This window comes from Bradyrhizobium sp. 62 (assembly GCF_023073035.1).
Lineage (GTDB): Bacteria > Pseudomonadota > Alphaproteobacteria > Rhizobiales > Xanthobacteraceae > Bradyrhizobium.
In genome coordinates this window covers 258,963-299,894 of sequence record NZ_JADPIT010000032.1, presented here as the reverse complement: position 1 = coordinate 299,894, position 40,932 = coordinate 258,963, and the positions used below count along the sequence as shown (strand labels likewise).

Sequence of the window (40,932 nt, the reverse complement as noted above, 5' to 3'; positions counted from 1 at the left end):
CCGGAGCGGTTGCCGCTCCGGCGTTTTTGTTCACCCAGGCGCTAGAGATTACGCCGCGTTGAAGCCCGCAACGGCCTTCACTTCGAGGAAGTCCTCGAGGCCGTATTTGCCCCATTCGCGGCCGTTGCCGGACTGCTTGTAGCCGCCGAACGGCGCGGTGCGATCGTTGGGCACGCCCTGCAGATTGACGTTGCCGGCGCGGATCTGGCGGCCGACGCGCTTGGCATCCTCGACGGACGCACCCGTGACGTAGCCGGCAAGCCCATAGGGCGTGTCGTTGGCGATGTGCACCGCCTCGGCTTCGTCCTTGGCGCCGATGATGGTCAGCACCGGTCCGAAGATCTCTTCGCGGGCGATCGTCATGTCGGGGGTGACGTCGGCGAAGATGGTCGGACGGACATAGAAGCCCTTGTTGACGCCTTCGGGCAGGCCCGGGCCGCCCGACACGAGCGTTGCGCCCTCGTCGATGCCCTTCTTGATCAGGCCCTGGATCTTGTCCCACTGGCCGCGGTTGACCACGGGGCCGATGGTGGTGCCTTCGGCGCGGGGATCGCCCGCCTTGGTCTTGTCAGCGACCGCCTTCGCGATCGCGGCGACTTCCTTCATCTTCGAGGCCGGCACGATCATGCGCGAGGGCGCGTTGCAGGACTGGCCGGAGTTGTTGAACATGTGCATCACGCCGCCGGTCACCGCCTTGGTGAGGTCGGCGCCTTCGAGGATGACGTTCGGCGACTTGCCACCGAGCTCCTGGCTGACGCGCTTCACGGTCGGTGCCGCACGCTTGGCCACGTCGATGCCGGCGCGGGTCGAGCCGGTGAACGAGATCATGTCGATATCGGGGTGCTCGCTCATGGCGGCGCCGACCTCCGGGCCGAGACCGTTGACGAGGTTGAACACGCCCTTCGGCACGCCGGCTTCATGGAGGATTTCCGCAAAGATCAAGGCCGAGGTCGGGGTGAACTCCGACGGTTTCAGGATCATGGTGCAGCCGGCGGCGAGCGCGGGCGCGACCTTGCAGGCGATCTGGTTGAGCGGCCAGTTCCAGGGCGTGATCATGCCGACCACGCCGACCGGCTCGCGCAGCACCATGGCGGTGCCGACCGGTTCCTCGAAATGATAGTTCTTGAGCACGTCGAGCGTGGTCATGAGGTGGCCGAGGCCGGCGCCGGCCTGGAGCTTTTCGGCCATCGGCAGCGGCGCGCCCATCTCGTCGGAGACGGCGGCACCGATCTCCTTGAGGCGGCCCTTATAAATCTCGATGACTTTCGTCAGCAGCGCGACGCGCTCGTCACGGCTGGTCTGGGAGAACGTCACGAACGCGCGCTTGGCGGCGGCGACGGCTTTGTCAACGTCGGCCTTGGAGCCCAGCGCAACCTCGTACATCGCCTCTTCCGTCGCCGGATTGACCACGGCGGTGGACTTCTTGACAGCGGGATCGACCCAGGCGCCGTCGATGTAGAATTGCATGCGATTGACCATTGTGAACCTCTTCTTGGGGGCTTGGAGGGGGCGTTTCGGCAGGCATCCTTGCACGAAAGCGCCGGCAATTGAACCCGCCATATGCGGGGCCAGCATTGCGGCGGACGGAGGTTATATGAGCCGATGGCGGAAGGGTGGCAAGGTCTCGCCTCACTCACGATGTCATCCCGGCCTAGTGCGCAATTGCGCACTAGGCCGGGATGACGAATTAAACCGCCATCTTCCGATGCAGCACCGGCGCGCCCGTGGTGAGGCTCTCGGCCGCATCGATGATGGCGTTGGCGTCGATGCCGTGGTGGCGGTAGAGGTCGGCGATCGTGCCGGTCTGGCCGAACTGCTCGACGCCGAGCGCCTCGACGCGGTGGCCACGGACGCTGCCGAGCCAGCCCAGCGCCGCCGGATGGCCATCGATCACGGTCACGATGCCGCACTCGCGCGGCAGCGGCGCGAGCAGCTTTTCGATGTGGCTGAGATGCTGAACGCCGCGCCGATCACGGCGCAATTTCCGTGCGGCGGTCCACCCCGCATGCAGACGATCCGCGGACGTGATCGCGAGCAGGCCGATGTCGCGCCGGCTCTCGCCGATGAAGCCGGTCGCCTCGACCGCTTCCGGCGCAACGGCGCCGGTATAGGCGATGACGGCTTCGGCATTGGGGCCCGGCTTGCGCAGCCAATAAGCGCCGTCGGTGATGCCCTCTGCAAGCTCGGGTGTCATGATCCGCTGCGCCTGCTCGATGCTGCGCGTCGACAGCCGCAAATAGACCGAGCCGCCCTCGCCCGGATCGCGCTGCATGTGGTTGAAACCCCAACCCATGATCACGGCGAGCTCGTCGACGAAGGCCGGCTCGAACGAGGCAAGCCCGTCCTGCGCCATGCCGATCAAAGGCGTTGCGATCGACTGGTGCGCGCCGCCTTCGGGTGCCAGCGTGATGCCCGACGGCGTTGCCGCCACCATGAAGCGGGCATCCTGGTAGCAGGCATAGTTCAGCGCATCGAGACCGCGCTCGATGAAGGGATCATAGAGCGTGCCGACCGGCAGCAGCCGCTCGCCGTTGATCTGGTGCGACAGGCCGAGCGCCGAGAGCATGATGAACAGGTTCATCTCGGCGATGCCGAGCTCGAGATGCTGGCCCTTGGGCGAGAAGTCCCAGTTGAAGGTGGAGGGAATTTTCTCGCTGCGGAATAAGTCCGCCTTCTCGCCGCGCGCGAACAGGCCACGTCGGTTCACCCACGGACCAAGATTTGTCGAGACGGTGACGTCAGGCGATGTCGTGACGATGCGCCTGGCAAGCTCGCTGTCGCCGCGCGCGATCTCGTTCAACACCAGCCCAAACCCCTGCTGGGTCGACATCTGCGGCGCCGGCTTGAAGGCGAGCTGCGACGGCACCTCGATCACAGGCGCGGTGAGCCGGCGTCCGTCCTGGTTGAACGGCACGCCCGCGAGGAAGGCGTCGAGCTCGGCGGGACCTTGGGCGAGGCCCTCGTATCTGTCCCATTCGTGTCCCGGTCGGATGTTCTGGCTGTCGCGATATTTCTCCATCTGCGCAACCGTCATCAGGCCGGCGTGATTGTCCTTGTGGCCCTGGAACGGCAGGCCGACGCCCTTGATGGTGTAGGCGATGAAGCAGACCGGGCGATCGTGATCGATGGATTCGAAGGCGTCCAGCATGCTCGCCATGTCATGGCCGCCGAGGTTCGACATCAGCGCCAGCAATTCGTCGTCGCTGCGCTTGTCGATCAGTTTGGTGATGGGGCCCTGATCGCCGATCTCGTCGTGAAGATGTTTGCGGAACGCGGCGCCGCCTTGGAAACACAATGCGGCGTAGAGTGCGTTCGGACAGTTGTCGATCCAGCGCTTCAACGCCTCGCCGCCGGGCTCGGCAAAGGCCTCGCGCATCAGCCGGCCGTATTTCACTATCACCACGTCCCAGCCGAAGTTGCGGAATACGGTCTCGAACTTTTCCCAGAGACCTTCGCGGACGACGGCATCGAGCGACTGCCTGTTATAGTCGACCACCCACCATGTGTTGCGCAGCCCGTGCTTCCAGCCCTCCGCGAGCGCCTCGAAAATGTTGCCCTCGTCCATCTCGGCGTCGCCGACCAGCGCAATCATCCGCCCTTCGCGGCGATCCTTCATCCAGCCATGCGCCTTGACGTAGTCCTGCACCAGCGAGGCGAACAGCGTCTGCGCAACGCCGAGGCCGACCGAGCCGGTGGAGAAATCGACGTCGTCGACGTCCTTGGTGCGCGAGGGATAGGACTGCGCGCCCTTGAAGCCGCGGAAATTCTCCAGCTTCTCGCGGCTCTGCCGGCCGAACAGATACTGGATGGCGTGGAACACCGGGCTCGCATGCGGCTTCACCGCGACGCGATCTTCGGGTTTCAGCACGTGGAAATACAGCGCCGACATGATGGTGGCGAGCGAGGCCGACGAGGCCTGATGTCCCCCGACCTTCAGGCCGTCCGCATTCGGGCGGATGTGGTTGGCGTGATGGATGGTCCATGACGACAGCCACAGCGCCTTGCGGGCGAGCGCGGTCAACGTGTCGAGGCGGGCGGTATCAACGGGCATGGCAATGCTCCCGGAAAACTGGTGCTCGATGATACCCCTGCGGGACGCGCCAAACTTCTCAATTTTACGCGCAATACCGGCCAATATCGGAATAGATTACCAATCGATCGATAAAAACGACAGGTTCATCCCAATGCCCGCCCTCGACGCCATCGACCGAAAAATCCTCAGCTACCTCCAGAACGACAGCCGGCTGACCATGCAGGAACTGGCCGACAAGGTCGGGCTGTCGGTGTCGCCCTGCCACCGCCGGGTCAAGCTGCTCGAGGAGCGCGGCGTCATCTCGCGCTACATCGCGACCGTGGACCAGAAGGCGCTGGGGCTGCATGTCAGCGTCTTCATCTCGATCAAGCTGGCGCGGCAGAAGGAGGAGGACCTCAACCGCTTCGCGCGCGCGATCTCGAAATGGGACGAGGTGCTGGAATGCTATCTGATGACCGGCAACCGCGACTATCTCTTGCGCGTCGTCGCAGCCGACCTCGCCTCCTACGAGACCTTCCTCAAGACCAAGCTGACCCGGCTCGACGGCATCGCCTCGATCGAGTCCAGCTTTGCGCTCAGCCAGGTGAAGTATTCGATCGCGCTGCCGGTGTAAGGCATCACCGCCACGGCTGCACGATGATCTTGGTGTGCGCCTCAGGATTGGCGAGGTCGGCGAAAGCCTTTGCGACGCCGTCGATGCCGATCTCGGCCGTCACCATCGCCGCCGCATCCACCTGCCCTTCGGCGATCAGGCGCAGTGAGGCTGCGAATTCGTCGGGCGTGTAGCCGAGCACATACTGAACGTTGAGCTCCTTCATGATGCCGAGCATGGGCTCGCTCCTGTCGGTCTCCATGCACACACCGACCACGACGATCCTGGCATCGCGCGGCGCGCCTTCGAACACCTGCTGCAACAGACCAGGCACGCCGACGCATTCGAAGATGATCGCGGGCTTCAGCGCGGGCAGCATCGCCTGGAACGGCGGCCGGGCCGCCTTCTCCGCATCCGACATCTGCGCATGCTCGGCCCAGGTCGCATAGGGCTGCGACACCCTTGGATCCACGACGATATCGGCGCCGAGTTTTGCCGCAAGCGCGCGCCGCGCCGGCGAATAGTCAGCGGCGACGATCGGATGCAGGCCCTTGAGCTTCAGCGCCGCAATCACCGCCAGCCCGACCGGTCCGCAGCCGATCACGAGCGGGACCTCGCCGCCACGGATGTTGGCCTTGGCGACGGCGTGAACGCCGACCGCGAGCGGCTCGGTGAGCGCGGCATGCTCCGGCGCGAGACCGTTGGGCACCTCGAGCAGCAGCGCTTCGCTCAGCAGCATCGCCTCGGCGTAGCCGCCAATATTGTCGTTGGAATAGCCGATGCCTTCAATGCCCTGCGGCGTCACCAGGGCCGGCAGCGAGCAGACGCGCCTGCCCGGCTTGAGCTTGCGCACAGTCCCCGGGCCGAAGTCGACGATCTCGCAGCAGAACTCATGGCCGAACACGACGTCGCGGGCGAGGTCCATCGGCTTGCGCCCGGTCTTTCGCGCCATCTCCACCATGCGGTGGGCGTGCTGGCGTGCGTGCAGATCGGAGCCACAGATGCCGCAGGCGAGCGTCTTGACTAGGACCTGGCCGGGGCCGGGTGTTGGCTCGGCCATCCGGTCGACGACAATCTCACCGTTCCTGAAAATCGCAGCGCGCATTCGGCTCCTCCCGGCTTGTTGGAGCCATTGATAGCACGAAGCGGACGCGTGAACTTGCGTCAGGGGTTCGGGGAACGCTCTTCCATGATCAGGAGCTGGGCGCGACGGATGCGCTCGCGATGAGCAATGTAGAGGCCGCTGGCGACGATGAAGGCTGCACCGGTGACGGTCCAGACATCAGGCACTTCGCCGAACAGGAAGAAGCCCAGAATGCTGACCCAGAGCAACTGCGTGTAGGAGAACGGCGCAAGCACCGAGGCATCGCCGTAGCGATAGGCCAGGACGATGATCCACTGGCCGACGGTGGAGGCAACGCCGATCACGATGCCAAGCCCGATCGCGGTCCAGGTCGGCGTGACCCAGACGAATGGTACCATCAGGGAGAGGATCGCAACGCCCGTCAGCGCCGAATAGGCCATGGTGGTGAGGACGGCTTCGCGTCCGCTCATCATGCGCGTCAGGATCAGCGCCGCAGCCCAGCAGAACGCCGAGACGATCGGGAAGAACGCGGCGGCGTGAAACGCGCTGGAGCCCGGGCGCAGGATGATCATCACGCCCGTCAAGCCGATCGCGGTGGCGATCCAGCGGCGCATGCCCACCTTCTCGCTCAGGAACACGATCGAGAGCGCGGTGACGAACAGCGGCGAGACGAAGCCGGTCGCGGACGCTTCCGCGATCGGCAGGAAGCTCAGGCCGGTGATGAAGAACAGCGAAGAGCCGAGCAATGCCGCGCCGCGCATCAGCTGCAGGCCGAGGCGCTCGGTGCGCATGGCATGCAGCGGCGAGCCCGGCAGCATCACCGGCGTGAACATCAGCGCGAACGTCACGAAGCGGATCCAGGTGATCTCGATCGACGGCAGGCTCGACGACAAATATTTCGCGGTGACATCGGAGCAACCGAGAAAGATCGTCGACAGCAGCACCAGCGCGATGCCTTTGAAGGGATGATCGACGCGCGCGGGCGCGCGGCGCGCCTGCGGCTTCTTTTCCGGCATAGGCATGGGAATACTGTCGAGCCTTGCGGCTGCGGCGGGCGGCGGGGTCACGGCTGGAACCTAGAAAATGCGAATCGGGAATGATCGTAAAAAACGATAATTGCGCCGCTTTCACAACTTCCGAAAACAGGATGCCGATATGCGCTCACGTCCGCGCGCGTCAAGACTCCATTAAGAATAGGCGTTTGTGCACTACAGCATAGGCAGTCCGCGCGGCTTCGGACCGCGCGGAAACGCCGCATCGAGCGCCGCAATCTCGTCTTTCGTCAGCACGAGATCGCCAGCCGCGGCATTTTCGCCGGCATGTTCCGCGGACGACGCCTTCGGAATCGCGAACACCGTAGTCGCACGGGTGAGGAAGCTCAGCGCGACTTGGCGCGGCGTCGCGCGACGCGCCTCCGCGATGCGCGCCAGCACCGCGCCGCCCTTGCTGCTGCTTGCAGGGAAATCGTCGTGGCCGAATGGCGAATAGGCGACCACGGCGACACCATGCTGTTCGCACCACGGGATCACGGCATGCTCGATCGCGCGTTCCTTGAGATGATAGAGCACCTGATTGCAGGCGATGCGGTCTTCGCCGGCGGCTTCGAGCATCTCGTCGAGATCATCGGCATCGAAATTGGAAACGCCCCAGGATTTGATCTTGCCGGCCTTCACCAACTCCTCGAATGCGGCCACGGTGTCCTCCAGCGGATACGAACCGCGCCAATGCAGCAGATAGCAATCGAGCCGATCGGTCTTCAGCCGCTTCAGCGAGCGCTCACAGGCGGTGATGGTTCCGCGGCGGGAGGCGTTGCTCGGCAGCACCTTCGACACCAGGAACACCTCGTCGCGGCGGCCCGCGATCGCGTCCGCAATGACGAGCTCGGCATCGCCATACATCTCGGCGGTGTCGATGTGGGTCATGCCGAGATCGAGCCCGCGCTGTAGCGCCGCGATCGCGCGCTTACGATCGCCATGGTCGAGATACCAGGTGCCCTGCCCGATGACAGAGACGCTGGCACCGGTTTTGCCGAAGGGTTTCGTGTTCATAATTGCTCCGATACCGCTCGTTCGCTCAGCCAACCGCCATCGAGCTCAAGAGTTCAATACGCCGATGTCGGCGACCAACACGCTACCGGTGGCGGACTCCGTGATATAGAGCAGATCTTTGTTCGCGCCACCGATCGCGACATTGGTGCAATTCGGCCCCGCGCACGACTTGACCCGCGCAATCAATTCGCCGTTGGGCGCGAACACGAAGACATGGCCGAGCGAGGCGTGACCGACGAACAGTCGGCCCTTGGCATCCATGGTCAAGCCATCGGGGCCACTGGTACCGAACAGCGAGCAGAAGCGGCCGACCTTCGACACGCTGCCATCCTTCATGAACGGCAACCGCCACACCGCGTTGTCGCGCGTCATCGCGACGAACAGCACGGTCTCCGTTGGATCGAGGACCAGACCATTTGGGCTGATACCGGTGTTAACAAGGCAATCCAGCCGGCCGCCTGGCGTCAGGCGATAGACACGGCCGCTGGGGTCATGCAGGCCGGTCTGACCCTGGTCGGTGAAATAGATGTCGCCGTTGGAAGCGAGATGCAAATCGTTGCAGCCGCGGAAGGACTCCGAGTTGCGCGAGGTCAGCACCGGCGCAATGCGACCTGCCTCGGCGTCAAACGCCATGATGCCGTGTCTGTAATCGGCGACCAGGATGCGACCGTCGGCCGCGATCTGCAACCCGTTCGGCCAGCCCTCATACTCGATCGCCAGCGACCACTCGCCGTCGGGCGCGATGCGGAAGATGCGGCCGAAGGGAATGTCGACGATGTAGAGATTGCCATCTTTGTCGAACGACGGGCCCTCGATGAAGGAGTCCGTCGGCACGCCCGGCCGATTGGCATCGGCCCAATCCGTCCGCTCGCCCTTGCGGCGGAATTTGTCGGGCATGGCGGAGAAGAGCCTGGTCTCAATCAGGCGCGGCGGCGTTTCCAGGTACATCATTGTTGTTTTGCGCGTTGAGGGCGAGAGCGCGGCACCATAGGGCACAATGGGGCGTGCGTCGATTGGGCTGAGGCGTAGCGCCCCGCCCCGCTGTCATTCCCCGCGAAAGCGGGGAATCCAGTACGCCGTGGCCTTACCGCTTGATCACAGGCGTCTCGGCGTACTGGATCGCCCGGTCAAGCCGGGCGATGACGGCGGAGTATGCAGCGACGACCGAGAAAGTCGCCCCTATCCCGCAGCGCCCGCGACCTTCGCCTGCTTCACTGGTGCCAGCTCCGTCGTCGCGATCAGGCGCTTCAGCTCGGGAATGCAGGAGCCGCAATTGGTGCCGGCCTTGAGCTTTGCGCCGATCTCGGCCGCCGTGCGCGCGCCTGCGACGATGGTGTCGCAGATGGTGCCGCGGCCGACACCAAAGCAGGCGCAGACGACCGGACCGGTCGAAGCCGCGCCCTCGCTCGACTTACCGGACAACAGCATGCGCCGCTGCTCGTCGGTGACATGGTCGGCGACGAACAGGCTCTTCACCACCTCCCAATCGCCGGCATCATGCGCGGGGCCGACGAACAGGCAGGTTTCGATGCGGTCGCCGGCAAACGACGCCGCGCGATAAACGCCGCCGCCGAAGTCGCGATAGTCGGCGACGTCCTCGCCGGCAACGCCACCGAGCCAGGCCGGCCAGCGCGACAGGTCCGCATTGTCGGCGAAGAGATAGCCGAAGCCGCCGGCAACAGTGACGCGGGTCCACATCAGGTTTGGCGGCAGGTCCAGCTGCTTGCGCGACAACGCAAAGCCCCGGAAGACGTATTCATAAGGCCCGATCGCGGCTGGTGTCGCCTTGGACTCCGGCTGCCCCGAGAACGGATCGGTGAACGGTGCGACCAACGCCCCGACGCGACCGTGCGAGGCGTTCATCGCACTCCAGTGGATCGGCGCGAACAGCGTGCCGCGCTGCTGGCGGTCGCTGACGACGACCTTGAGGGTGCACTGGCCGTAGTCGGTAGTGATCCGGGCATAGCCGTCATGGACGATGTTGTATCTGCCGGCGTCATCGGGATGAATCTCGACGAACGGCTCGGGCAGATGCGCGCCGAGCCGCTGGCTGAGGCCCGTGCGCGTCATGGTATGCCACTGGTCGCGGATGCGCCCGGTATTGAGCCGCAGCGGCCGCGAAGGCCCGGTCTCGCCACGCAGCGCCGGCACTTCCGGCGCGACGAAGCGGCCCTTGCCGTCGTTGGTGAAGAAGCCGCCGGCCGCGAAGAAGCGCTCGCCGGGCGCCCCGCCTTCACGCGCCGGCCACTGCACGGGCTTCAAGGCGTCGAAGCCCTCGTCGGACAGCGAGGTCAGCGCGCCGATATCGAAGTCGCGGCTGCCATCGTTCTCGAACGCCGAGAGCGCGGCGTGCTCGCGAAAGATGTCGGCTGCGGATTTGTAACTGAAACTGTCGCCAAAGCCGAGGCGTTTTGCGGTTTCGCTCAGGATCCACCAGTCCGGCCGCGCCTCGCCGGGCGCCGGCAGGAACGAACGCTGGCGCGAGATGCGGCGCTCGGAATTGGTCACGGTGCCCGACTTCTCGCCCCAGGCGAGCGCGGGCAGCAGCACGTGCGGGCCGGCATCGACCGTGTCGTTGGAGAGCACGTTCTCGGAGACCACGAACAGCTCGAGCTTCTTCAGCGCCTCGCGCACGAAGTCCGCGTCGGGCAGCGACACTGCGGGGTTGGTGCCCATCACCCACAGGGCCTTGACCTCGCCGCGGTTGATGGCTTCGAACAGCTGCACCGCCTTCAACCCTTCATGGGTGGCGATGCGCGGCGCCTTCCAGAACCGCCTGACACGGTCGATGTCCGGCGGCGTGAAGTTCATGTGTGCGGCGAGCTGGTTGGCGAGGCCGCCGACCTCGCGGCCGCCCATCGCGTTGGGCTGGCCGGTGAGCGAGAACGGCGAGGCACCCGGCTTGCCGATGCGCCCCGTGGCAAGATGGCAGTTCAGGATCGCGTTGACCTTGTCGGTGCCCTGCGCCGACTGATTGACGCCTTGCGAGTACAGCGTGACGACGCGGGGCGTGTCACGGAACATCTTGAAGAAGGTAGCAATGTCCTGCTCGGAGAGGCCGGTCGCCAGTGCGGTCGCGGTGACACTGCCGGCGATGCTGCGTGCGCGCGCCAGCGCGTCGTCAAAGCCCGACGTGTTTTGCGCGATGTAATCCTGATCCAGTGCACCATTGTCGGCGAGGTGAACGAACAGGCCGCAGAACAGTGCCGTGTCGGTGCCGGGCTTGAGGCCCAGGAACAGATCGACGTCGGTCGCGGTGTCGGTGCGGCGCGGATCGATCACGATCATGCGCGCGCCGCGCTCCCCACGGTTCTTCAACATACGCTGGAACAGGACCGGGTGGCACCAGGCGGCATTCGAGCCGACGAACACCAGCAGATCGGCGTGGTCGAGATCCTCGTAGCAGCCGGGCACGGTGTCGGCGCCGAAGGCGCGGCGGTGACCGGCAACCGAGGACGACATGCACAGCCGCGAATTGGTGTCGACGTTGGCCGTGCCGACAAAGCCCTTCATCAGCTTGTTGGCAACGTAGTAGTCCTCGGTCAGCAGTTGGCCCGAGAGATAGAATGCGACCGCGTCGGCGCCGTCGCGCGCGACGATGTGCTGCATGCGATGGGCGACGTGATCGAGCGCATCGCTCCAGGCGACGCGTTCGAGCACGCCCTTGCAGCGGATCATCGGATAGAGCAGCCGGCTTTCCAGCCCGACGGTCTCGCCGAGCGCCGAGCCCTTGGAGCACAGCCGGCCGAAATTGGCAGGATGATCGGGATCGCCCGCGATCGCCGCGCCGCCCTTGCCGTCCGGCGTCGCCAGCACGCCGCAGCCGACGCCACAATACGGACAGGTCGTCTTCGTGGCGCGGAGCGTCGGATCGATCACCGTCATATCAAGCCGCCTCTATCAAGCCGCTTTGGAGGGACGCGCGAGCACGCGGCCAAACATCATGTCGGCGCGGATCGCCGCCACCTTTTCGCGGTTGCGGATCAGTTCGAGATACCAGAGCGCATCGACGGTATCGCCGATCAGCAGGGCGCCGGTGAGCCGGCCCTCGGCGATGACGAGCTTCTTGTAAGTGCCGCGCCTGCGGTCTGACAGCACGAGGCTCTCGCTGCCCTCCCCGCCCATGAAGTCGCCGGCGGAGAATACGCTGACCCCCGACACCTTCAGATTGGTCGAGACCACGCTGCCCTGATAGGCCGCAGGACGACCAGAGAGATGCCGCGCCAGCACGCGCGCCTGCTCGTAAGCAGGCTCGACGAGGCCGTAGCAGGTGCCGCGATGCTCGGCGCACTCGCCGAGCGCGTAGATATCGGGTGACGCCGTCTGCATCTCGTCGTTGACGACGATGCCGCGGTTGACTGCGATGCCGGCGTCCTTTGCCAGCGCAATGTTGGGCCTGATGCCGGCGGCGAAGATCACCGCATCGGCCTCGATGCGGCTGCCGTCGGCAAGCTCGACCGCTTCGACATGGCCCTCGCCGTGGATGCGCGCTGTGGATGCACTGAGCAGGATGCGAATGCCTTTGCGCTCGACCAGCGTCTTGAGCAGGTCGGCAGCGGGCGCATCGAGCTGGCGCTCCATCAGCCGATCCATCAGATGCAGCAGCGTCACGGGCGCACCGGCCTTGGCGAGGCCGTAAGCCGCTTCGAGTCCGAGCAGACCGCCGCCGACCACGACGACGCGCTTCCTTGCGGCAGCGAGCGTCAGCAGCAGATCGACGTCGCGGGTGTCGCGGAAGGTGTGCACGCCGGAAAGGTCGGCGCCCGGCACGTTGAGCCGCAGCGGCGTCGAGCCGACGGCGAGCACGAGCTTGGAATATTCCATGCTCTCTTCGCCTTCGATCTTGAGCTCGCGTCGGCCGGTGTCGATCTCGCTGACGCGATAGCCGTAGCGCACCGTGACGCCGCGATGGCGCCACCAGTCGGCGGGACGAAGCTCGATCTCGTGCGAGCCGGTTTCGCCGGCCAGCACGGAGGAGAGCAGAACGCGGTTGTAAGCGAGCCGCGGCTCTTCGCCGATCACGGCGACCGCGTAGCGGCCGAGCGAGGTCTTGGCGAGCTCGTCGACCAGACGCGCGGCCGCCATACCGTTACCGACGATGACCAGCGGTTCACTCACAACGTATCTCCTATTCGGCGGCCTGCGGCTGTGCGCCGTAGGCCTCGGACATCATGTAGCCGGACAACACGCCGTAGGCGTCGGTCCAGGCGGTAGCGAGTTCGGGCGTCCAGGCCTCGCCGAGGCCCTTCTCCAGGGTCCACAGCAAGGTCGCGCCGACCACGGGGTAGTGCTCGGCCTTGGCGCCATAGCCGACGTGACGCTTCGCAAGCGCCGAGGCCGCGGGAAGAATCGAGTCCAGGTTCGACAGACCGCCAACGACGGCGGCGAGCATGCCCATCAGCTTCTTGCGCTGCTCGGTCATGTCCTCGGGAAACATCGCGCGCACCGACGGCGCGACCTCGAACAGGCGATCGTAGAACAGCACCGCGGCTTGCGCGGAAATCGGCGCGACCTTGGCAAAGCTCTGTTGCACGAGGGTGATCTGTTCTGGCGTCATGATGTTCTCCTGCCTGTTGGGTTTGCCTTGGTGCGCGCCATTGCGAACCAGGTTCATTGTCAAACTGTCGGGCAATGCTTCTCCCCGCGTACGGGGAGAAGCGAGATTCGTACCAAGTATTAGACACGTGCTCCGGCGAGGCTTGACGCGCCTTCACCCTGCGGGCTGCGACGCAGATAGAACCACCAGGTCAGCGCGAGGCAGGAGGCGTAGAAGCCGAGATAGATCGCGAGCGCGAGCTGCGGCCCGCCGGTCAGCGCGATCGACTTGCCGAAGCCGGTCGGGATCAGATAGCCCCCGACGGCGCCGACCGCGCCGATGAAGCCAACCGCAGCACCGCTCTCGATGCTCGCCGTCTTCAAGGCGAGCGCGCGCTCCGCATCGCCCTTGCCGCGCACCCTGAACAGATTCTGCTCGCGGAAGATCGAGGGGATCATGCGGTAGGTCGAACCGTTGCCGATGCCCGTCGTCACGAACAGGACCAGGAACATCGACAGGAAGCCGATGAAATCCTTGTGCCCGACGAAGTAGAGCACGCCGATCGTCGCGCCTGCCATCACGATGAAATTCCAGAACGTGATGACCGAGCCGCCGATCCTGTCGGCAAGCCAGCCGCCGAGCGGCCGCGACAGCGAACCGACCAGCGGTCCCAGGAATGCGATCGCAATCGTGACTTGCGGGAACTGGGTCTTGATCAGCAGCGGAAATGCCACCGAGTAGCCGATGAAGGAGCCGAACGTGCCGATATAGAGATACGCCATGATCCAGGTGTGCTTGCGCTTGACCACGGCGAGTTGGTTCTTGATCGACGACTTGGCTGTGGTCAGGTTGTTCATGAAGAACACTGCGCCGAACACCGCGATCGCGATCGGCAGCACCCACATCAGGCCGGCGTTTTGAAGGAAGACGCCGTCGACGGGCGATGCCTGGAACAGGTTGACGACGGCGAGCGTCATCAGGATCGGGGTCAGGAGCTGCACGCTGGAGACGCCGATATTGCCACCGGCCGCATTCAGTCCGAGCGCCCACCCCTTCATCCGGTCGGGGAAGAAGAACGAGATGTTGGTCATGCTGGAGGCAAAATTGCCGCCGCCGAGACCGGCGGTCGAGGCAATCAGCAGCATCAGCCAGAACGGCGTGTCGGGCTGGCCGACGAAATAGGCGAGCGAGAGAGTCGGAATGAACAGGATCGCCGCGCTGAAGATGGTCCAGTTGCGACCGCCGAAGGTGGTCACCGCGAAGGTGTAGGGAAAGCGCATCAACGCGCCGATCAGCCCGGGCACCGCGACGAGCTGGAACAGCTGGTCGGTGGTGTAGTGGAAGCCCGCCTGCGGCAGCTTGGTGGTGACGATGCTCCAGATCAGCCAGACCGAGAAGCCGATATGTTCGGCCACGATCGACCAGATCAGGTTGCGGCGCGCGATGGTCTTGCCAGTCGCATTCCAGAACGCCTCATCTTCGGGGCGCCAGTCTGAGATCCAAGTCTGATTACCAGTCGGACTCTTGGTCATTGCAAAATCCCTTCCAGGCTCACCGCTGCGTCGTTGCAGGCTCTGCCTCCGGCCACGGAGGCGCGCTCCGAGGCTTCACCCCGGTGGCGAGTTACGATGCTGATTGATGATGTTGAGGGACGTCGTCGTTGGCGTCGCAGTTGGTGTTTCAATTTCCGTGCCAACTGCGCGCATTCCGGAAACGCAGGAAATTCAGAAGCTTGTTCGAAGTGCTCCGAATTTTTGCAAGACTATTTCGCACGCAAATTTTGCGATTCGCTCAATCCCTGTGCGGCGCACAAGGATTGAGCTTGATGATTCAAAAATAGGCGTTGCGTGAGCACCTGCGCGTTTACGCGGCTTCGACGAAACGATGACGCTCATAGAGAAATTCGAGCACGCGCTGCCGGCACTTCAGGTAAGTGGCGTTGGTCGCGAGCTCGAGCCGCTTGCGCGGGCGCGCCAGCGGCACCTCCAGCACCTCACCGATGCGCGCGCTCGGCCCGTTCGTCATCATGACGATGCGATCGGACAGCAGCACCGCCTCGTCGACGTCGTGGGTGATCATCAAAATGGTGTTGCCGAGCTTCTGATGCAGCGCCATCACCGAATCCTGCAAATGCGCGCGGGTCAGTGCGTCGAGCGCGCCGAAAGGCTCGTCGAGCAGCAACACTTTCGGCTCCATGGCAAGCGCGCGGGCAATGCCGACGCGCTGCTTCATGCCGCCGGAGATCTCCGAGGGACGCTGGTCCTTGGCATGAGCCATCTGCACGAGGTTGAGATTGTGCATGACCCAGGCGTCGCGTTCGGCGCGCTTCTTGGTCTTGGCGAAGACCTTGTCGACGCCGAGCCTGACGTTCTCGTACACGGTCAGCCACGGCAACAGGCTGTGGTTCTGGAACACCACTGCACGGTCGGGTCCCGGCGAGTTCACCTCGCGGTTCTCGAGCAGCACGCCGCCGGTGGTGGCGTTGGTCAGGCCTGCGATGATGTTGAGCAGGGTCGACTTGCCGCAACCGGAATGGCCGATGATCGAGACGTATTCGCCCTTCTCGATAGTGAGATTGATATCCTTCAGCACCTCCGTGGAGGCTGCGCCGCGGGTAAAAATCTTGTCGATGTGATCGAGCTTCAAATAAGCGGTCATGTGCTTGTCCCTTAGTTCAGCGCGGTGCCGCGGGTGACGATCTTGCCGGCGCCCGCGATCAGGCGGTCGAGCACGAAGCCGATGATGCCGACATAGAACAGTGCCAGGATGATCTCGCTGATATGCGAGGAATTCCAGGCGTCCCAGATGAAGAAGCCGATGCCGACGCCGCCGATCAGCATCTCGGCCGCTACGATGGCGAGCCAGGACAGACCGATGCCGATGCGAAGCCCCGTGAAGATGTAGGGCGCGGCGGCCGGAATCATAATCTTGGCGAAGAATTCGAGCGGGTTGAGCTGCACCACCGCGGCGACGTTGCGATAATCCTGCGGGATGTTGCGGATGCCGACCGCGGTGTTGATGATGATCGGCCAGATCGAGGTGATGAAGATGACGAAGATCGCCGAGGGCTGGCCGTCGCGGAACGCGGCGAGCGACAGCGGCAGCCAGGCGAGCGGCGGAATCGTGCGCAGCACCTGGAACAGCGGATCGAGCCCACGCATGGCCCAGACCGACTGCCCGACCAGCACGCCGAGCGCGATGCCGGCAATCGCCGAGAGCGAATAGCCGAAGGCAACGCGCTGGAGGCTGGCGGACAGGTGCCAGAACAGCCCCTTGTCGATGCCGCCATGATCGAAGAACGGATCGAGGATCAGCTCCTTCGTGTCCTTGAACACCTTCGACGGCGGCGGCAGTGCCGAGCCGGCACGGCGGCAGACCAACTCCCACACCAGAAGCAAGAGCGCGATCACGACCAGCGGCGGGATCACGCGCACGGCGGTCTCCCGCGCCATCCGCGCGTAAGTCTCCGAACGCGGTGGCCGCTTCGGTGTCATCGCGACGACCGGCGCGGCAGCGCTCGCGGGCTTCGCGGTCTCAACCTCGATCTTCGTGGCGGGCATGTTCATCGCAATATCTCTCCGGCTGCAAAAGGCGATGCGGCCGCCCGGAGGCGGCCGCTGGCTCCATCAGACTTCGACGCGCTTGATCGCGAGCGACTTCAGATAGGCAGCCGGATTTTCCGGATCGAACACCTTGCCGTCGAAGAAGGTCTCCTTGCCGCGCGAGGTGGAGGTCGGGATCTCCGCGCTTGCGATGCCGAGCGCCTTGGCCGCGTCGCGCCACATATCTTCGCGGTTGACCTTGGCAATCAGCGCCTTGGTGTCGAAATTCGCCTCGTACTTGCCCCAGCGAATGTCCTCGGTGAGGAACCAGAGGTCGTGGCTCTGGAAGGGATAAGAGGCGAAGTCGCGCCAGTACTTCATGATGTGCGGCGAATTCTCGACCACCTTGCCGGGAAGGCCGTAGTCGAACTTGCCGGCGGTGCGGTCGAGCACGTCTTCGACCGGGCAGTTCATCCACTGCCGCTTGCCCATGATGGCGGCGAGCTCGGCCTTGTTCTCGGCCTTGTCCGACCACTGCTGCGCTTCCATCACCGCCATCAGCAGCGCCTTCGCGGCCTTCGGATATTTGTCGACGAAGGCGGCGCGCATGCCGAAGGATTTTTCCGGATGCTTGTTCCAGAGTTCGCCGGTCGTGATCGCGGTGTAGCCGATGTTCTGGTGGATCAGCTGCAGGTTCCAGGGCTCGCCGACGCAGAAGCAGTCCATGGTGCCGACCTTCATGTTGGCCACCATCTGCGCCGGCGGCACCACGATGGTCTCGATGTCCTTGTCCGGATCGATGCCGCCGGCGGCAAGCCAGTAGCGGATCCAGAGGTCATGGGTGCCGCCGGGGAAGGTCATCGCGGCCTTCACGGCCTTGCCCGAGGCCTTCTTCTTCTCGAGCGCCGCCTTGAAGGGCGTGGCGTCGACGCCGAGCTTCAGGTCGGCATATTCGTTGGCGACGGAGATGCACTGGCTATCGAGATTGAGCCGCGCCAGGATGTACATCGGCGTCGGCTGGTTGTTCTGCGTCACCTTGCCCGCCGAGATCAGGTACGGCATCGGGGTCAGGATGTGCGCCCCGTCGATGCCGTTGCCTTCTGAGCCGAGCACGAGATTGTCCCGCGTGGTGCCCCAGGAGGCCTGCTTCTGCACGTCGGTGTCCGGCATGCCGTATTTGGCGAACAGGCCCTTGTCCTTGGCGACGAACAAGGGGCCGGCATCGCTCAGCGCGATGAAGCCGAGCTTGGCGCCCTTGACCTCGGGGCCTGCGTCCTGCGCGAAGGCGCCGGCGGGGAAATTCAGTTTTACGGCGGTCAGGAGGGCGGCGGTCGAGCCGGCGGCCTTCAACAATTGACGGCGGCTGAGGCCAGTGTCCGACGGCCGGCGGGTGCGCTTGGTCATAGGCGGTATCGTCCTTTGCGTCGTTGCAGAATGATTGCGTCAGTGCACACGAGCAGCCCGTCCGTCCGGCGACGCCTGAAGCAGCGCATGCGAACGCGCGACGGGGAGACCCCCGTCCGGTGGCGTCGGCAATTCGGATGAGAAGTCTCGCGGGACGGCTTCAATGGCGTCGGCCTGGAACTATTCAAGCTTCGTGCCAAGCGTCACAACGCAGAAAGCAACCCGATATCAGTGTGTTATTGGGGACGCGCCAGTCTGTCGCAGGCCCGTTCCGCTCGCGAAATTTGCGGCTTGCCCAATAATTGTGCGGCGCACAACAGTTGTGCAACAGCTCAAGCAAAAGGCCGCATCAAGCGCAAAAGCCGATGCAGTCCAAGATCTATCTAATTGATATTACTTGCTTTTTAGGAGCCTTGCACACGGCACGCAACTTGCTTCTCCATTTACGTCAACGAAGACTGCGGCTTGCCGCATTGATGCAGGCGCTGGCGGCTGCATCCCGGGAGCTCAACTGCTTCGCGGCCCTCCTCGACTCGGTCGTCGTGACGCAATCCCAAGGCTTCCAAACCTCCCCGGCCCACGCGCGGCAGACACCCCGCACGGCCAATAACTTTCAGCGGCGCACTCAGGGCGTCTCGATCTCTCTTACGAAGCAAAAGGAACCATCGATGTCGTATCTCGCGCCTTCGGAATTCGTCACCAAGATGGTGGATGCGGGCGAGTCCAAAGTCTTCATGTCCACCCGGGATACTATCATCCGGGCCTACATGGCCGGCGCCATCCTGGCGCTCGCGGCATGGTTCGCCGTCACGATCAACGTGAACACGGGGCAGCCGCTGGTCGGCGCGCTGCTGTTCCCGGTCGGCTTCGTCATGCTGTATCTGCTGGGCTTCGACCTCCTGACCGGCGTGTTCGTGCTCTCCCCGCTCGCCCTGATCGACAAGCGCCCTGGCGTCACCTTCGGCGGCGTGCTGCGTAACTGGGGCCTCGTCTTCGTTGGCAATTTCGCTGGCGCCTTCACCGTGGCCTTCATGATGGCCTTCGTCACGACCTTCGGCTTCACGCAGGATCCCGACAAGGTCGGCGCCGCCATCGGTAACATCGGCGAAGGCCGAACGCTGGGCTACGCCGCGCATGGCGCGGCCGGCATGGCGACGCTGTTCCTGCGCGGGATGCTCTGCAACTGGATGGTCTCGACCGGCGTGGTCGGCGCCATGATCTCGACCTCGGTCCCCGGCAAGGTCATCGCGATGTGGATGCCGATCCTGGTGTTCTTCTACATGGTGTTCGAGCATTCCGTCGTGAACATGTTCCTGTTCCCCTCCGGCCTGATGCTGCACGCGAACTTCTCGATCATGGACTATCTGATCTGGAACGAGATCCCGACCGTGCTCGGCAACCTCGTCGGTGGCCTCGCCTTCACCGGCATGACCCTCTACACCACGCACGTCATGACCAAGCCGAAGCGCCAGGCCGGCAAGGCCACCTCGCCCCGCGTCGCGGCCTGATACGTCTCGACAGGAGAGCCTCGCCCGATCAGGGTGAGGCTCCCCTTTGCCGGTGATGACGATGACCCGCGGACTTCAGATCTCGGTCGGCCAGCATTCCGACAAGGGTCGCAAGCCCATCAATCAGGATTTTCACGGCGTCCTCGTTCCGGACGAGCCGATGCTCAGCCTGAAGGGTATTGCGGCCGTCCTCGCCGACGGCATCTCCAGCAGCACGGTGAGCCAGATCGCCAGCGAGTCGGCGGTCAAGAGCTTCCTGATGGACTATTACTGCACGTCGGAATCCTGGACGGTGAAGACCTCCGCCCGCCGCGTGCTGGACGCGACCAATTCCTGGCTCCACGCGCAGACGCGCAAGAGCCAATATGCCTATGATCGCGACAAGGGTTATGTCTGCACGCTGAGCGCCATGGTCATCAAGGCGACCACCGCGCACATCTTCCACGTCGGCGACTGTCGCGTCTACCGCGTAGCGGGCAAGGCGCTCGAGCAGCTGACCGACGATCACCGGATCATCGTGTCCTCGGAACAGACCTATCTCGGCCGTGCGCTCGGCATCAATCCGCAGCTCGAGATCGACTATCAGAGTTTCGAGATCGAGACTGGAGACACTTTCCTGCTGGCGACCGACGGCGCCTATGAATTCGTCGACGCGCGTTTCATCACCAGTGCGCTCAGCGAGCATGCAGCCGAGCTCGACGGAGCGGCGAAGGCGATCGTCGAGGAAGCCTATCGGCGCGGCAGCGACGACAACATCACGGTCCAGATCCTCCGCGTCGATGCGGTGCCGCAGCGTGAGCCGGCCGGCATCTTCAACCAGACCTCCCAGCTGCCGCTTCCCCCGCTGCCGGAGCCGCGGGCGATCTTCGACGGCTACAGGATCGTCCGCGAAATCCACGCCAGCAGCCGCAGCCACATCTACCTTGCCGTCGACGCGGTGACCGAGGAGCCGGTCGCGCTGAAGCTTCCGTCGATCGATCTGCGCGACAATGCCGCCTACCTGAAGCGCTTCCTGATGGAAGAGTGGATCGCGCGCCGGATAGACAGCCCGCATGTGCTGAAGCCGTTGTCGCAGTCGAAACGGCGCGGCTATCTCTACGTCGCGACTGAATTCGTCGAAGGTCAGACCTTGCGGCAATGGATGACGGACAATCCGCGCCCCGATCTCGAAACCGTCCGCGGACTGGTCGAGCAGATCGCCGCGGGCCTGCGCGCCTTCCACCGCATGGAAATGCTGCATCAGGACCTCAGGCCCGACAACATCCTGATCGACAAGACCGGCACCGCGAAGATCATCGACTTCGGATCGGTCAAGGTGGCAGGCGTCGCGGAGGCGGCCCCGCAGGACGAGACCGACGAAATTCTGGGAACGGTCCAGTACACGGCGCCGGAATATTTTCTTGGGCAGGGCGGCTCGCCGCGCTCCGACATGTTTTCACTCGCCGTGATCTGTTACCAGATGCTGACGGGAAAGCTGCCCTACGGCACCCAAATCGCCAGGATCCGACGCAAGGCGGACGTGCGGAGGCTCAAATATCGCCCGGCCGACGACGACAGCAACGTGCCCGCCTGGGTCGACGGAGCGCTCAGACGTGCGCTCCATCCGGATCCCTACAAGCGGCACGAGGATCTGTCCGAATTCGTGTTCGAGCTTCGCACACCCAATCCGGCCTATCTCGACACGCGGATCACACCGCTCTTGGAGCGCAGCCCGCTGATGTTCTGGAAATTGACCACGGCGGCGCTCGCCTGCGTCGTCGTGGTCCTGCTTGCGATGTTGCACGCGCGCTGATCAGGGGTGTCGCCACGCAAAGTATCACCACGTGATCAGCGGAGACCGATGCAGCCAGGTATCGGCGCGCACCTGATCGAGCACGAATGTCGCAACGTCTTCGCGCGCAATGCTGCCGCCATGGAAGCCCGAAAGATCCGTCAGGGCCCGGACCGAGCCGCGGCCGGGCTTGTTGTTCAGGATCGAGGGGCGAACCAGGACCCAGTCCAGCCCGCTATCGCTGACGATCGCTTCCTGTCGGTTCTTGTCGGCGTACACCTTCTTCAGGAGAAGCGGAAAGATCACATTGTCGGCGATAAAGCCGCCGTGCCCGGCACTGTCGCCGGCGCCCATCCCCGTGATGCAAACCAGCCGAGAGACCTGCTCGGCCTTCATCGCGCTCACGAGGGCGCGCGTCGCGGTCGAGAGAAGCGTCACCTCGCGGAACGGGCTTACCGGTGTACCCAGCGCGCTGACCACGGCGTCACGGCCTTTGAGGGCTTCGCGCAGGGCTGCTTCATCGCGGGCATCTCCGACGATGAGCTTCGCCCCCGTGATGTCACTTGCCTTGTCGGCGGAACGCGCCAGCACGGTGACTTCGTAGCCCCGCGCCACCGCCTGGTTGACGATCAGGCGACCGGTGGCACCGGTCGCTCCAAGCACCAATATCTTCGTTGCGCCTTCCGGATTCACCGGAACAGTGGCGATTGAAGAGGTCATGATAGGAGTCCTTCTTGTCGGCATGGGCACGTGCCCATGCCGTCAGGCAGTGGCCGTGATCTCGGAGACGAAGTCGCGATAGGAGCGCAGCGGGCGGCCCAACAGCGCGGTCAGCTGCTCGACGTCGCCGGCCTCGGCGACCATTCCCTCGGTGAGGAAACGCTCGCTCATCAGCCGCATGTCATAAGCCATCCAGCTCGGCATGAACTGCCGGAGATTCTTCTCGAAGCCGGCGGTATCGTCACCGGGATAGGCGATCGTGCGGCCCAGCACCTCCGACCAGACGGCGGCGGCTTTCGCGCCGGTCAGCGCATCTGGACCGACGAGATTGATGCGCGTGAGCGGAAGCGGGGTTGCGGCGCGCTCACGACGGATGAGCTCGATGGCCGCGATCTCGCCGATGTCGCGTGCATCGATCATGGCGAGCCCCTTGCTCCCGATCGGCATCGGGTAGATGCCGTATCCGGTCACCACGTCCTTGATCGTGACGTCGTTGTTCATGAAGTACGCCGGGCGCAGGATGGTAGCGTTGAAGCCCATCTGCTCGATCATCCGCTCGACGCCGAACTTGCCGGCAAAGTGCGGGACGTTCACGTAGCGATCGCTGTGGATCACCGAGAGGTAGACGACCCGCTCGACGCCCGCCTCGCGGGCCACGTTGAGCGCGATCAGTGCCTGCGTGAATTCATCCGGCACCACTGCGTTGAGCAGGAACAGGGTCGAGACGCCCTTGAATGCGCTACGGATCGAGTCGACGTCGAGCAGGTCGCCCTGCACGACTGTGACGCCTGCCGGGAGGTTTGCCTTGGCAGGTTCGCGGGCGAGAGCACGGACATCGGCACCGCGCTTGACGAGCTGTTCGACGACATGGCGGCCGATGGTGCCGGTTGCACCGGTAACGAGGATGGTCATGGGGGTCACTCCGGGTTGGGTCAGAAGACACTCGGGAAATTAGTGATCCACAAAAGAACCGATAGCCGCTATATCTGAACAGACTGTCTCACTGGTGGAACAATGGACCTACTCGCACTCGCCGACTTCAATCTCGTCGCCCGGCACGGCGGGTTCGGCCGGGCGGCACGGGCCGCCGGCCGCCCGAAAGCCACCCTGTCCCGGCGGGTCGCGGAGCTGGAAGCCGCGCTCGACCTGCGCCTGTTCGAACGCGGAGCGCGCACCCTGAAACTCACGCAGGAAGGACGCGCCCTTTACGAGCGGACGGGAGCCTTGCTCACCGAGCTCGACGAGACGGCGACAGCGATCGCGTCGGGTGGGGACAGGCCGCGGGGGCGCCTGCGGATCAGCGCGCCTATGCTGTTCTCGCAGACTGCGATGGGAAACCTCGCGGCCGGGTTCGCGCTCAGATACCCGGAGGTCCGTCTCGAGGTCACGACGGAAGATCGCTCCGTCGACATGGTGGAGGAAGGGTATGACCTCGTCATTCGGGTCAATCCCGATCCGGATGACAGCCTTGTCGGACGAATCTTTCTGCGCGATCGGCTGGTGGTGGTGGCGAGCCCGGACCTGAAACGACCGCGGGACGGTATCGCTGTGCCGGCAGTCATGCGCGGACCGGGCGACCAGCTGACAAGCTGGGAAGTCACGGTGCCAAGTGGACAATCGCGCATCGCGATTGATCCGGTCCTTCGCCTGTCATCGCTCGTCATGGTCCGCGATGCGGTCCGGGCGGGCGTCGGCGCCGCACGCCTTCCGGTATCACTGGTCAGTCACGACCTGGCTGCCGGCACGCTGGTGCATTGGGGCGACATCGACGGACCAGAGATCGCGTTGTGGACGCTCTATCCCTCGCGCCGGCTGTTGAGCGCGCGCGTCTCCGCCTTCCTCGACTTCATGAAAGAAGCCTTTCCGATGGGGACGCCCGACGAACTGGCGGCCTTTATCGGGAGATGAGAGGGCGGCGCGCGCTGCTCGCGCCTGACTGTCAGGCGTGCTCCTCCGCCTTCGTCCCCAGCGGTTTCGGCGCCATGCCGCCGCCCGGCTTGAGGTGGAATTCGTAGCTCATCAGGTGCCACTGCCCGTTCGCCTTAGTGCCGTCGGGCATCGCCGCATCGTTGCGCGGCTCGACCTTGGCGACGAGGTCGTCCTTCACGCCGAACACCACGTCGGAATCCAGGTATTTGTCGCCGTCCATGAAAACATGGGTGATCAGCGGCTCGTACCCCTTGGCATTGACCAGGAAGTGCACATGCGCCGGGCGCATCGGGTGGCGGTTGGTCTGCACGATCATCTCGCCGACCGGGCCGTCGGTCGGGATCGGATAGCTGCACGGCAGGATGGTGCGGAAGAAGAAGCGGCCATCGCTATCGGTGATGAAGCGCGCCCGCGCCGAGGCGCCGACCTCGTCATAGTTTGGCTTCTGCGAGTCGTAGAAGCCGTCATCGTCAGCGTGCCAGACGTCGACGGGGACATTCGCGAGCGGCTTGCCCTTGAGATCGGTGACACGGCTCTGCACGAACATCCGTTCGCCGGTTTGATTATTCGGAGAGATGTCGGTGCCGTGCGCCGTCACCTTGTGCTCGCCGACATAGAACGGCCCGAGCACGGTCGTCTGGGTGGCGCCCTCGCGCTCGCGATGGTTGACCGCGTCGACCAGCATGGAGACGCCGAGCACGTCGGACAGGAGGATGAATTCCTGTCGGGTGTCCGTGCATTTCTGACCGGTGCGGGTCAGGAAATCGATGGCGTATTCCCATTCCGCGAAGGTGAGGCCGGTCTTGCTCACGTAATCGTGCAGCGACTTCACCAATTCCTGGAGCAGGAATTTCGCGCGCGGGTCAGGTGTCTGGTCAAAGCTCCGGACGACGGCTTCGGTGAGTTCGGTCTCGTTGAACTGGGTCATGGTGCGTTTGCCTGCGTTTTCTCATTGGCCCGTTGGGGATCCTTTGGGCTGCTTGGAGGCGTTCCAAAGTGAAGCCTACACCAAACAGCCGGCCGGCGTTAAGCGCGACCGGCTTGGAATGAGACCGCCTTTTCGGCTATCAACGCCGGACAAAACTGCTCGGAGGAACTGATGCTCGCCCCCACCCCCGCCTTGCCCGAATCCGTGGGCATGTCCAAGGCCGCGCTCGACCGTGTCGATGCGCATCTGAAGAGCCGGTACATCGATGCCGGCCGCTTCCCGGGCACGCATCTCCTGGTCTATCGTCGTGGCAAGATCGCCCACAGTACGGTGCAGGGTTTTGCCGACGTCGAGCGCAAGCTGCCCGTCAAGGACGACACGATCTATCGCATCTATTCCATGACCAAGCCGCTCACCAGCGTCGCATTCATGATGCTGGTCGAGCAAGGCCTCGTCGCGATTGATGAGCCGGTCGCCAAGTACATTCCGGAATGGAAGGATCTCGGCGTGTTCGTCGCCGGCACCGCGCCTTCCTTCCTGACCCGTCCGCCGTCGCGGCCGATGCTGATCGTCGACCTCCTGCGCCACACCTCCGGCCTCACCTACGGCTTCCAGCAGCGCTCGAACGTCGATGCCGCCTACCGCGCTGAAAAGATCGGCGAGGTCGAGAAGTCCGGCACGCTCCAGACCATGATCGAGAGCCTTGCAAAAATCCCGCTGGAGTTCTCACCGGGCGAGGCCTGGAATTACTCGGTCTCGACCGACGTGCTCGGCTACCTCGTCGGCAAGATCTCCGGGATTTCCTTCGAGCAGTTCCTGAAACAACGCATTCTCGATCCACTCGGCATGACCGACACTGATTTCCACGTGCCGGCTTCCAAGGCCCACCGGTTCGCTGCCTGTTACTCGGCCGACCCGGGTGGCGGCATGACCTTCCATGCCGGCCAGCGCCGCGAGGGCCTGACGTTGCAGGATGATCCAACCAAGAGCTCGTTCCTGTCGCCGCCGTCCTTGATCTCGGGTGGCGGCGGGCTGTGCTCGACGACGGCCGACTATCTCACCTTCTGCCGTGCGCTGCTCAATGGCGGCGAACTCGGCGGCGTCAGGTTGATCGGGCCGAAGACGCTGGCGCTGATGACGACCAACCACATTCCGGGTGGACGCACGCTGCCGGAAGTGTCGCGCTCGCTGTTTGCGGAAGCCGCCTACAACGGCATCGGCTTCGGCCTCGGCTTCGCCGTGACCATGCGCCCGGCCGAGACGCTGGTCGCCGGCAGCCCCGGTGAATACAATTGGGGCGGCGCGGCCACGACGTCGTTCTGGATCGACCCGGCCGAAGAGCTGATCACCATCTTCATGACGCAGGTGCTGCCGTCGAGCGCCTACCCGCTCCGTCGCGAGCTGCGCAGCATGGTCTACGCTGCGATCACCGAGAGCAATCTCTGAGAAAAATGCACCGATCCCGCGGCATCAGATCCGCGGGATCAAGCTTCGCTCATTTCAACATCTCCGGCACGATCAAGCGCGGCAGGAACAAGGAAACGCTGGGCCAAATGATGAGCGCCGCCAGCACGAGCAGCATGGGGATCAGCATGATCACCGTGTCCTTCAGCGCATAGCGCAGCCGCACCCCTGCGATCGAACAGGCGATCATCAAGCACAAGCCATAAGGCGGCGTCACCAATCCGAAGGCGAGCGAGACGATCGAGATGATCGCAAACTGCACCGGATGAAGATCCACCGATTTCGCCAGCGGTTCGAGAACGGTGCCGACGATGATGATCGCCGGAATGGCGTCGAGGAAGCAGCCCACCACCAGAAAGCAGAACGCGATGAAGAAGCCGGCCCCGATCGCGCCCATGCCCCAGGTCGAGACGTTGGCCAGCAGCTCCTGCGGGATCCTGTAATAAGCCAGCAGCCAGCCGAACGCGCTGGCGGTGCCCACGCAGAACAGCGCGACGCCCGCGAGACGGCCGGTGTCGAGCAAAGCCTTGTAGAGTTCGCGCGCGCCGGTTTCACGGTAAAAGAATGTCGATAGCGCCACGGAATAAAGCACCGCGACGCAGGCGGACTCGGTTGCGGTGAACCACCCCAGCAGGATGCCGCCGACGATGATGAACGGCGTCAGCAGCGCCGGTATCGAGCGCCAGATGGCGCAGCACATCTCCCTCCAGGTGTCCTTCGGATAGGTCGGGTAACCTCGTCGCACGGCATAGATATGCACTGTCGCCATCTGCGCGCCGGCGATCAGCAATCCCGGCACGATGCCCGCGAGATACATCGCGGCGATCGAGGTCGAGATCAGTCCACCCCACACGATCATCAGGATCGAGGGCGGGATGATGACCGCGAGCACGGCCGAGACCGCGGTGATCGCGATGGAGAACGAGAGGTCGTAACCCTCCTTGGTCTGGGCATCGATGAAGATCTTGGACTGGCTCGCCGCGTCCGCGGTGGAGGAGCCGGAGATGCCGGCAAAGAACACCGACAGCACGACGTTGATCTGCGCCAGCGACCCTGGCCAGTGTCCGACCATCGAGCGCGACAGCGCCACCAGCCGGTCGGTGATGCCGCCGATGCTCATCAAATTGGCGGTGAGCAGGAAGAACGGCACCGCCAGCAGGATGAAAGAATTGTAGGCGTTGAAGGTTTCCTGCGCGAGCGTCATCAGCGACAGATGCGGCTCGATCAGCAGGATCGGCACGCAGGCAAGGCCAAGCGCGAAGGCGACCGGCACGCGTATGATGAGCAGGCCAACGAAAGTCCCGAACAGGACCATCGCGGCCTGTCCGGCAGAAAGAACATTGCCGCTCATTGATTTGCCCCAACCAGAATCCGCATCTCGTCGATAATCTGTTCACCGGCGAACACGATCCAGGTCACGCCGGCAACCGGCCAGGCGACGTGGATCAGCCAAAGCGGCAGATCGGCCAGCTCCGACGTCCTGTTCCAGGCAAAGCGGGTGAACTCGATGCCGGCGGATACGAACACCACCGCCAACGCCAGCACGCCGAGCCGCGCGAGAATCCGCACCAGGGCTTCGCTTCGGCGTGACAGGTCAGGCCAGACGTCGACTTCAAAATGCTGCGACTCTCTGATGCCGACCATGGCGCCGATCATGATCGTCCAGATGAACATGAACCGTGCCATTTCCTCGGTCCAGATGTAGGACGGAATCAAGGGCGTGTAGCGCGAGATGATCTGCAACGTGACGGGAATGACCAGAAGGCCGACAGAGGCGGCGAGCAGGATTTCCAGCAGTTTTGCATAGGCCGCCGTTGCTCGGCGCCATAGCGACGGCTTCGGTGGCATCGATATTTCGGTCATTACGACTCCGGGGGATCACAATCACGCAATGGGGCAAGCCGTCCGGCTTGCCCCGACGTCCTGTCGCGTGGGCGGCGACAGTTCTCAGACGACGTTGATCTTCTCGAAAATGCCTTCCGCGCCGATTTCCTTGGCGTAGGTGGCCATCACGGGGTCGGCGAGCTTCTTCATGGCGTCCCGCTCCTCGAAGGGAACGCGCTTGAGCTTGCCGGCCTTCTCCAGCGTGTCGAGCTTGACGACCTCCTCGCTCGATTCCAGTTGTCGGCCATAGTCGCCGGCCTCCTTGCCCGCCTTCATGATCGCGTCCTGCAACTCCTTCGGCAGGGTCTTCAGCGTCTTCACGGAGAAGCAGATCGGCCGGATCGACACGGCGTGCTGGGTCAGGTTGAGATGCGGGGCCACTTCGTAGAACTTCATCGCCTCGACGCCGGCCGCCTCGTTCTCGCCGGCCGATATCACGCCGTTCTGGATCGCATTGTAGATCTCGTTATAGGCGATCACCGTCGGGCTCATGCCCACGGCCGCAAAGGTCTTCGACCAGATCGGCGCGCCCTGTACGCGCACCTTGAGGCTCTTGAGGTCGGCGAGAGTCTTGAGCGGCTTGTTGGCGAAAATGTTGCGGATGCCACCGCCGGAATAGCCGATCAGAACGACCTCAGCCTTGGCCGCGACTTCGTCGGCGATCGGCGCCAGGATGTTGGCTTCGACGACCTTGTTCATGTGCTCGATGCCCTTGAACACGAAGGGCGCGTCGATGAACGGGGCCGCCTTGGCGAAGGTCGACATGTGAGCCGGCGAGACGATGCCGTAATCGACGGCTTTGCCCTGCGACATGTACTCGAAATACTGCTTTTCGAGGCCGAGCGAGGAATTCCTGTGCAGCGTGAAGTTGACTGGCTTGCCGTAGTACTTCTTCACCAGCTCTTCGAACCGGAGCAGGGCCCGGTTGAAGGCGTGGTCGTCGTTGAACTGGACCGCGCCGTTCAGCGTGATCGGCGACTGCGCCCGGATGATCGACGGCATGCCAATCGCAGCCGCCGCAGTGGTCGCACCGAGCCCCGCGAGAAATGACCTTCGCTTCATCGTCTCCCCTCCCTTTTGATGCTCCGGCCCTGTCGCCGGGCCGTGAGCGCAGCCGGTATGCGGCTTGCGAGAGGGAAGCGTATGGAAAACGTCGGCGGGACGAAAGTCATTTCGCGTGCGCGGGAGGTCCTCTTCGTCGCAGGGCCACCCCTTTCGTGAACTGCTGCACTGCAACTTGCGCTCCTGCCGATACGTGGCAGGCCGAGGGGACGGCCTCTTCCTCTCGTCGCAGACGGCTTGCGGACCTGTGCGCTGCACGCACAGATCCGCTCGCCTTCCACTCCCGTTTAGTGCATGTGGCCGATCAGATAGATGCCGCCGCCGATCACCAGCACGGCCGGCACGGCCCAGAGAATCAGAACTGGCATTTGTCATCCTCCTCAGTTCGACGTGCAGACCTTGACGGTCTTCATGCCGGTTTCAGCTTCGGTGCGCGACTTGTAGATCGTGCCCGAGGGGCTGACGACGGTCATAGACGTGTCCGTCGGCTTCTTGTCGACGATCGTGCACTTCTTGGTCTTGACGTCCTGCACGACGTAAAACTCGTCGGCCGCGAACGCCGGCAGGGATATTGCGGCAAGCATCAGTGTTGCAGTTACGATCTTCAACTTCATTTGTCGTCCTCCTCCAGAGCCCGAGCCGGTCAGCCCGGTCATCTACAAACGGGAAAAAGCGGCAATTAGTTCCCTGAGCCGGGAACGCTGTCGGCGATGAGGGGTTGTTGCGGCGCATATTCAAACGAGGAGAACGAGATGAAGAAGTTGTTCCTGCTTTCCGCCGCGGCGGTCCTGATGTCGACCGGCGCTTTCGCGCAATCGACCGTCGTGACGACGACCGGGACGGGCCACGCGGCGGCGGTTCAGATCGAGCCGCAATACCGAACCAAGATCAAATCCTACGTCACCGAGCACCGCATTCGCCCGGTGACGACGAAGGAAAAGATCGTTGTCGGCGCGGCCGTGCCGAGCGATGTCGAACTCGAGGCCGTTCCCGCAGACTGGGGTCCGTCGCTGACCAAGTATCGCTACGTCTACTCCGGCGATCGCGTGATGCTCGTCGATCCCGGCTCGCGCACGGTTGTTCAGGAAATTGATTGATCCAGGTGTAAGGGGGGCCGCCTTGAAGGCGACCTCCCTCTCTGGGAGTTGAAGTTATGAAATCGTATCGAGAGGCCCGGATCGCTGGGCTGAGCCTGGCGGCCGTCTACGCCATGTGCCTGCTGCTGACCGCAATCAGCATGAGCTGAGGCGCTGCCGCGGACTGCGCTGCAAAAATCTTGTCCCTGGGCGGCTCGTCCGGACGCGAAAAATTATGGCGCGCCGCAAATCCCGCCCCTATGGTCTCCCAAAATCATAAATCCGGCGCTCCCTTGCGCTGGAACCGGGACGCCAGCGTTTGTCAAAGCTCACTTTGCCGGTCCGGCTCGCTCTTCTGGTCACGGGAACGATGTTGCCGCTGATCGTCTTCGCGGTCGGTATTGCCGTCTACAATTACAAGCAGGACCGCAACGAGGCGACCCGCCGCGTGCTGGAGAACGTGCGCAGCATGCGCCTCGTGCTGGACTCCGAGGTGCAGCGGATGACCGGCGGCCTGCAAGTGCTTGCGCTGACGAATTCGCTGCGCGACGACGACTTCCAGAATTTTCGCCGCATCGCCCTCGGCTTCGTCGATCAGTATGGCAAGGGGGGCCTGGTGCTGATCTCTGATCGCAAGGGCCGACTGCTGTTCTCCTCGGCGACGGAGGACACCGCAAGCCTGCCGTCACGCGGCCACCTGGAGATCATCGAAAAGGTGTTTGCGACCAGATCGCCGCAATATTCCGACCTGTTCACCGGCGCGATCAACGGCCGGCAGTTGCTTACGGTCGAGGTTCCGGTGCTCCGCGACGGCGAAGTGATCTACGACCTCTGCTTCAGCCCGCCGGTCAGCATCTTTCAGGACCTGGTCGAAAAGCAACGGCCCGATCGGGATTGGACTGTCTCCCTGCTCGACACCAAGGCCATCGTGTTCGCGCGCACGCCGAACCCTACGGAGATCTTCGGCAAGCGGGCTACCGGCACGCTGTACGAGAGTATGTTGCGCACGCCGGAAGCCGCACTCTCGACGGTTTCGCTCGACGGCGTCGCGTTGTCCACCGTCTATACGAGGTCACGGCTGACCGGCTGGACCATCGTGGCCGGCGTCGCCGAGAGCTCGCTGATCGCTCCGCTCTGGCGCAACATCGCGATCACCAGTTTTATCGGCGGCATCCTGCTGCTGACCGGCCTGACCTTCGCGGTCAGGATGGCAACCACGATCGCGCGCGGCGAGATGCTGCACGATCTCCTGATCGACGAGCTCAACCATCGCGTCAAGAACACGCTCGCGTTGATGCAGGCGATCGCGGTGCAGACCTTCCGCAGCGCCAGCCGGGACGAGCGGGTAAAATTCGAGGGTCGGCTCGGCGCGCTGGCCGAGGCGCATAATTTGCTGAGCCAGGAGAAATGGGCGGGCTCCGAGCTGCGGGACGTGATCACCCGCGCGCTCCAGCCGTTCCTGCTGAATAATCCGGAGCGCATCGGCATGGCCGGCCCCGCGGTGCCGCTGTCGCCGCGGCTCGCCGTGGTGCTGTCGATGATCGTGCACGAGATCGCCACCAACGCCGCGAAATACGGCGCGCTGTCCAACGAGACCGGCCGGGTGACGCTGGAGTGGGAGGTCCTTGCCGAGGCGCCGAAGCCGCGGCTGCGCCTGATCTGGACCGAGATCGGCGGACCGCCGGTGACGGCGCCGGTGCAACGCGGCTTCGGCTCGCGCCTGATCGAGCGCAGTGCGCGCGACCAGCTCGGCGGCGAGGCCACCGTCGACTTCCTGCCCCGCGGCGTGGTCTGCACGGTGATTTGCGCGCTGGACGAGGCGCGATGAACGGAGGCCGGCAATGAAGATCACTAGGGTTCGCACGCACATTCTCGAAGCAAAGCTGTCGCAGCCTTTTGCGTATTCACGCGCTTGGTACGACACGCGCACCGCGATGCTGGTCGAGATCGAAACCGATAAGGTCTTGTCGGCTGGGGTGAATGCTACGGCCCGGCACGGATGACGGCGACGGTGGTGCAGAGTATCGCACCGTGGCTGATCGGCGAGGATCCGTTGGGTACCGACGTGCTGTGGCAGATGGTCTATGCGCGCCTGCGGGATCACGGCCAGAAGGGCGTCGTGATCCAGGGGATGAGCGGCATCGACATCGCGCTATGGGACATCAAGGGCAAGCATTTTGGCGTACCCGTGCATCAGCTTCTCGGCGGCGGCGCGCGCAAGCAGGTTGCGGCCTATGCGACCGGTCTCTACCGGCGCAAGTCAGGCGATCCGCTGACCTATCTGGCGGAGGAAGCGGCGGGTTATGCCGCCGAAGGATTCCGCGCCGTGAAGCTGAAGGTCGGTTTCGGCATCGCGGAGGATGCCGCGGTCACCCGCGCGGTGCGCGAGGCGATCGGCCCCGATGTCGCGCTGATGGTCGATGCGAACCACGCCTATGACGCGGTCGCGGCGATCCGGCTCGGCCGCCTGATCGAGCGCCATGACATCGGATGGTTCGAGGAGCCGGTGCCACCGGAGGACATCGCAGGCTATCGCGCGGTGAAATCCGCGCTCACGATTCCGGTCGCCGGCGGCGAGTGCGAATTCACGCGCTTCGGCTTCCGCGAGCTGTTCGTCTCGCATGCGCTCGACATCGCCCAGCCCGACACCTGCGCGGCGGGTGGTTTGAGTGAATGCAAGAAGATCGCCGACATGAGCGAGGCGTTCGGCATCCGCTACAATCCGCATGTCTGGGGCACCGGCATCGCGATCGCCGCCTCGCTTCAGCTCCTCGCCGTGCTGCCGTCGCACACGCCGACCTCGCTGGCTCCGCTCGAACCGATGCTCGAGTTCGACCGCACCGAGCATCCGATCCGGCAGGCGGTTTTGAAGGAGCCGATCGAGCATGCGAGGGGCGTCGTGCGGGTGCCCGAGGGGCCGGGCCTCGGTATCGACATCGACCGCGAGGCGCTGGCGCGCTTTGCGGCGGAGGCCTAACCGATCGTCTGCAACGCCGGGAACGTCTCAAGCAGCCAGATGCTCACATTCGACACCGCGCCGGTGAGGAAGCCGACGCCGGTGATCACCATCAGGACGCCCATGGCGCGCTCGACATTGACGAGATGGCCCTTCATGCGCGCGAACAGGGTGGAAAACTGCTCGATCATCAGGGCGGCGATCAGGAAGGGAATGCCGAGGCCGGCCGAATAGACCGCGAGCAGGCCGGCGCCCTTCGTGACCGTCGCCTCGGCCGCGGCGACCGAGAGGATCGCGGCAAGGATCGGGCCGATGCAGGGCGTCCAGCCAAAGGCAAAGGCGAGCCCCATCACATAAGCACCCCAGAGGCCGACGGGCTTGGGCGCGGTCAAGCGTCCCTCGCGCATCAACAGGCCGATGCGCGTCAGGCCGAGGAAATGCAGGCCCATGACGATGATGACGATGCCGGCGAGGATCGAGAGTTCGGCCGACCAGGCGCGGATCAGCCCGCCGATCAGCGAGGCGCTGGCGCCGAGCGCCACGAACACGGTGGAGAAGCCGAGCACGAACAGGAGCGCCGACATCATGATCGCGCGTTTGGAGACTGATGCGGGCTCGTTGCTTTCGACATGCTCGATCGTCGCGCCCGTCAGATAGATCAGGTAGGGCGGGACCAGCGGCAGGACGCAAGGGGAGAGGAAGCTGACGAGGCCGGCAATCAGCGCCGCCGGGATCGAAACATTTTGCATGATGCAGTCGAAGCCATCTCAGGCGCCGGCGCGGCGCGCGGGGAGTGCGCGCGGCCCGGAGCCGAACCGGCTCTGGTGTAGCCGATGCCAGCGAATGCGCAACAGAGGCGCACAAAACCAGGGCTCCTCCCGAGATGCCTCTGTGATCACAGATGCGGCATCGGGACACGCACAAATCTCGCCAAAAAGCGAGACTTGGCGGCGCGGCTACTTCACCACGCGGAGCAGCGGACGCCGGGGCTGGTCCTGCGTCTGCTTGGAGGGGGGCTGCGGTTCGTTGGTCGCGGTCCGCAGCATTTCGTCGCACAGTGCCTTGAGGTCGGCACTGTCAATTCCTTTGAGTTTCATCCGCACGTCCAGGATGACAATGGACAGCAGCTCGGCCGACTCGCGGCTGTTGCTCTCGTTGAGCACCCTGCGGCACTCTTCGAGCGTTTCCAGCACCGACTGCAACTGTTCGTCTGAATGCGACACCGGAGTTCTTCCCGCTAATTCGGCCTGTGAGACGTGGTTGTGACGACCTCTTTGGCCCCCATGGAGCGTCGAGGATAACACGAGGCCGCTGCGCCCCCGAATATGATTTCAGTGTGTTGCTGCCTTGAAACCGCGGTTCCGGCGAGTATTGCTTCGCGCCTGCCAGCGTCGACTCGCTCAGTTGCAAATCGCTCGATCTTAAAACGGCTGGCGTGCTGCAATTGATCCATCGCGGAAGGCGGCACCGGCTCTTGCGCAAGGACGTTCATTGCGGACAGCGCCGACGATCCCGCAGCCATGTCACGGCCCACAACGGAACTCACGCCACACCCCTCATACGGGCGAATGGTTTGCCCGATTCCCAGCCCTTGTTCCCGCCCTGGCAGCACCCGAATACCACCTGCGGTGTAGTAAGGATGACGTTCAAAACTCGTCGTTCCCCAACCCGCCGTGGTTGTGGTTTGCGCCAGATTCTGCCAGTTTAGCGACCCGAAGGGACTTGTATGCACTCCTTGGCGGAAAGGGGCGTTCCTCTGGAGGAACGCCCAAAGACAAACATCAGCGGCCTGTCGGACTGGGATGCGGCGCGCATTTTCCTGGAAGTCGTCCGATGCGGAAGTTTCCGCTCGGCGGCTGAGCGCCTGTCACTGTCGATCAACGCCGTCCGCCGTCGGATCGATGATTTCGAACGCCAGACCGGCACCACTCTGTTCACCCGCGACGTCCACGGCACCCGCCTGACCGACGAAGGCGCGCTGGTGGTCTCCGCCGTCGAGCAAATGGAGGCGGCCGCGTTCGACGTGCTGCGCACCAGCGATTCGACGACGAACGCCCTGGCCGGCGAGGTCCGCGTCGCCATTACCGAGGGACTTGGCACATTCTGGCTCGCCCCGCGACTGGTCGAATTCCAGCAGGCGTATCCGAAGATCCTGGTCGACCTGCATTGCGCGATGCGTTCGGCCGACGTCTCTCGCCACGAGGCCGACGTCGCCATTCACCTGTCGCGGCCTGCGGCGCTCGACGTCAAGCTGGTGCGGCTCGGCCGCATGCATCTGATGTTCTGGGCCTCCGAGAAATACATTTCGAAACATGGCGCGCCGCGTTCGGCGATGGAGTTGATCAAGCACCGCCTGGTGCTGCAGTTCGCCGACCAGCTCGATGCCAAGCAAACTTTCGAGAGCTTCTTCCCCGGCGTTCCGGAGCGTGACCTTCTGGTCATGAAGACCAACGTCTCGAGCGCCAATTACTGGGCGGTCGCGAATGGCGCCGGAATCGGCGTGTTCCCGAGCTACGCCGTTGCGCTTGGCGGGAAGTTGATTCCACTGGAAGTCGAGCTGAACAGATCGCTGGATATCTGGTTGTCCTACCATCCTGGTAGCGGCCGGATTCCGCGCGTACGGCACATGATTGACTGGCTGATCGAAGCCTTCAATCCGGCGCGTTTCCCGTGGTTTAAGGAAGAGTTCGTGCACCCGCATGAATTCAAGGACGAGTATATGGGCGAACCCCTGACCCAGCTCTTCGGGGGGTTTTCAACCGAAGACCGATGAGAAAAAAGATGAAGACAGCGGCGAAGAGAATGAAGCAGCGCAGTGCCGGCAAGCCGGACATTGAGCTGGGCAAGCGAATCCGTCTGCGACGCGTCGAGATGAAGGTCTCGCAGGCCGAGCTCGGCGAGAAGCTCGGCGTCAGTTTCCAGCAGGTCCAGAAGTACGAGAAGGGCGTCAATCGCGTCGGCGCGGCCCGGCTTCAGCAGATCGCCACCGCCCTCGATGTGCCCGTGACCTTCTTCTATGACGGCGACAACAAGGCGCGCGAAGTCGAGAGCCTGCTCTTCCTGGACTCGGCATTCAGCCTCCGCCTGCTGCGCGCCTACAGCAAGATCAAGGACCAGACGGTGCAGCGTCAGCTCGTCTCGCTGATGGAATCGATCGCAGCGAACGAAGCCTGAGCCGTCGGCGTTCGCCTTTCCGCCCGATGTTCAATCCGCCGCGTCACGGGGCGCGGCTGGATTGAACGAGACCCGGACGAGATATATCCGGCCCGCGCTTGCGCGGACTTCTCGGGGCGGCATGACCGCCCCTTTTTGTTGACCATTTTTCCCGCCGTCGCCCGCGGTTTTCGCGAACCCATTCCTGCCCTGTCGCGACCCAATCCAGAGACCGCCGTCCGACGTGCCGGGCTCGTGATGCGCCGCGCTTAAGGGAGCCGCAACCGGGAGGCGCTAGCCTCCCGCCGATTTCTCGAATCAGCACGACGAACCGGGGAATTGCCGATGCGAGCGCCCGCCCGGGCCTCGCTCTCATGGGAAGATGGGACACATGTCGAAACGCCATGCGATGATCATTGCCGTCGGCATGCTTGCGAGCGCCTCTGCGCTTGCTCAGACCGAGACGATTGGACAGGCCGGGCCCAAGCCTGCGACTGCGGCTGGCACGGTGCCGGCCACCGCCAATCCGGCCCACGCAGCCGCACCGAAAACTGCCGCGCCAGCGTCCGCTTCGACGGCAGAGAGCCGCTCGGGCGCGGCGCTCGCGCTGACGCACGAGCCGACCTATGACGAGGGTTCCGCCCAGCGCATCAAGGATGCGGCGCTGAGCTATTCCGATCTTGCCGTGCGCGGCGGCTGGCCGGCGATCCCGGCAGACGCCAAATTCGCGCCCGGCGCCCAGGGCGCCAACGACAATATCCTGCGCAAGCGGCTGATCGTCTCCGGCGATCTTGCCGCCGACAAGGCGAGCGGCGCCTTCGACCAGGATCTCGCCGACGCCGTGAAACGCTTCCAGGCCCGCCACGGCCTCGCGCCGACCGGAACGATGACGCCGCGCACGATTGCGGCGATGAACGTGCCGGTGCAGAAGCGCATCCGGCAGCTGGAGGCTTCGCTCCAGCGGCTCGAGAACATGAATTTCGGCTTCGGCCAGCGCTATGTCGTCGTCAACATCCCCGCCGCCTTCGCCGAAGCGGTCGAGAACGACGTCGTGGTAAGGCGTTATCGCGTGATCGTCGGCAAGACCGAAAAGCCCTCGCCGACGCTGACGGCCCAGATCAGCAGCGTCGTCCTCAATCCGACCTGGACGGTGCCCTCCTCGATCGCCAAGACCGAGATCTCCGCGCATATGCGCAAGGATCCCACCTATCTGTCGCGCATGCACATGGAGGTGCTCGACGCCCACGACAATCCGATCGACCCGAATTCGGTCGACTGGTCGGGCACGCATACGCCGAACTTCACCGTGCGCCAGCACAACGGCACGTTCAACGCGCTCGGCGCGGTCAAGATCGACATGCCGAATTCCTATTCGGTCTACATGCACGACACCAACCAGCGCAATCTGTTCAGCGATGATTACCGCTTCGATTCCCATGGCTGCTCGCGCGTCGACAATGTGCGCGATCTCGCCGCCTGGCTCTTGAAGGACCAGCCGAAATGGAGCCGCGCCGCGATCGACGCGGAAATCGCCAGCGGCCAGCATCTCGACGTCGCCATGGTGAAGAAGGTCCCGGTGGCCTGGATCTATCTCACGGCGTGGATGACCAAGGACCAGACCGTCCAGTTCCGCAACGACGTCTATCACCAGGACGAGCAGCTGCTGGAGGCGACCGCCGAAGAGGCGGCCTTCTTCAGCAACGCCGGCAGCCATCCGCTGACCGCGCACATGACGAGATAGATGGCGCCATGCAATCGCGGCACAGGTGACTGCAAAGCCACGTCCGTTGCCGCGGTTGACCCTGGCCTCGCCCCGGCCGAACATTGCGCCTCGCCAACGAAAATGAGCGCGATGTCCGATATGTCCAGCACGACCGAAATTCCCTACGCCGACGGCAAGATCCTCAAGCACACAGCCGGTGGCGTCGGCGTGATCACCTTCAACAATCCCGACAAGCGCAACGCGATGTCGCTGGAGATGTGGGAGGGATTTGGCGAGGCGCTGACATCCTTGCGCGACGACGCTGCCGTGCGCGTCGTGATCCTGCGCGGCGGCGGCGGCAAGGCCTTCGTATCGGGCGCCGACATCAGCCAATTCGAGAAGACGCGCCATAACGCCGCCGCTTCCGAGGAATATGGCAAGCGCAGCGCCGCCCAGCGCGCGCTGCTTGCCGATTATCCCAAGCCGACCATTGCCTGCATCCAGGGCTTTTGTCTTGGCGGCGGCATGCAGGTGGCGATGCTTGCCGACATCCGCATCGCCTCCCATGACAGCCAGTTCGGCATTCCCGCGGCGAAGCTCGGCATTGCCTATGGCTACGACGGCCTGAAGCACCTGGTGTCGCTGGTCGGACCGTCCTGGGCCCGACTCCTGATGTATACGGGCATGCGCATCGATGCGTCGGAAGCACTGCGCATCGGGTTGGTCGAGCGCGTGGTTCCGGAGGATCAGCTCTGGGGCGAGACCATGGGCATCGCCGAGACGATCTCGCAAAATGCGCCGCTCGCGATCAAGGCCGCCAAGCTCACCATTGCTCAGGTGCTGAAGGACGAAAGCGGGCGCGACATGGACGCGATCAGGGCGGCCGGCACGGCCTGCATGGACAGCGCGGATTTTCGCGAGGGCCGTCAGGCCTTCATGGAGAAGCGCAAGCCGCAGTTCCAGGGACGGTGATTCCGTTATTGCCACGAAGCGCAGCAACGACGGCAGCCAACGTGAACATGCATTCAGGAAGATTAAATTCCCACGCCCCTGCAACACCATAGCAACCAGCTGATTTGCTGGAGGTTCTCTCGCCATCAAACGAGGGAGATTGCGATGAAACTCAAATTAGCTGTTGTTGGTCTGGCTGCCCTGGGCGGCGCAGCGCTCATATCGGGACAGGCGCTCGCAGCGATGCCGAACGGCATTCCGCAGGCCGACCGTATCGCGAGCGGCCCGGCAGCCACCGTCGATCAGGTGCGCTGGGTGTGTAACCCGTGGGGTCGCTGCTTCTGGCGTCCGAACTATTATGGCGCCTACGGCTTTTACGGCGGTCCGCGACGCTTCTACGGTCCGCGTCCGTGGGGCTGGGGCGGCCACCGCCACTGGCGTCGCTGGTGAATTGCGAGGGGCCGCGAGGCCCCTCTTCCTTGACTACAGCGCCGCGAGCACCGCCTTCGTAATGTCGGCGGTGCCGTTGCTGCCGCCGAACTCCATCGGCTTGAGGCCGCCGGCGTAGACCTTGTCCACAGCGCGCTCGATTTGCTCGCCGGCCTCGGCCGCGCCCTCGACACCGTGCTTGTCGGCGAGCCAGTCCAGCATCATTGCAGCCGACAAGATCATCCCGGTGGGATTGGCCTTGCCCTGCCCCATGATGTCGGGCGCGGTGCCGTGGCACGGCTGGAACACGGCATATTTGTCGCCGATGTCGGCCGACGGCGCCATGCCGAGACCGCCGATCAGGCTCGCGGTGATGTCGGAGACGATGTCTCCGAACATGTTCTCCATCACCATCACGTCGAAATCCCAAGGACGCTTCACCAGCATCGCCGAGCAGGCATCGACATAGAGCCGGTCGGTCTTCACCTCCGGATGACGCTTGGCGATCTCGTCGAAGATGCCGCGGAAGAACGCAAAGGCCTTGAACACGTTCGCCTTATCGACGCAGGCCAGCGCGCCGGGCTTGCCGCGCGCCTTGCGCCGCTCGGCGAGGCGAAACGAGAACTCGAACAGGCGCTCGGACGTCTTGCGCGTGATCACCATGGTCTCGCGCGCCTCCTCATGGGTGACGACGCCCTTGCCCATCGAGGCGAACAGGCCTTCGGTGGACTCCCTGATCACGACGAGATCGATGCCGCGCTGGTCGGCGCCGACGATCGGGCTCGGCACGCCCGGAATGAGCCGCGCCGGGCGTACACCGGCATAGAGATCGAAGATGAAGCGCAGCTCGATCTGCGGCGCGATCTCGGTGTTGTCAGGATAGCGCACCGACGGCAGGCCGCAGGCGCCGAGCAGGATCGCGTCCGCATCCTCGCACAGCTTGATGGTGGTATCGGGCATCGACTTGCCGGTGGCGAGATAATGATTGGCGCCCGCCGGCGCCTCGGTGAAGCGGAAGCTCAGGCCGGATTTCGTCTCGATCTTGCGCAGGACTTCGATGGTGCTCGCCATGACTTCGGGACCGATGCCGTCACCGGCGAGCACGGCAATGTGGAAGGCGTTATTTGCGGACATGGGGAAGCCTCGGGAAAGAGCGAGCC

The 40,932-nt window shown here is 64.0% G+C and carries 35 protein-coding genes and 1 pseudogene; 13 read left to right on the top strand and 23 right to left on the bottom strand.

Going from position 1 to position 40,932, the window contains the following annotated elements; translation table 11 throughout:
• Nucleotides 1–48 precede the first annotated feature (48 nt).
• Entirely contained in the window at nt 49–1,479 is a 1,431-nt protein-coding gene (locus IVB47_RS30800) for an aldehyde dehydrogenase family protein (RefSeq protein ID WP_027568850.1), read from the bottom strand.
• 208 nt (nt 1,480–1,687) lie between these two features.
• A complete protein-coding gene (locus IVB47_RS30795) occupies nt 1,688–4,051 on the bottom strand; it encodes a transketolase (RefSeq protein ID WP_247467096.1) in 2,364 nt (787 codons plus the stop codon).
• A gap of 133 nt (nt 4,052–4,184) precedes the next feature.
• Between IVB47_RS30795 and IVB47_RS30790 the strand changes: the two genes are divergently transcribed.
• Complete coding sequence (locus IVB47_RS30790; protein WP_007593935.1) at nt 4,185–4,646, top strand: Lrp/AsnC family transcriptional regulator; 462 nt, start codon at nt 4,185–4,187, stop codon at nt 4,644–4,646.
• 4 nt (nt 4,647–4,650) lie between these two features.
• On the opposite strand, the gene IVB47_RS30785 is transcribed toward IVB47_RS30790, so the two are convergent.
• The 11 genes from IVB47_RS30785 to IVB47_RS30735 form a co-directional block, all read right to left on the bottom strand.
• The gene (locus IVB47_RS30785) at nt 4,651–5,730 is read right to left on the bottom strand and encodes a zinc-binding dehydrogenase (RefSeq protein WP_247467095.1); all 1,080 of its coding nucleotides are present in this window, start codon (nt 5,728–5,730) and stop codon (nt 4,651–4,653) included.
• Between the two features lie 59 nt (nt 5,731–5,789).
• Nucleotides 5,790–6,731, bottom strand: a complete 942-nt coding sequence (locus IVB47_RS30780; protein WP_219682786.1) for a DMT family transporter — start codon at nt 6,729–6,731, stop codon at nt 5,790–5,792.
• A 186-nt stretch (nt 6,732–6,917) separates the two neighbouring features.
• Complete coding sequence (locus tag IVB47_RS30775; protein ID WP_247467093.1) at nt 6,918–7,757, bottom strand: aldo/keto reductase; 840 nt, start codon at nt 7,755–7,757, stop codon at nt 6,918–6,920.
• A gap of 45 nt (nt 7,758–7,802) precedes the next feature.
• Complete coding sequence (locus tag IVB47_RS30770; RefSeq protein ID WP_247468135.1) at nt 7,803–8,705, bottom strand: SMP-30/gluconolactonase/LRE family protein; 903 nt, start codon at nt 8,703–8,705, stop codon at nt 7,803–7,805.
• A 231-nt stretch (nt 8,706–8,936) separates the two neighbouring features.
• A complete protein-coding gene (locus IVB47_RS30765; protein WP_247467092.1) occupies nt 8,937–11,642 on the bottom strand; it encodes a nitrate reductase in 2,706 nt (901 codons plus the stop codon).
• 15 nt (nt 11,643–11,657) lie between these two features.
• Nucleotides 11,658–12,875: an FAD-dependent oxidoreductase gene (locus IVB47_RS30760; protein ID WP_346730822.1), complete on the bottom strand. Its 1,218-nt coding sequence runs from the start codon at nt 12,873–12,875 to the stop codon at nt 11,658–11,660.
• Nucleotides 12,876–12,885: 10 nt separating this feature from the next.
• Nucleotides 12,886–13,314 carry a globin family protein gene (locus IVB47_RS30755; RefSeq protein WP_247360035.1) on the bottom strand — a complete coding sequence of 143 codons (429 nt, stop codon included), beginning with the start codon at nt 13,312–13,314 and terminating at the stop codon, nt 12,886–12,888.
• Between the two features lie 119 nt (nt 13,315–13,433).
• Complete coding sequence (locus IVB47_RS30750; RefSeq protein ID WP_247467090.1) at nt 13,434–14,825, bottom strand: MFS transporter; 1,392 nt, start codon at nt 14,823–14,825, stop codon at nt 13,434–13,436.
• A 331-nt stretch (nt 14,826–15,156) separates the two neighbouring features.
• Nucleotides 15,157–15,951, bottom strand: a complete 795-nt coding sequence (locus IVB47_RS30745; protein ID WP_247467088.1) for an ABC transporter ATP-binding protein — start codon at nt 15,949–15,951, stop codon at nt 15,157–15,159.
• An 11-nt stretch (nt 15,952–15,962) separates the two neighbouring features.
• Complete coding sequence (gene ntrB, locus IVB47_RS30740; protein WP_007593954.1) at nt 15,963–16,859, bottom strand: nitrate ABC transporter permease; 897 nt, start codon at nt 16,857–16,859, stop codon at nt 15,963–15,965.
• Nucleotides 16,860–16,919: 60 nt separating this feature from the next.
• A complete protein-coding gene (locus IVB47_RS30735; protein ID WP_247467085.1) occupies nt 16,920–18,239 on the bottom strand; it encodes a CmpA/NrtA family ABC transporter substrate-binding protein in 1,320 nt (439 codons plus the stop codon).
• Between the two features lie 668 nt (nt 18,240–18,907).
• On the opposite strand from IVB47_RS30735, the gene IVB47_RS30730 reads away from it, so the two are divergent.
• Together IVB47_RS30730 and IVB47_RS30725 are read left to right on the top strand one after the other, a co-directional pair.
• Nucleotides 18,908–19,747: a formate/nitrite transporter family protein gene (locus IVB47_RS30730; protein WP_247467082.1), complete on the top strand. Its 840-nt coding sequence runs from the start codon at nt 18,908–18,910 to the stop codon at nt 19,745–19,747.
• A 55-nt stretch (nt 19,748–19,802) separates the two neighbouring features.
• A complete protein-coding gene (locus IVB47_RS30725; protein ID WP_247467078.1) occupies nt 19,803–21,539 on the top strand; it encodes a bifunctional protein-serine/threonine kinase/phosphatase in 1,737 nt (578 codons plus the stop codon).
• A gap of 24 nt (nt 21,540–21,563) precedes the next feature.
• Here IVB47_RS30725 and IVB47_RS30720 read toward each other — a convergent pair whose 3' ends face one another.
• Together IVB47_RS30720 and IVB47_RS30715 are read right to left on the bottom strand one after the other, a co-directional pair.
• Nucleotides 21,564–22,238, bottom strand: coding sequence for an SDR family oxidoreductase (locus tag IVB47_RS30720; RefSeq protein ID WP_247467074.1), 675 nt, complete (start codon nt 22,236–22,238; stop codon nt 21,564–21,566).
• Between the two features lie 42 nt (nt 22,239–22,280).
• Nucleotides 22,281–23,150 (bottom strand): NmrA/HSCARG family protein, encoded by an 870-nt coding sequence (locus IVB47_RS30715; protein WP_247467071.1) that lies wholly within the window; start codon nt 23,148–23,150, stop codon nt 22,281–22,283.
• Nucleotides 23,151–23,252: 102 nt separating this feature from the next.
• Between IVB47_RS30715 and IVB47_RS30710 the strand changes: the two genes are divergently transcribed.
• Nucleotides 23,253–24,146, top strand: a complete 894-nt coding sequence (locus tag IVB47_RS30710; protein ID WP_247288504.1) for a LysR family transcriptional regulator — start codon at nt 23,253–23,255, stop codon at nt 24,144–24,146.
• Between the two features lie 31 nt (nt 24,147–24,177).
• Here IVB47_RS30710 and IVB47_RS30705 read toward each other — a convergent pair whose 3' ends face one another.
• Nucleotides 24,178–25,095, bottom strand: coding sequence for an intradiol ring-cleavage dioxygenase (locus IVB47_RS30705; protein WP_247360040.1), 918 nt, complete (start codon nt 25,093–25,095; stop codon nt 24,178–24,180).
• 171 nt (nt 25,096–25,266) lie between these two features.
• On the opposite strand from IVB47_RS30705, the gene IVB47_RS30700 reads away from it, so the two are divergent.
• On the top strand, nt 25,267–26,541 hold the full coding sequence (locus tag IVB47_RS30700) for a serine hydrolase domain-containing protein (protein ID WP_247467068.1): 1,275 nt from the start codon (nt 25,267–25,269) through the stop codon (nt 26,539–26,541).
• Nucleotides 26,542–26,590: 49 nt separating this feature from the next.
• On the opposite strand, the gene IVB47_RS30695 is transcribed toward IVB47_RS30700, so the two are convergent.
• The 4 genes from IVB47_RS30695 to IVB47_RS30680 all read right to left on the bottom strand — a co-directional run bounded on the left by IVB47_RS30695 (nt 26,591) and on the right by IVB47_RS30680 (nt 30,119).
• Nucleotides 26,591–27,910 carry a TRAP transporter large permease gene (locus IVB47_RS30695; RefSeq protein ID WP_027568829.1) on the bottom strand — a complete coding sequence of 440 codons (1,320 nt, stop codon included), beginning with the start codon at nt 27,908–27,910 and terminating at the stop codon, nt 26,591–26,593.
• A complete protein-coding gene (locus tag IVB47_RS30690) occupies nt 27,907–28,422 on the bottom strand; it encodes a TRAP transporter small permease (protein ID WP_247467066.1) in 516 nt (171 codons plus the stop codon). Before IVB47_RS30690 ends, IVB47_RS30695 begins: the two co-directional genes overlap by 4 nt.
• 84 nt (nt 28,423–28,506) lie before the next feature.
• Nucleotides 28,507–29,505: a TRAP transporter substrate-binding protein gene (locus IVB47_RS30685; protein WP_247288498.1), complete on the bottom strand. Its 999-nt coding sequence runs from the start codon at nt 29,503–29,505 to the stop codon at nt 28,507–28,509.
• A 380-nt stretch (nt 29,506–29,885) separates the two neighbouring features.
• On the bottom strand, nt 29,886–30,119 hold the full coding sequence (locus IVB47_RS30680; RefSeq protein ID WP_027568826.1) for a hypothetical protein: 234 nt from the start codon (nt 30,117–30,119) through the stop codon (nt 29,886–29,888).
• 138 nt (nt 30,120–30,257) lie between these two features.
• Here IVB47_RS30680 and IVB47_RS30675 point away from each other — a divergent pair, with 138 nt between their 5' ends.
• From IVB47_RS30675 to IVB47_RS30665, 3 genes and pseudogenes are all read left to right on the top strand, one after another.
• A complete protein-coding gene (locus IVB47_RS30675; RefSeq protein ID WP_027568825.1) occupies nt 30,258–30,602 on the top strand; it encodes a DUF1236 domain-containing protein in 345 nt (114 codons plus the stop codon).
• Between the two features lie 349 nt (nt 30,603–30,951).
• Nucleotides 30,952–32,409, top strand: coding sequence for a sensor histidine kinase (locus IVB47_RS30670; protein ID WP_247468133.1), 1,458 nt, complete (start codon nt 30,952–30,954; stop codon nt 32,407–32,409).
• Between the two features lie 13 nt (nt 32,410–32,422).
• Nucleotides 32,423–33,558 (top strand): annotated as a pseudogene (locus IVB47_RS30665) (mandelate racemase/muconate lactonizing enzyme family protein).
• Here the strand turns inward: IVB47_RS30665 and IVB47_RS30660 are convergent.
• Both IVB47_RS30660 and IVB47_RS30655 read right to left on the bottom strand, forming a co-directional pair.
• Nucleotides 33,555–34,286: a cytochrome c biogenesis protein CcdA gene (locus tag IVB47_RS30660; RefSeq protein WP_081747935.1), complete on the bottom strand. Its 732-nt coding sequence runs from the start codon at nt 34,284–34,286 to the stop codon at nt 33,555–33,557. The pseudogene IVB47_RS30665 and the gene IVB47_RS30660 sit on opposite strands and share 4 nt — an antisense overlap.
• Before the next feature lie 207 nt (nt 34,287–34,493).
• The gene (locus IVB47_RS30655; RefSeq protein WP_007593979.1) at nt 34,494–34,760 is read right to left on the bottom strand and encodes a hypothetical protein; all 267 of its coding nucleotides are present in this window, start codon (nt 34,758–34,760) and stop codon (nt 34,494–34,496) included.
• Nucleotides 34,761–35,263: 503 nt separating this feature from the next.
• On the opposite strand from IVB47_RS30655, the gene IVB47_RS30650 reads away from it, so the two are divergent.
• From IVB47_RS30650 to IVB47_RS30630, 5 genes are all read left to right on the top strand, one after another.
• Nucleotides 35,264–36,310, top strand: a complete 1,047-nt coding sequence (locus IVB47_RS30650) for a LysR family transcriptional regulator (protein WP_027568820.1) — start codon at nt 35,264–35,266, stop codon at nt 36,308–36,310.
• 29 nt (nt 36,311–36,339) lie between these two features.
• Nucleotides 36,340–36,711, top strand: a complete 372-nt coding sequence (locus tag IVB47_RS30645; RefSeq protein ID WP_026233304.1) for a helix-turn-helix transcriptional regulator — start codon at nt 36,340–36,342, stop codon at nt 36,709–36,711.
• Nucleotides 36,712–37,081: 370 nt separating this feature from the next.
• Complete coding sequence (locus IVB47_RS30640; RefSeq protein ID WP_247467061.1) at nt 37,082–38,431, top strand: L,D-transpeptidase family protein; 1,350 nt, start codon at nt 37,082–37,084, stop codon at nt 38,429–38,431.
• 111 nt (nt 38,432–38,542) lie between these two features.
• Entirely contained in the window at nt 38,543–39,364 is an 822-nt protein-coding gene (locus IVB47_RS30635) for an enoyl-CoA hydratase (RefSeq protein ID WP_247399622.1), read from the top strand.
• Nucleotides 39,365–39,508: 144 nt separating this feature from the next.
• The gene (locus tag IVB47_RS30630; RefSeq protein ID WP_247360047.1) at nt 39,509–39,793 is read left to right on the top strand and encodes a hypothetical protein; all 285 of its coding nucleotides are present in this window, start codon (nt 39,509–39,511) and stop codon (nt 39,791–39,793) included.
• A 33-nt stretch (nt 39,794–39,826) separates the two neighbouring features.
• Here the strand turns inward: IVB47_RS30630 and IVB47_RS30625 are convergent, their stop codons facing one another.
• Nucleotides 39,827–40,906: an isocitrate/isopropylmalate dehydrogenase family protein gene (locus IVB47_RS30625; protein ID WP_247467058.1), complete on the bottom strand. Its 1,080-nt coding sequence runs from the start codon at nt 40,904–40,906 to the stop codon at nt 39,827–39,829.
• Nucleotides 40,907–40,932 lie beyond the last annotated feature (26 nt).

Coding starts and splice junctions, on each gene's coding strand:
- IVB47_RS30660 (WP_081747935.1), bottom strand. CDS start 34,286: ATGCAAAATGTTTCGATCCCGGCGGCGCTGATTGCCGGCCTCGTCAGC.
- IVB47_RS30735 (WP_247467085.1), bottom strand. CDS start 18,239: ATGACCAAGCGCACCCGCCGGCCGTCGGACACTGGCCTCAGCCGCCGT.
- IVB47_RS30730 (WP_247467082.1), top strand. CDS start 18,908: ATGTCGTATCTCGCGCCTTCGGAATTCGTCACCAAGATGGTGGATGCG.
- IVB47_RS30720 (WP_247467074.1), bottom strand. CDS start 22,238: ATGACCTCTTCAATCGCCACTGTTCCGGTGAATCCGGAAGGCGCAACG.
- IVB47_RS30765 (WP_247467092.1), bottom strand. CDS start 11,642: ATGACGGTGATCGATCCGACGCTCCGCGCCACGAAGACGACCTGTCCG.
- IVB47_RS30630 (WP_247360047.1), top strand. CDS start 39,509: ATGAAACTCAAATTAGCTGTTGTTGGTCTGGCTGCCCTGGGCGGCGCA.
- IVB47_RS30695 (WP_027568829.1), bottom strand. CDS start 27,910: ATGAGCGGCAATGTTCTTTCTGCCGGACAGGCCGCGATGGTCCTGTTC.
- ntrB (WP_007593954.1), bottom strand. CDS start 16,859: ATGAACATGCCCGCCACGAAGATCGAGGTTGAGACCGCGAAGCCCGCG.
- IVB47_RS30640 (WP_247467061.1), top strand. CDS start 37,082: ATGTCGAAACGCCATGCGATGATCATTGCCGTCGGCATGCTTGCGAGC.
- IVB47_RS30650 (WP_027568820.1), top strand. CDS start 35,264: ATGCACTCCTTGGCGGAAAGGGGCGTTCCTCTGGAGGAACGCCCAAAG.
- IVB47_RS30795 (WP_247467096.1), bottom strand. CDS start 4,051: ATGCCCGTTGATACCGCCCGCCTCGACACGTTGACCGCGCTCGCCCGC.
- IVB47_RS30715 (WP_247467071.1), bottom strand. CDS start 23,150: ATGACCATCCTCGTTACCGGTGCAACCGGCACCATCGGCCGCCATGTC.
- IVB47_RS30635 (WP_247399622.1), top strand. CDS start 38,543: ATGTCCGATATGTCCAGCACGACCGAAATTCCCTACGCCGACGGCAAG.
- IVB47_RS30790 (WP_007593935.1), top strand. CDS start 4,185: ATGCCCGCCCTCGACGCCATCGACCGAAAAATCCTCAGCTACCTCCAG.
- IVB47_RS30680 (WP_027568826.1), bottom strand. CDS start 30,119: ATGAAGTTGAAGATCGTAACTGCAACACTGATGCTTGCCGCAATATCC.
- IVB47_RS30625 (WP_247467058.1), bottom strand. CDS start 40,906: ATGTCCGCAAATAACGCCTTCCACATTGCCGTGCTCGCCGGTGACGGC.
- IVB47_RS30725 (WP_247467078.1), top strand. CDS start 19,803: ATGACGATGACCCGCGGACTTCAGATCTCGGTCGGCCAGCATTCCGAC.
- IVB47_RS30775 (WP_247467093.1), bottom strand. CDS start 7,757: ATGAACACGAAACCCTTCGGCAAAACCGGTGCCAGCGTCTCTGTCATC.
- IVB47_RS30780 (WP_219682786.1), bottom strand. CDS start 6,731: ATGCCTATGCCGGAAAAGAAGCCGCAGGCGCGCCGCGCGCCCGCGCGC.
- IVB47_RS30690 (WP_247467066.1), bottom strand. CDS start 28,422: ATGACCGAAATATCGATGCCACCGAAGCCGTCGCTATGGCGCCGAGCA.
- IVB47_RS30755 (WP_247360035.1), bottom strand. CDS start 13,314: ATGACGCCAGAACAGATCACCCTCGTGCAACAGAGCTTTGCCAAGGTC.
- IVB47_RS30645 (WP_026233304.1), top strand. CDS start 36,340: ATGAAGCAGCGCAGTGCCGGCAAGCCGGACATTGAGCTGGGCAAGCGA.
- IVB47_RS30710 (WP_247288504.1), top strand. CDS start 23,253: ATGGACCTACTCGCACTCGCCGACTTCAATCTCGTCGCCCGGCACGGC.
- IVB47_RS30785 (WP_247467095.1), bottom strand. CDS start 5,730: ATGCGCGCTGCGATTTTCAGGAACGGTGAGATTGTCGTCGACCGGATG.
- IVB47_RS30670 (WP_247468133.1), top strand. CDS start 30,952: ATGTTGCCGCTGATCGTCTTCGCGGTCGGTATTGCCGTCTACAATTAC.
- IVB47_RS30705 (WP_247360040.1), bottom strand. CDS start 25,095: ATGACCCAGTTCAACGAGACCGAACTCACCGAAGCCGTCGTCCGGAGC.
- IVB47_RS30685 (WP_247288498.1), bottom strand. CDS start 29,505: ATGAAGCGAAGGTCATTTCTCGCGGGGCTCGGTGCGACCACTGCGGCG.
- IVB47_RS30745 (WP_247467088.1), bottom strand. CDS start 15,951: ATGACCGCTTATTTGAAGCTCGATCACATCGACAAGATTTTTACCCGC.
- IVB47_RS30800 (WP_027568850.1), bottom strand. CDS start 1,479: ATGGTCAATCGCATGCAATTCTACATCGACGGCGCCTGGGTCGATCCC.
- IVB47_RS30675 (WP_027568825.1), top strand. CDS start 30,258: ATGAAGAAGTTGTTCCTGCTTTCCGCCGCGGCGGTCCTGATGTCGACC.
- IVB47_RS30750 (WP_247467090.1), bottom strand. CDS start 14,825: ATGACCAAGAGTCCGACTGGTAATCAGACTTGGATCTCAGACTGGCGC.
- IVB47_RS30700 (WP_247467068.1), top strand. CDS start 25,267: ATGCTCGCCCCCACCCCCGCCTTGCCCGAATCCGTGGGCATGTCCAAG.
- IVB47_RS30770 (WP_247468135.1), bottom strand. CDS start 8,705: ATGTACCTGGAAACGCCGCCGCGCCTGATTGAGACCAGGCTCTTCTCC.